At 71.6% G+C, this 53,813-nt stretch carries 36 protein-coding genes and 2 pseudogenes; 13 read left to right on the top strand and 25 right to left on the bottom strand.

Annotation, left to right across the window (positions count from 1 at the left end; translation table 11 throughout):
* Positions 1-87: 87 nt before the first annotated feature.
* The 4 genes from J7E89_RS15320 to J7E89_RS15305 all read right to left on the bottom strand — a co-directional run bounded on the left by J7E89_RS15320 (position 88) and on the right by J7E89_RS15305 (position 7,742).
* The gene (locus J7E89_RS15320) at positions 88-1,059 is read right to left on the bottom strand and encodes an ABC transporter ATP-binding protein (protein ID WP_214973828.1); all 972 of its coding nucleotides are present in this window, start codon (positions 1,057-1,059) and stop codon (positions 88-90) included.
* Entirely contained in the window at positions 1,056-3,833 is a 2,778-nt protein-coding gene (locus J7E89_RS15315; protein ID WP_214973827.1) for an ABC transporter permease, read from the bottom strand. The genes J7E89_RS15320 and J7E89_RS15315 overlap by 4 nt, the downstream gene beginning before the upstream one ends.
* A 2-nt stretch (positions 3,834-3,835) precedes the next feature.
* Positions 3,836-7,174 carry an FtsX-like permease family protein gene (locus J7E89_RS15310; RefSeq protein WP_214973826.1) on the bottom strand — a complete coding sequence of 1,113 codons (3,339 nt, stop codon included), beginning with the start codon at positions 7,172-7,174 and terminating at the stop codon, positions 3,836-3,838.
* Positions 7,175-7,337: 163 nt separating this feature from the next.
* Positions 7,338-7,742 (bottom strand): globin, encoded by a 405-nt coding sequence (locus J7E89_RS15305; RefSeq protein ID WP_214973824.1) that lies wholly within the window; start codon positions 7,740-7,742, stop codon positions 7,338-7,340.
* A 121-nt stretch (positions 7,743-7,863) separates the two neighbouring features.
* Between J7E89_RS15305 and J7E89_RS15300 the strand changes: the two genes are divergently transcribed.
* Positions 7,864-8,841: a methyltransferase domain-containing protein gene (locus tag J7E89_RS15300; RefSeq protein ID WP_214973822.1), complete on the top strand. Its 978-nt coding sequence runs from the start codon at positions 7,864-7,866 to the stop codon at positions 8,839-8,841.
* Between the two features lie 163 nt (positions 8,842-9,004).
* Here the strand turns inward: J7E89_RS15300 and J7E89_RS15295 are convergent, their stop codons facing one another.
* From J7E89_RS15295 to J7E89_RS15230, 14 genes are all read right to left on the bottom strand, one after another.
* Complete coding sequence (locus J7E89_RS15295) at positions 9,005-10,213, bottom strand: FHA domain-containing protein (protein WP_214973820.1); 1,209 nt, start codon at positions 10,211-10,213, stop codon at positions 9,005-9,007.
* A 66-nt stretch (positions 10,214-10,279) separates the two neighbouring features.
* Positions 10,280-11,629: a VWA domain-containing protein gene (locus J7E89_RS15290; protein WP_214973818.1), complete on the bottom strand. Its 1,350-nt coding sequence runs from the start codon at positions 11,627-11,629 to the stop codon at positions 10,280-10,282.
* A gap of 119 nt (positions 11,630-11,748) precedes the next feature.
* The gene (locus J7E89_RS15285) at positions 11,749-13,095 is read right to left on the bottom strand and encodes a PP2C family serine/threonine-protein phosphatase (RefSeq protein WP_214973816.1); all 1,347 of its coding nucleotides are present in this window, start codon (positions 13,093-13,095) and stop codon (positions 11,749-11,751) included.
* Between the two features lie 3 nt (positions 13,096-13,098).
* Positions 13,099-16,218, bottom strand: a complete 3,120-nt coding sequence (locus J7E89_RS15280; protein WP_214973814.1) for a serine/threonine-protein kinase — start codon at positions 16,216-16,218, stop codon at positions 13,099-13,101.
* Complete coding sequence (locus tag J7E89_RS15275; RefSeq protein WP_214973837.1) at positions 16,215-17,498, bottom strand: hypothetical protein; 1,284 nt, start codon at positions 17,496-17,498, stop codon at positions 16,215-16,217. The genes J7E89_RS15280 and J7E89_RS15275 overlap by 4 nt, the downstream gene beginning before the upstream one ends.
* A gap of 103 nt (positions 17,499-17,601) precedes the next feature.
* On the bottom strand, positions 17,602-18,639 hold the full coding sequence (locus J7E89_RS15270) for a glutamate ABC transporter substrate-binding protein (RefSeq protein WP_214973812.1): 1,038 nt from the start codon (positions 18,637-18,639) through the stop codon (positions 17,602-17,604).
* A 7-nt stretch (positions 18,640-18,646) separates the two neighbouring features.
* Positions 18,647-19,996 carry a hypothetical protein gene (locus J7E89_RS15265; protein ID WP_374196823.1) on the bottom strand — a complete coding sequence of 450 codons (1,350 nt, stop codon included), beginning with the start codon at positions 19,994-19,996 and terminating at the stop codon, positions 18,647-18,649.
* A gap of 345 nt (positions 19,997-20,341) precedes the next feature.
* Positions 20,342-21,310: a BadF/BadG/BcrA/BcrD ATPase family protein gene (locus tag J7E89_RS15260; protein ID WP_214973810.1), complete on the bottom strand. Its 969-nt coding sequence runs from the start codon at positions 21,308-21,310 to the stop codon at positions 20,342-20,344.
* A complete protein-coding gene (locus J7E89_RS15255) occupies positions 21,301-22,566 on the bottom strand; it encodes a 6-phospho-beta-glucosidase (protein ID WP_214973808.1) in 1,266 nt (421 codons plus the stop codon). Before J7E89_RS15255 ends, J7E89_RS15260 begins: the two co-directional genes overlap by 10 nt.
* A 14-nt stretch (positions 22,567-22,580) precedes the next feature.
* The gene (locus J7E89_RS15250) at positions 22,581-23,447 is read right to left on the bottom strand and encodes a carbohydrate ABC transporter permease (RefSeq protein ID WP_251060579.1); all 867 of its coding nucleotides are present in this window, start codon (positions 23,445-23,447) and stop codon (positions 22,581-22,583) included.
* A 5-nt stretch (positions 23,448-23,452) separates the two neighbouring features.
* On the bottom strand, positions 23,453-24,421 hold the full coding sequence (locus J7E89_RS15245; protein ID WP_214973804.1) for a carbohydrate ABC transporter permease: 969 nt from the start codon (positions 24,419-24,421) through the stop codon (positions 23,453-23,455).
* Between the two features lie 7 nt (positions 24,422-24,428).
* Complete coding sequence (locus J7E89_RS15240; protein ID WP_214973803.1) at positions 24,429-25,763, bottom strand: ABC transporter substrate-binding protein; 1,335 nt, start codon at positions 25,761-25,763, stop codon at positions 24,429-24,431.
* Positions 25,764-25,838: 75 nt separating this feature from the next.
* Complete coding sequence (locus J7E89_RS15235) at positions 25,839-27,059, bottom strand: ROK family transcriptional regulator (RefSeq protein ID WP_214973802.1); 1,221 nt, start codon at positions 27,057-27,059, stop codon at positions 25,839-25,841.
* A gap of 191 nt (positions 27,060-27,250) precedes the next feature.
* Positions 27,251-28,330 (bottom strand): mechanosensitive ion channel family protein, encoded by a 1,080-nt coding sequence (locus J7E89_RS15230; RefSeq protein ID WP_214973801.1) that lies wholly within the window; start codon positions 28,328-28,330, stop codon positions 27,251-27,253.
* A 242-nt stretch (positions 28,331-28,572) separates the two neighbouring features.
* On the opposite strand from J7E89_RS15230, the gene J7E89_RS15225 reads away from it, so the two are divergent.
* Positions 28,573-29,109: an HNH endonuclease gene (locus J7E89_RS15225; RefSeq protein WP_214973800.1), complete on the top strand. Its 537-nt coding sequence runs from the start codon at positions 28,573-28,575 to the stop codon at positions 29,107-29,109.
* A gap of 99 nt (positions 29,110-29,208) precedes the next feature.
* Here the strand turns inward: J7E89_RS15225 and J7E89_RS15220 are convergent, their stop codons facing one another.
* On the bottom strand, positions 29,209-32,199 hold the full coding sequence (locus tag J7E89_RS15220; protein ID WP_214973799.1) for a beta-N-acetylglucosaminidase domain-containing protein: 2,991 nt from the start codon (positions 32,197-32,199) through the stop codon (positions 29,209-29,211).
* A 278-nt stretch (positions 32,200-32,477) separates the two neighbouring features.
* Between J7E89_RS15220 and J7E89_RS15215 the strand changes: the two genes are divergently transcribed.
* From J7E89_RS15215 to J7E89_RS15205, 3 genes are read left to right on the top strand one after another with little or no spacing between them, the layout of a single operon-like run.
* Positions 32,478-32,672: a hypothetical protein gene (locus tag J7E89_RS15215; protein WP_374196824.1), complete on the top strand. Its 195-nt coding sequence runs from the start codon at positions 32,478-32,480 to the stop codon at positions 32,670-32,672.
* A complete protein-coding gene (gene malQ, locus J7E89_RS15210; RefSeq protein ID WP_214973795.1) occupies positions 32,673-34,871 on the top strand; it encodes a 4-alpha-glucanotransferase in 2,199 nt (732 codons plus the stop codon).
* A 20-nt stretch (positions 34,872-34,891) separates the two neighbouring features.
* Positions 34,892-35,125 carry a hypothetical protein gene (locus J7E89_RS15205; RefSeq protein WP_214973793.1) on the top strand — a complete coding sequence of 78 codons (234 nt, stop codon included), beginning with the start codon at positions 34,892-34,894 and terminating at the stop codon, positions 35,123-35,125.
* A 126-nt stretch (positions 35,126-35,251) separates the two neighbouring features.
* On the opposite strand, the pseudogene J7E89_RS15200 reads toward J7E89_RS15205, so the two are convergent.
* Positions 35,252-35,563, bottom strand: a pseudogene (locus J7E89_RS15200) (MarR family winged helix-turn-helix transcriptional regulator); the annotation flags it as partial.
* Between J7E89_RS15200 and J7E89_RS15195 the strand changes: the two are divergent.
* The 4 genes and pseudogenes from J7E89_RS15195 to alc all read left to right on the top strand — a co-directional run.
* Positions 35,558-36,352 (top strand): annotated as a pseudogene (locus J7E89_RS15195) (EamA family transporter); the annotation flags it as partial. The pseudogenes J7E89_RS15200 and J7E89_RS15195 overlap by 6 nt on opposite strands.
* A gap of 80 nt (positions 36,353-36,432) precedes the next feature.
* Positions 36,433-37,344: a DMT family transporter gene (locus J7E89_RS15190; protein ID WP_251060582.1), complete on the top strand. Its 912-nt coding sequence runs from the start codon at positions 36,433-36,435 to the stop codon at positions 37,342-37,344.
* Positions 37,345-37,485: 141 nt separating this feature from the next.
* Positions 37,486-38,394, top strand: a complete 909-nt coding sequence (locus J7E89_RS15185; RefSeq protein ID WP_214973792.1) for a LysR family transcriptional regulator — start codon at positions 37,486-37,488, stop codon at positions 38,392-38,394.
* Positions 38,395-38,751: 357 nt separating this feature from the next.
* Positions 38,752-39,897: an allantoicase gene (gene alc, locus J7E89_RS15180; protein WP_214973790.1), complete on the top strand. Its 1,146-nt coding sequence runs from the start codon at positions 38,752-38,754 to the stop codon at positions 39,895-39,897.
* Between the two features lie 437 nt (positions 39,898-40,334).
* On the opposite strand, the gene pepN is transcribed toward alc, so the two are convergent.
* A complete protein-coding gene (pepN, locus tag J7E89_RS15175; protein ID WP_214973788.1) occupies positions 40,335-42,923 on the bottom strand; it encodes an aminopeptidase N in 2,589 nt (862 codons plus the stop codon).
* Positions 42,924-43,073: 150 nt separating this feature from the next.
* On the opposite strand from pepN, the gene J7E89_RS15170 reads away from it, so the two are divergent.
* Positions 43,074-43,592: a DUF1203 domain-containing protein gene (locus J7E89_RS15170; protein WP_214973786.1), complete on the top strand. Its 519-nt coding sequence runs from the start codon at positions 43,074-43,076 to the stop codon at positions 43,590-43,592.
* Between the two features lie 40 nt (positions 43,593-43,632).
* Here J7E89_RS15170 and J7E89_RS15165 read toward each other — a convergent pair whose 3' ends face one another.
* The gene (locus J7E89_RS15165; protein ID WP_214973784.1) at positions 43,633-44,883 is read right to left on the bottom strand and encodes an RNA-guided endonuclease TnpB family protein; all 1,251 of its coding nucleotides are present in this window, start codon (positions 44,881-44,883) and stop codon (positions 43,633-43,635) included.
* Between the two features lie 264 nt (positions 44,884-45,147).
* On the opposite strand from J7E89_RS15165, the gene J7E89_RS15160 reads away from it, so the two are divergent.
* Positions 45,148-45,810, top strand: a complete 663-nt coding sequence (locus J7E89_RS15160) for an MFS transporter (RefSeq protein ID WP_214973782.1) — start codon at positions 45,148-45,150, stop codon at positions 45,808-45,810.
* Here J7E89_RS15160 and J7E89_RS15155 read toward each other — a convergent pair.
* The 3 genes from J7E89_RS15155 to J7E89_RS15145 all read right to left on the bottom strand — a co-directional run bounded on the left by J7E89_RS15155 (position 45,800) and on the right by J7E89_RS15145 (position 52,607).
* Positions 45,800-46,828 (bottom strand): aspartate-semialdehyde dehydrogenase, encoded by a 1,029-nt coding sequence (locus J7E89_RS15155; RefSeq protein ID WP_214973779.1) that lies wholly within the window; start codon positions 46,826-46,828, stop codon positions 45,800-45,802. The two genes, J7E89_RS15160 and J7E89_RS15155, sit on opposite strands and share 11 nt — an antisense overlap.
* Positions 46,829-46,971: 143 nt before the next feature.
* Positions 46,972-49,173, bottom strand: a complete 2,202-nt coding sequence (locus tag J7E89_RS15150) for a TerD family protein (protein WP_214973777.1) — start codon at positions 49,171-49,173, stop codon at positions 46,972-46,974.
* A gap of 143 nt (positions 49,174-49,316) precedes the next feature.
* A complete protein-coding gene (locus J7E89_RS15145) occupies positions 49,317-52,607 on the bottom strand; it encodes a S8 family serine peptidase (protein ID WP_214973775.1) in 3,291 nt (1,096 codons plus the stop codon).
* Positions 52,608-52,810: 203 nt separating this feature from the next.
* Between J7E89_RS15145 and J7E89_RS15140 the strand changes: the two genes are divergently transcribed.
* The gene (locus tag J7E89_RS15140) at positions 52,811-53,269 is read left to right on the top strand and encodes an NUDIX hydrolase (protein WP_214973773.1); all 459 of its coding nucleotides are present in this window, start codon (positions 52,811-52,813) and stop codon (positions 53,267-53,269) included.
* 382 nt (positions 53,270-53,651) lie between these two features.
* A partial coding sequence (locus J7E89_RS15135) for a twin-arginine translocation signal domain-containing protein (RefSeq protein WP_214973829.1) occupies positions 53,652-53,813 on the top strand: 162 nt, incomplete at its 3' end.

Below are 53,813 nucleotides of genomic sequence, written 5' to 3'. Positions count from 1 at the left end.
ATCTTCAGCGGCCTTCTAGACCGGGATCGACCGCCCGGGGTTGACCGGAATGGCCCCCCGCGGCTAATCGGCATCGTCCTCCCGGGGTTAATCCCTCTCGCTGTCGGGCCAGATTCCTATGTGGTCCTGTTCCAGTTCCAGCATGACCCGGTGTTCCATGCCCAGCGTCCGGGTGTACTCCGCCGGGAGTTGCAGGCGGCCCGCTCTGTCCAGGGTCGCGTATTCCCTTGCCACCACCGACTCCTGGCCCGTCGTCGCGTCGACCTGCGTACGGCGCAGTACTTCCGACGACGTGCGGCCGTCGCGGATGGCCACCGTGCGGCGTACCTCGCTCGCCACCTGCTGGTCGTGGGTGACGATCACGATCGTCGTGCCGAGCTCCTCGTTCGCCGTACGGAACGCCTCGAAGATCTGCTCCGCCGTCGAAGAGTCCAGTTCGCCGGTCGGTTCGTCCGCCAGGAGTACCGAGGGGCTGTTGGCCAGCGCCACCGCGATCGCCGTTCGCTGCTGCTCGCCGCCGGACATCTGGTGTGGGCGGCGGTCGCGGCAGTGGGCGACCTCCAGCATCGTGAGGAGCGCGTCGGCGCGTGCGGTGCGGTCGCGGGTCCGGTTGCGGCCGCGCAGTTGCATGGGCAGGGTTACGTTCTGAGCTGCCGTCAGGTACGGGAGAAGGTTGCGTGCCGTCTGCTGCCAGACGAAGCCCACCACGTCCCGCCGGTACCGCAGCCGTTCCTTCGCCCCCATCGCCAGCAGGTCGCAGCCCGCCACCTTCGCCGCGCCCGCCGTCGGCTCGTCCAGGCCCGCCAGGATGTTCATCAGGGTTGATTTGCCGCTCCCCGATGCTCCGACCAGGGCCATCAACTCGCCCTCCTCGACCAGGAGGTCGAGGCCCTGGAGGGCCTGGACCTCCACCCCGTCCGTCGTGAAAATCCGCACCAGGCGGTCGCAGGAAATCAGCGCGTCGTGGCCGTACGCCGGGCGGGTGCGGTGGGTTGTCGCGCGTTGTTCGAGCTCGGCGAGGGAGGCTGCGGGAGAGGTGGGGGAGGTTTCTGTCGTCATGTGGCGTCTCCTGCCCTGAGTTCCGTTGTCGTCCTGAGGCGCGTCGTCCACCATGCCTGCACCGTCGCCACCGCCGCCGCGATCGCCACCACCGCGCAGGCCGGCAGGAGCAACGACCATGGGTCCGTGCGTAGTCGTACGGGCCCCAGCGCGTCCAGCGGCTGCGGCGCCGCCATCGCCAGCTCCGCCAGGTCCAGGCCGGGGCCCAGCAGCCGGATCGCCGCCCAGCCCACCAGCGCCCCGCCGAACGCCGCGAGCAGCGCCTGCGGGAGGGATTCGACGACGAGCAGGCGCCGGCCCTGAGCGCGGGTGAGGCCCATGGTGCGCAGCCGGGCGAGGAGCGCCCTGCGTTCGGGGACGGTCTGTAGCAGGGAGAGGAGTACGGCCAGTACGGCGTACCCGGCGCCCGCCGCCACGGCCGCCGTGCAGACGCGCCCGGCGCCCGCCTGGAGCGGTGAGTCGGCCAGCGCGGCGCGCTCCTCGGAGCGGAACTTGACGTCGATGTCCTTGCCCGACTCCCTTACCGCCGCCGACACCGCCGCCGTGTTCATGCCGTCTCCCGTGACCAGAAGAGTGTTCGGCGACGGGGGACGGTCCAGTTCGGCGGCGTTGACCAGCAGGAAGCCTTCGTCCGGCAGGGCGGGCGTGGTGGGGCGTTGCGCTGAGACGCGGACGTCGAAGTCGCCTGCCAGGGACGAGAATCGCGTCGTACCCGCGCCGAGCCGCCTGGCCACGGACGGGGACGCGATCGCCCGGACAGGGCCGGCGGACGCGGAGGAGCCGCCCGGCCTCTTCAGGATCTCGGGCGGGAAAGCGCCCAGGCCCGTGCGGCGGGCCAGCCGGGCGTACGACTCCGGTTCCACGGCCACCAGGGTCACCGAGCCTTGGCCGTCGCGCAGGTCCAGGTCGTGGTCGATGAGCACGGGCGTCACCTCACGCACCCCAGCTACCTCGCGCACCGCACCCGTCAGGGACGGCGGCAGGGCCTTCAGCCCCGAGATCCGCGCGTCCGCGCCGACCGCCAGCGTCGACGCCCGCTCCCGCGCGTCCGCGATCCCGGCGAGCACGGAGCCGCCGAAAGCCGCTGTGGTCAGCGCGGTCAGCAGGGCGAGCAGCGGCAGCGCGGCGGTGGCGGGGGAGCGGCCCGCGCGGGCCAGGGCGAGGAAGCCGATCGCGCCGCGCCGCCGGGCCATGGGCCGGGCCGCGAGCCGCAGGGGCAGCGGGTAGAGGCGTACGAGCACGAGTGCCGCGATGACGCCGACCAGCACCGGCGCGGCGCTGATCAGTTGGTCGACCTGGCCCGAACCCGCGCCCCGGCGGCACAGCGCGGCGACCGCCCCGGCGGCGAGGACGAGCAGGGTGAGCTCGGCGACCGTACGCCGCCTGGACGGCCTCGCGTGGACCAGGTCGTCGCGCCCGCCGTGCACCCGCAGCCGACGGTGGACGTACACGGCGCGCAGCGGCAGCGCACAGCACGCGATCAGGGCGACGGCCCCAGAGGCCAGCGCTGCGGCAAGCGCGCGGCCTTCCGGCAGGAGCAGCGCGGCCAGCGCCCAGCCGCCCGCGCCGGCGGGCACGGCCAGTACGGCGGTCTCGGCGAGCAGCCGCCCGCCGATGCCCCGCACCGAGCCGCCGCGTGAGCGCAGCAGCGCGAGCTCGGCGCTGCGGCGCGCGGCGGCCAGGCCACCGGCCATCAGCAGCACCACGGCGGCGACGGTGCCTACACCGAACGCACCGACCGCGACAACGGGGTCGATCGCGCCGAGGGAGCCGGAGAAGGAGGCCAGGACGTCGTCGAGCCGGGAGTCGACGGACACGTCGGGCACGGCCTCGGCGCGCATCCGGGCCAGGTCTGGTCCGTGTTCCAGGGAAGCGATACGGGTTCTGAGCCCCGGCAGTCCGGCGGCCGTCAACCCGTCGGCCCGGGGTGCGAAGCGCCAGTACAGCTCCGGGCTGGGGTCGACGCCGAAGATCACGGGGGCGGCGTCCGGAGCCAGCAGCAGCGCCGCCACCCAGTACCGCTTCGCCTCCCCTCCACCGGGCTCGAACTGCAGGCCGGGGGTGCGCAGCAGCGGTTCGAACGACCAGTAGCTCAGCTCGGGCAGGCGCGGCTCGACGATCCCGGTGACGGTCACCGCCAGGGCGCCGCGCCGCAGGGGCGAGCCGACATGGACGGTCGAACCCACTTTGAGCCTCAGCGACTTGGCGGTAGCGGCGGTGACCGCCGCCTCCACTGCGCGCGTCCGTCCAGTGACCGTGCCGGCCTCGGCGCGCGGCAGCCGGCCCTCCCGCAGCCGGGAGTGCTCGGGCAGCCCGGACTGGCTGCTCAGCGAGAACTTCGGCGGCAGGCCGTCCGGGCGGGGCAGCCACGGATCGTCCGCGATGAACGGCTCGATGGTGCGCACGCCGTACGCCGACTGCGCGGCATCGGCCGCCAGCCCGTCCGGCAGCAGCCCCCTCGCCTTCCCGTACTGCTCGGCCATCAGCGCGGGCCGCGCGGACTCGTGGCGCCGCGACGGATCGATCTCGGGGTCGGACAGGTCGGTGGTCAGCTCGACGACGCTCTGATGGGCCGACGCCGTGCTGACCGCGTGGCGCAGGCCCCGGTCCTCGTACGTGTCGACCGCACGCGGAAACGCCGCCGCGAGGGCGGAGGTGAGCAGCACAAGCAGCACGAGCGCGACCGCCGGGCCCGGCGCGGAGCGCAGCCGGGTACGAACCCAGGGAGCAACGGCCTTTTGCCCCTTCTTGCGCACGTCGCCCGTATCACCCATGTTCAGTTGCCTCCTTGGGTGCGCAGCGCGGTCGCCGGATCACCGCGCCGCAGCGCGAGCGCCGCTACGATCAGCAGAGGTACGGCGGCCACACCGGCCAGCAGCGCCGCCACCGGCCCGGCGGGCAGCTCCACCAGGACGTGCGGTACGGGCTGGGTGGCCTGCCCGGTGAGCACGATGAGCGGGACAACGGCCCGGGTCAGCACGGTGCCCAGGGCCAGCCCGACGAGCATGGCCAGCCCGATCAGCAGACCCTGTTCGGCGGCGTGCAGGCGGGCGAGCCGGCGCCGGGGTGCGCCGAGGGCGCGCAGGATGGCGAACTCGGCGGAACGTTCCCGCAGCGAGCCCGCCACGCTCACCGAGAACCCGACGGCGGCCAGCGCCGCCGCGACGACGGCCGCCGCGAGCAGCGCCGCCTGCGGCCCCGCGCCCAGCGGATCGTCGTGCAGCTCCCGGGCGATCTCCTCGCGCACCTGGATCTGCGCCGGGTCGAGATCTCGCCGCTCGCGCAGCGCGGAGGCCACGTCGGCGGACTTGCCGGGATCGGTGAACAGCCACCATTCGGTGGGCGGGAGCGAGGCGTTGGGCCGCGCGGCGAGGACCCGGTTGACGGCGCGCAGGTCCAGGAGGACCGCGCCGCCCTCGGTCTTGGGGTCCTTGGCCTGCGCGAGGGTACGGGTGCTCGGCCCCGTGGTCGGCAGTTCCCGTACCACTGCGGCGATCTTCACCTTCAGGGACTCGCCCGCCAGCGGGACGTCCAGGACCGAGCCGAGCTCGGCGCCGCTGGAGTCCAGGAAGCGGTCGGTCACGACGGCCGCGGGCAGCGACGGCTTCCGTGTTGAGGTGGTGATCCGGATGTTGATGGCCTGGGGAGCGGCGTACTCGCCCCCGAAATCCACCGGCCTGCCCGTGTTGTACGTGAGGTCCAGGGGCTCGGCGGCGGAGGAGCGCAGCCGCCCCACGCTCGGCATGACGTCGATCACGGCGCCGTCCGTCGAACCGATGGCCGCCTTGGCGCGCCACTTCAGGCCCTTGGGCAGCGGGACCTCGCGGGAGGCGCCGTCCGCGCCGACGGACCGTACAGCGGCGATCGTCAGCCGCTCGCGTGCGTCCTCGACGTGGAGGAGCTGGCGGTCGATGTTGATCGCGGTGAGGGCGAGGGGACCGGCCGGCTTGCCCTCGGGGGCGCCGGCGGCCCGGGCGATGTCCAGCGTGTAGGTGTGCGGACGGCCGCCGGGCCGCAACTGCCCCAACGACAGCTGGTACGGCACGCCGTAGCGGTCCTCCAGCGTGAGCGTCACGGCAGGAGCCAGGTCGTCGCCGGCCTTCAGGCTCGTCGAGCGGAAGGTTACGTCGAGGGCGAGCCGCGCGGTGTCCTTGGGCATTAGCACGCCGCCGCGAGACGCCGCAGGCTTCAGCGTGCCGATCACGCGGTCCGGGTCCTCACCGTCGGCCAGATCGTCGCGCAGCCGCAGGCCTTCGCCCGCGCGTGCGGTGTCCAGGGCGAGAACGGTCGCGGAGCGTCCGTCGGACAGTTCCAGGTTGGTACCGGCGGCGGGCGCCGCCGAGCGTACGCCCGGCATGCCGTCGTACACCCCGCCCTGTCCCAACTGCGGCGTGCTGCTGCCCAGTACGCGGACCGGCGCACCCGATCTGAAGTCCGCCTGGTCGTCCTGCGAACGGTCCCAGGTGGCGCCCTGCCCGATCGCCGGCATGCCCATCGCCACGGCCAGTACGAGCAGCAGCACCGGGCCCGCGCCGCGCATAGGACGGCGGCTGAGCTGCCAGCCCGCCAGCGCCGCGGGCAGCCCTCTGCCCCGGGAGGCGCGGCGCTCGGCGAGGCGGGCGATGGGCGGCAGCAGCCGCAGGGTGAGCAGCGTGCCGGCCAGCAGCGCCAGCGCGGGGGCCGCGACCAGCAGCGGATCGATGCCCAGCCTGCCCTCGCGGTCGCCGCTGATCGCACCGCTGCCCGAGCTCTGCCGGTCAAGCTGCCAGTACGCGACACCGGCGATCACCAGGAGACCGATGTCCGCGCCGGCCCGCAGCGGACCGGGCAGCGCACGCACACGGCCGCCGCCCTCCCCGCCCCCGCCCAGCGCCGGAGCCACCACGGCCGCCGCGCAGCCGACCGCCACCACGGCGCCGACCAGCCAGATCTGCCCGGTCTGGGCGGTGTCGAGGCGCAACCCGATCCGGGACAGCGAGCCCTGGCCCGCGATCAGCCGGGTCAGTGGCCCGGCGAGCAGCGGCGCGCACAGGCCGGCGGGCGCGGCGAGCAGGACGGCCTCGACGGCGGCGAGGACAATGATGCGCTGCCGGGAGCCGCCACGGGCCCGCAACAGCGCGGTCTCGCCCGCGCGTTCGGAGCTGAGCAGGCGGGCGACCAGGAGGAGCGCGTAACCGGCCAGCAGCACCAACTGGAGCGAGACGATCAGCAGCGTCGACCGCGAGACCAGGAGCGAGCGCTCCGACTGGTCCAGCACGTCGGGCAGCGAGGTGCGGACGCTGACCTTCCCCTTGAGCGGCTGCCGCGCGTCGAGGTGCGCCAGGCTGCTCTTCGCGGCTTCGCGCAGCGGTCCGATCCGGTCGGTGGTGACCGCACGGAAGTCGGCGGTCGCCAGCCAGCTGACGTGGCCGACGCTGACGCGGCCCGAGCTCATGAGCGCGGGGTCGGCGAGCAGCGGACCGTACGTCGTGAAGGCGACCTTGCTGACGCCGCGGCCGCCCTGCTCGTCCAGCTGCCAGTAGGGGTCCGCCGGGTCGGCGGGGCGGTAGAGGCCGGTGACGCGGATCTTGAGCGAGGGGCCGCCGAGCCGGTCGGTGAGCGAGAACACCTTCCCGCCGGGCTTCACCTTGAGCTCCCCGGCGACGGCTTCGGGCAGCGCCACACCGTAAACCCCGCCTGCGCCCTTGCCGGGCCAGGTGCCCGCCGTCAGCCGTACCCGCGAGCGGTCCAGCGAGGCGAGATGGGTGAGATCGGGGCTGTCCTCGGTGGCCCTGGACGACCGCAGGCCCGACGGCAGGGCGTACGGTCCGGACCGGCCGAGCCTGCGCAGCCCCACCGGCAGCCCGTCGAACGCCTCGCGCGCCCCGGCCAGCGCCGCGTCGTCCGCCGCCTTCCGCCGACTGTCGCCGGCGTCGGTCAGGGCCTCGCCCTTGATCAGCAGCGCCGCCGATGCGGCGTTCCTGGTGCGCAGGGAGTGGCGGAGGCCGGCGTCCCCGATAGAGGAGGAGAAGGCGGCGAGGGTGGCGAGTACGGCCGTGCTGAGGAGGACGGAGAGCAGCGCGGCGGCAAGCAGCAGCCGATGCGCGCGTACGCGCAGAAATATGAACCCCGCCACCCGTTCCCCCGAAACCACCGCGCTGTGGTGCTACGCACCCCATTGGCCTGTGGGGATGCTGTCAGAGTCGACAGGCGGACGAAACCGCTTTCACACGGGCCTTGACGCGATCGTGACCGGATTCCGGGCGCCGGTCACCGCAATGTGCCGCGTCAGCGGCAGATCAGCCGTCGGTGTTCAGCATCGACGCGGCGGCGTACGTCAGGTAGTTCCACAGCTGCTGCTCGTGCTCCTCGGAGAGCCCGAGCTCGTCGACGGCAACGCGCATGTGCTTCAGCCAGGCGTCGTGCGCGGCCTTGTCGACCGTGAACGGCGCGTGCCGCATCCGCAGGCGCGGGTGGCCGCGGTTGTCGCTGTACGTGCGGGGGCCGCCCCAGTACTGCATCAGGAAGAGGGCAAGCCGCTCCTCGGCGGGGCCCAGATCCTCCTCCGGGTACATGGGCTTGAGCAGCGGATCCTCCGCGACTCCCTGGTAGAAGCGGTGGACCAGGCGCCGAAAGGTCTCCTCGCCGCCGACCTGCTCGTAGAAGGTCTGCTCCTGAAGCGTGCCGCGCGGAATCTCATTCACGCGTCCATCGTCTCAGACGCGGCGGCGGAGGACCTTGGGCCTAGGACCACCCCCGATCCACGGCCACGGCTACGGCTCCCGGGTACTCGCCTCGCGGGCGGCGTCGCGCGACAGTGGGCGTATGGGCGCACACCAAGTTGACATGTACGCAGAGGCCCGCGCGGCACTGGTACGGGAGATGGCGGCGGCCGGGGCCCTCGACGACCCCGCCTGGCGCGCGGCCTTCACCGAGGTCCCGCGGCACCTCTTCGTGCCGTACTACTTCGTCGGTGGCCCGGCGGGCTACCAGCGGCTGTGGGGCGAGGACCCCGATCCGGCGCGGCGGCAGCGCTGGCTGGAGGGTGTCTACTCGGACACGCCCCTGGCCACCCGCATACGCGGTGGCGAGCTGGTCTCCTCCAGCAGCCAGCCGTCGCTGATGGCCGGGATGCTGGAGGAGCTGGACGTACGGGACGGGAACGCCGTGCTGGAGATCGGCGCGGGGACCGGCTACAACGCGGCGCTGCTCTCGCATCGGCTCGGCGACGATCTGGTGACGACGGTCGACCTCGATCCGGAGATCACCGAGTCGGCTCGCAAGCATCTGGAGGCGGCCGGCTACCACCCGGCTGTGGTCACGGGCGACGGGGCGCGCGGCTGTCCGGCGCGGGCTCCCTTCGACCGGATCATCGCGACGTGCGCGGTGCCGTCCGTACCGCGCGCCTGGCTCGCCCAGTGCCGGCCGGGGGCGCGGATTCTGGCGCCGCTGGCGACGGGGCTGATCGCGCTGGACGTACGGGACGCGTCGCACGCGGAGGGGCACTTCCTGCACACCCCGGCGTACTTCGTCCCGCTGCGCGGGACAACGGCGGAGGCCGCGCCCAGGCAGCTGGGCGGGTTGCCGCGGCGGGCGCTGGAGAACGACCTGTTCCGGTTCATGCTCAGCCTGACCGCGGGCAGCCTGGATCCGCACGAGGCGCTCACGCTGTGGCACCGGGAGAAGCGGCCGTCGCGGGAACGGTTCGGGGTCACGGTCACGGAGGAGGGGGAGTGGGCTTGGCTGGATGATCCGCGGGGGCCGTATGCGTGGCCGCTGCTGGGTGGGGCGGCGGGGGCGTAGGCGGGCCGCTGCGCGGGGCTTTCCCCGACCCGCCCCTTCCCGCTGTGACACTTTGCGGCTCTGCCGCGTGGGGGGCTCCGCCCCGGACCCCGCTCCTCAAACGCCGGAGGGGCTGACGTTGCCCAGGAAGGGCAACGTCAGCCTCGTCCGGATAACCAGATCTTTAACCCCGGCGGACCGTGATCGTCGTCCACGCGCCCACGTGGACGCGGTCGCCGTCCTGGAGCGGGATCGGGACGTAGGGCTGGATCGGGTCCTCGGCGCCGTTGACCGTGGTGCCGTTGGTCGAGTTCTGGTCGACCACGGCCCAGGAGCCGTCCGGCTGCTGCACCAGGACCGCGTGCTGGTGCGATACGCCCGGATCCTCCGGCGGTACGGACAGGTCGATGTCGGGGGCCTCACCCGTGCTGTGGCGGCGGCGGCCGATGGTGATCTGGTTGCCGGTGAGCGGGCGCTGCTGCTCGGGCGAGTACGCGGGCAGGTTGAGGCCCGCGGCGTCGGGACCGCTGCGCTGCATCATCGCCATGAAGTACTCACGGTCGGGACCCACGGTCGCGGTCCAGCCGGCCGCCGGAGCGGGCGCCTGGTACTGCTGCTGGGGCGGCGACTGTTGTTGTTGTTGCTGCTGCTGTTGCTGCTGGGACGGCGGGGGCAGCATCCAGTCGTCGTCGCCGTTGCTGTCCCGCTGCGGGGGCGCCGGCGGCTGCTGGTGCTGCGGCGGTGCGGGCGGTGCCTGCTGCTGGAAGGACGGAGGCGGCGGACCCGGCTGCGGCTGCTGCTGGAACGGCGGCTGCTGCTGGAAGACGTGCGGCGGGGCCTGCACGCCCGACTGCTCGGGCGCCAGCGGCTCGGCCGGCCGGTTCATCTGCGACGGCCGCGAGCTCTGGTACTCGTACGGGTCACGGGCATGCGGAGGCTGAGAGGGCTGCTGCGCCTGCGGGGGCGGCGGCGGACCCGGACGCTGCGCCTGGAAGCCGGGCGGCAGGTTGAGACCGGGACCGGGACCGGAGTTCTGCGGGGCGACCGGCGTGTAAGACGTCGCCGTGTTCGTCAGGTAGTTCCAGCGGCACTCCTCGCAGAACGGGGCCATGGCCTCGCGCGGGGTGCGGCACTGCGGGCAGATTTCCGCCTGGGCGGTGGCGTCCGGCCCGGGCGGCGGGAAGCCGTAACCGGAGGGGGCGCCTCCAGGCCCAGGCCCAGGCCCAGGCCCAGGCCCAGGCCCAGGCCCAGGGCCGGGGCCCTGCGGGTAGCCGTAACCGGGAGCGGGTGGCGGCGGCGGGGGAGGCGGCGGCACGGCGCCGGCCATGCGATGGCCGCAGACCTCGCACCAGTCGTCGGAACCCGACTGGTGTCCGTTCGGGCAGGTCGGCATGTCGGCGCTTCCCCCTCTCTCGTTCGGCCCGAAGGCCCTAAATCGGTACTTCTCGCAGCTTTTTGGTTACTTCTTGACGCGAACTGTCTTGGTCGAGCGCGTTTCGAGGGTCATCTCGTCCGCCTCTGCGACCTTCGCCTTGAGTCGCACAGTACCCGTCGTCGCGTCGACGACGTCCACCACCTTCGAAAGCAGTTTCGCGGTGTCCGCGTTCCCGGAAGCGGCTGCCAGCTGCACCGCACGGCCCAGCTTCGCCGTCGCTCCATCGAAATCACCCGACTTGCGCGCATCAAGCCCTTGTTGGATGACTTGTGCCAGTTCTGCCTGGCCCGTGTAGTGCGCCACCTGCGGGTTGATGGAGGTGGACGCGACCATGTCGTCCGTCCACACCGCCCGTACGAGCCCCTGGGAGAGCGTTTGCGGCGTACCACCGCCCGACGGGTCGGGGAGGACGAGGGAGACGCGGGCCGCCAGCATCTCCTGGCCGATGCCGACCTCCGGCACCCTCACGCACACGTGGTAGTCGCGGGACTCGTCGCCCCAGGAGCCCGTCGGGTAGTCCCCGGCGCGCGGGCCCACCTCGGTGCGCCGCCCGGTCAGGTCCTCGACCGCCGGCGCCACCTGCTTGACGAACCTGATCTCCACCCCGACGGGCGTCCACAGCCGCAGCGCCACGTCCGCGACCTCCTTGCCCATCGCGCTCTCCATCATCTGCGTGAAGTCCGCGGAAAGGCCGCTGGGGTCGGCGACGATGTCGGCCGTGCCGAGCAGCGCCGAGGCGATGCCGGTGACCTCCTTGACCTCCCAGTCCGTACCGACGCCACGCGCGTCACAGGTGAAGCGGCCCGCGCAGGCTTCGAGCGCGGCCTGCAGGTCCTTCGGAGTCTCGTGCTCGTTACGTCCGTCGGTCAGCAAAATGCCGTGCCGGATGGGTACTTCGGCCTGGCCGAGCAGGCGGTCCGCCAGGCGCAGCCACGTGCCGATGGCCGTGCCGCCGCCCGCGCTCAGCCTGTACAGGGCCTCCTTGGCCTGCGCCCTGGTCACCTCGTTCGCAGTCGCGAGGCGCCCGTTGCCCGGGTAGACCTCCTTGGCGACGTGCGTACCGCTGACCACGGCGAAGGCGACGCCGTCGCGCAGGGTGTCGACGGCGGCCGCCGTGGCCTCGCGCGCGTTGCGCATCTTCGTCGGCGGGTACTCCATCGAGCCGGAGCAATCCACCATGATCACGACGGCGGCGCTCGGCACGCCTTGCCCCTGCCGCTGCCCCGCCGGTATGTACGCGGCGCCGCTCGTGCCGCCCCCGGTCGATGTCACGGTGACGATCGCGTTGACCTCGCGGCCGCCCTCCGGCAGGTACTCGTTCTGGTACACGTCGACGGAGAACTGCGGCACATGCGACTTGGAGAAATTGGCCATGGTCAATCGGCTCCTCGGGACGGACGGACGGTCTCGCCTCGACTCCACCGCACAGGACAGGTGGTGAAGGCGGTGAGAGAGTGGCGTGTGCGGTCGGGGATACAGGGGATGCAGGGGCCTTACGCCGTGCCGTAGGCCGATCCTGCCCCTTGCTCCGGCATGGCGAACGGCAGCACGGCCACTGTTACGTTGTCGTGGCCCCCGCCGTCGAGCGCGTGCCCCACCAACACCTGGGCGCAGTGCAGCGGCCGTACGGCGGCATCGGCCGGTGCGGCCTGCGCCATCTCCTGCGCCGCCTCCGCGTAGTTCCACAGGCCGTCGGTGCACACGACCACCACGCCCGGCCGGTCCGGCTTGAAGGAAGCGGTGTGCGGCTCCAGTTCGTACGCGTCGGCGCCGAGCCAGCCCGTGATGGCGTGGGCGCGCTCGTCGGCGTACGCCTCCGCCTCGTTCATCAGACCCGCGGCCACCATCTGGGCTGCCCACGAGTCGTCCTCGGTGAGGCGGGCGGGGGGCGCGGTGCGGTCGTCGGGCACCCAGTAGACGCGGCTGTCGCCGACCCAGCCGACGACGAGCAGGCCGCTGGCGACGATCGCGCCGACCAGGGTGCAGGCGGGCGCGTTGGTGTGGTGGTTCGGGTCGTGCTCCACGGCGTGACCGGTGTCCGTCGCAAGGGAGTTGACCGACTCGGCCGCCGCTACGATCGCCTCGTGCATCGCCTGCTGCGGGTGCGTGCCGCGCGGCAGGGACTCCAGGAGAGCCTCGTTGGCGGCGATCGCGGCGGCTGCCGACGCCTCGTCGGGGCGGGTCGCCGACGACACGCCGTCGCAGACGATCGCGACGACGGCGGGCGAACCGTCGGGCAGGGCCGCCGACGAGACCGCGAACGAGTCCTCGTTGCGGTGATGGCGCAGCCCGCGGTCGCTGACGGCGGCGACCGCGTCCAGCTCCTGCTCCATGTGGTCGCGCTCGCGGGGCTGGGCGTGGCCGCAGTTCTCGCAGTAGCCGTCGTCGTCGATCCGGCCGGTACGGCACGCGACGCACACCTTGGCGAGCGTGCCGGACGGGGGTGTCGGCCCGGGCGCGACGGAGCGGGGGTCGACGGGCTGCGGATCAACGGGCTGCGGCTCTGGCAGCGGCTGCGGCTGCGCGGGTACGGCGGCTACCGGCGCTGCCAGCGCGAAGTCGCCGGTCTCCGACGCCGCCGGGGGCGGATTGTCGTACCGTACGGCCGCCGACGGCACGTCCGTGCCGGGCTCCGTCGCGCCTGCGCCCCCGCACGCGCCCCCGCCCGCGGCTGCGGCGCTCGGCGCGACCGTGATGGCCACCGTGGGGTGGTCCCCCGGCGGCTGCGACAGGGCCGACAGGTCGTACCCGCACGCCCCGCAGAACAAGTCGCCCGGCTCCAGCGGCTCTTCACAGCCGGGACAGGTCGGCTCAGCAGGCAGCTGGCGCATCTGCGACATCTTTCACACCCAGGTCCGGGGGCGGAAACGGTTGGCCCGTTCCACCAGGTCGATCCTCTCCTCGCCGCGCTGGGCGAGCCGGGCAAGTACCCGGTACGAGCGTTCCAGACCGAAGCGCAGGCCGCGCTCGTCCAGTTCGCTGCCGAGCAGCGCGGTCTGCGCGGGGCGAGCCCCGTGCCCACCGGAGAGTACCCAGTCCAGGGCCGTGCCCAGCACCTCGGTGGACAGCTGCTCCCGGCGTACGGCGTCGAGTCCGAAGTCCCGCAGCGCTTCCACCTGGGCGGCGGCCGCTGTCAGATCGTCGACGAGCGTCCCGTCCTGCGGGGCGCGCCGGCGAAGGCGCGCGCGCACGGCGGCGACCCGGGCCGCCGTGTAGTGGATCGACACCTCGGGCACGGACTCCAGCGTCTGTACGGCGCCGGGCCGGTCGCCGGCGGCGAGCTGGACCCTCGCCAGCCCGAAGGCGGCACTCACGTAACTCGGGTCGGTCACCCAGACGAGGCGGTAGTACTCGGCGGCGTTGTCGAGCTGCCCGAGGACTTCGGCGCACACGGCCAGGGCGAGCTTGGGCGCGGCCTCGCCGGGGAACGCGTCGTACACCGCGTCGAAGGACAGCGCGGCGTTCTCGTTGTCCCCCGAGACGAGGGAGGCGATGCCCCGGTACCAGACGACTCGCCAGTCGTCGGGGTGCTGGAGCTCCAGGGCGTACAACGCCTCGGCGGCGGTGGCGTATTCGTCCATCTCCAGCCGGGCGCGCAGCTCGCGCAGCCGGCGCTCGACGGAGTCGCCCGGCGCGGACTGGAGCGCGGCGATGAGTTCCGCGGGCGCGGAAGCCATCAGGCCGGCGAGGAACCCGGCGTTGGGGTCGTTCGGGTCGACGCGCGGCACGGGCAGCGCGAGCGCGGTGGCCCCCGCCTCCAGGGGCGCGAGGTACGGAGACAGCGCCGGTACGCCGCCGGGCCCGACCCCGGGAGCGGCCCCCGGCGGCGCGATGCCCCCGGGCACGGAGACGGGCGCGGGAACGCCGGCCTGGGTGGCGGCGTAGGGGGCTCCGGCCTGGACGCTACCGGCCTGGGCGGCGGGCGCCGGGAGGCTGCCGGGCTGTGCGCCGGGGGCCGCGTAGGTTCCGGGCTGCGCGCCGGGCCCGGTGTAACCACCGGGCTGCGCACCGGCTTCGCCGACGTGGGTGCTGGGCCCGTGGTCACTGCCGGGCGCTCCGGCGGTCGCGTACGTCCCGGGCTGTGGGCCCGGGGCGGCGTAACCCGTCGGCTGAGCGCCCGGGCCTTGCGGTGCGGCGGGCGGTGGAACCGGTGCCGGGTAGCCGCCGCTGCCGGCAGCGCCGGAGGAAGCGCTGCGGTGGGTCGCTCCGTAACCTCCGGCTCCGCCGGGACCCGTGGCGCCCGGCGCGCTGACGAGGGGTGCCGCCACGGTGCCGGGGAGCGGCCCGCCCCCGGCGCCCTGCGCCGGTACGGCGGCCGCGCCCGCGTATCCGCCGGGACCCGGAGCCCCGCCACCCGCGCCAGGACCGATGCCCTGCGCCGGAATGGCACCCGAACCCGAACCCGAACCCGCACCGCCGCCCAAGGCCGCCCTCGCTGCCGCGCGTCGCGCCCTTCGCCCCGTCGGCACGGCCCGGCCGCCCAGCTGCGAGACATCACCCGTCAGCTCCGCGAACAACTGCGTGTCCGGCACCCGCAGTTCCGGCCCGAACAGCGTCGAAAGTGCCGGGCGCGGGCGGCCCGTCTGGAGGGCCACGACCTCCCGCAGCACGCCCGTCAGCTGCTCCGCCATCTCCGCCGCCGACGCGAATCGCCGCGCCGGGTCGGGGTCGGTCGCCCGTACCAGCAGCCGGTAGAAGGACTCGTACCGCCGGAACACCTCGATGTTGCCGGGGTCCGGCAGGCTGTCCACGAAGATGTTCGTGTAGCCCTGGAAGTCGAAGGTCAGCACAGCCAGCGTGCGCGCCACCGTATAGAGGTCGGAGGCGACGGACGGGCCGACCTCCGCGACCTCCGGTGCCTGGTACCCCACCGTGCCGTAGATCGCGCTCTCGTCGTCGTCCATCCTGCGGACCGCGCCCATGTCGATGAGCTTGAGCTGGTCCTGCTGCTGGATCGCGTTGTCGACCTTGAAGTCGCAGTAGAGCAAATTCCGGCTGTGCAAGTGCCCCAGCGCCTCCAGCGCCTCGATGCCGTATGCACAGGCCTGCTCGACCGGCAGCGGATCCCGCCGCCCCGCCGCGCCGCGCCGCTCGTTCGCGATCTCCTTGAGCGACTTGCCGCCGACGTACTCCATGACGATGTAGCCGTCCATGGAGCCGGTGCGCTGGTCGAGGTGCTCGACGAAGTTGTAGATGCGGACGATGTTGGAGTGCTCGATCTCGGCGAGGAAGCGCCGCTCAGAGATCGCCGCCGCCATCGCGTCCTGATCGCCCGTGTCCAGTAGGCCCTTGAGTACGACCCACCGGTCCGACACCGCGCGGTCGACGGCCAGATAGACCCAGCCGAGGCCGCCGTGCGCCAGGCAGCCCATGACCTCGTACTGGCCGTGCACGATGTCCCCGGCGCCCAGCTTCGGCACGAAGGAGTACGGGTGCCCGCACTTCGTGCAGAAGCCTTCCGTACGCCCGGCCCTGTCCCCGCGCGAACGCCCCACCGGCGCCCCGCAGTCGGAGCGCGAGCAGAACCTCTTGCGCTCCGGGACCTCCGGGTTCTTCATCACGGCGGACTGCGGATCGGGGCGCGGCACGTCCGGTATGGAGACCAGCCCCGCGCCCAGCCGGTTGCGCCCGGACGAGCCCGACGACGCGCCGGAACTGCGGACCGACACCGACCGCCCGGACGTGGCCGTGCCGGACAGGGAGCGCGAGAGGCGCCCGGAGACCGAACGGCGCGAGGTCGAGGACCGCGACGAACGCGAGGAAGAGCGCGACGAGGCCCGCGCGCTGCCACTGCGCCCGGACGTACTGCTGCTGCGGCCGCCCGCCGCCATCCCGGTCGGCGGCGACGACAGCATGCCCGTCGGCGACACGACCGGCGCGAGCCCGCAGGTGTCGCAGTAGAACTCGCCGCCGCCCATGTCCTCGTACGATCCCTCGCACCCGGGGCGCTGACACTGGCTCATGACGTGCTCCCCGTCCGGTCGCTGGGCTCGTTGCGTCGCGGCACCAGGACTTCCGCCGCCGCCTGCTGGTACCGCAGTACCGCCTGCTCGGCGACCCGCAGGTCGCACGGCGCGCTCCACAGCATGCGGCGGGCCGCGTCGTACCGCTCGATCAGCAGCGGGTCCTCCGCCATGCCGTGCCGGGCGACCTTCGCCCGGTACGCGTCGAGCCGGCCGCGCAGCTCGGCCCGGACCGCCAGTGGCGCGGTGACCGCGGTCAACGACTCCCGCGCACGCATCAGCTCGTCCTCGGCCTCGCGCTCCAGGGACTCAAGCAGCGGCGACAGCCGGTGCCACTGGGCGTGCCTGCGGTATTCGGCCGCCAGCACCAGCTGCTCCTGGAGCGCGGTCGGCGGCCCGCCGACCGCCGGCACCTCGGACGCGGCGATCTTCGCCAGCACCTCGCCGCGCGCCGACCTTGCCTCGGTCAGTGTGCGGTCCGCGCGCGAGAGCGTGTCGCGCAGCCGGACCAGCCGCTGCTCGGCGTCCTGTCGTACGGTGAGCACCGCGTCGATCTCGCGCCTGACGTCCTCCAGCGCGCGGGCCGCCCGGTCGTAGCGCTCGGTGTCGGGGCGGCCGCCGCCCGGCGCCGAACTGCCCAGCCCGGGGCGCCAGAAGGCGAGCGGGTCGGTCACGACCTGGGTGCGCAGCGCCGTCAGCTCGCGAGTGATCGACTCCAGGTCGTCACCCGACGGATGCTCACCGGGCCGTACGCCGACGGAGTGCGCCAGCGAACGCGTGCGCTGGAGCTCGGCCGCCAGGAGGTCGATACGCGCGGGGAGCGCGGACCACACCGCGTCAGCGGTGACGACCATGTCGAGCGACTGCGCGTACAGATCGTTCATCCGGGACACCAGCTCCGCCAGGGTCAGCCGCTCTGAGAGCTTGGCGGGCCCCGTGATCGACGGAGCGGTGGGGACGGACGCGCCGCCCGCCACGGTCACGCTCGCGCCGCGCAGGATGTCGGTCAGCTCGGACAGGTCCTGGCGATTGGGGAAGCGCCGCCGCGACCGCAGCTCACGGGCGGCGCGCAAGGTGGCGGTGTACGTGTCGAAGTACGACCACAGCAGGGTGATGGCCGGCTCGGTCGCGGTCCAGCGGTCCAGCGTGGTGCCCGTCAGCTCGGCGCCTTCGAGCAGCCTGCGGCCGGCGTGGTCCTGCAACGCGAGGAGCGAGCTCTCGATCGCCTCGTACTCCGCGCCGAGCCGCGCCAGCGCGCGGTCCACCTCGTCCCGGTCCATCACCGGCCCGGTGGCACCCGCCGCCACGCTCATCGATCACCTCTCCGCTCTTCCGCTTCCCCGATGTACTGCCCCGTGTCGTTCTGCCCAGGATTCAACCGGCTCAATTGTCCCGGTACTTCGGCTCCGGCGGCTTCTTGATGCCTGGCAGGTCGTCCTTCAGCCACTTGGCGTACGCCGTCATCCACGGGCCGGTCTCGCCGCCCTCGCGGTAGTCGTCGAGGACCTGGTTCAGCCGGCGTACCAAGTCGTCGCTGCCGAGCTTCGCCGCGACGCCGTAGTACTCCTGAGTGAACGGTTCGCCCTTGAGCTCGACCGCCGGATCCTGCGCCGCCTGGCCGGCCGCCAGGGCGTTGTCAGTCACCACGGCGTCGACCTCGCCGAGCTGGAGCCGGACCAGGCAGTCCAGCTGGTTGGACACGGTGAGACCTTCGAACTTCGCGCCGAACGACTTCGCGGCCAGCGCGTCGTACGCCGTCGAGCCCTTCGCCGTACAGACCTTCTTGCCGGCGAGCGAGGAGTCGTAGCCCTTGACCGTCGATTTCTTCGGGGCGAGCACCTGCTGCCCTGCCTGGAAGTAGGCGGTCGAGAACGCGACGTCCTTGATCCGGTTGCAGTTGACCGTCATCGTCCTGACGACGACGTCGACCCTGTCCTCCTGGAGGGCGAGGATGCGCTGATTGGTGGGTATCGCGCGGTAGATGACCTTGTCGGGGTCGCCGAGGATGTCCGCCGCTATGGCACGCACCAGGTCGATGTCGAAGCCTTCGAGGTCACCGGTGGCCGGATTGCGGTAGCCCCAGCGGAAGCTGTTCTGGTCGACGCCGGCGATCAGCTTGCCGCGCGCCTTGATCTTCTCGATCGCGGGGCCGTCCGCATTCGAGGGCCGCAGGCTGCGCTCCGGCTCCTCGCAGATGTCCGCCCGTGCGGGGACCGCCCGCGCCACCCGCTGCCCCACCGCGTCCGAGCCCTGCCCGTCCCCGGCGCCGTGGGAGAGCGGCAGCAGCGTCGCCGCGGCCGTCAGCGCGCAGGCCGCGGCCATGCCGGCCACTCCGCCCCAGCCGCGCAGCCTGCTGCCGGTACCGCCCACGGCCCTGACCCTGCTGCCGCTCCTGGTCACCGCGCCTCCTCCCACCCGCATCACCTGTTCACCTGTACTCCGAAAGCCTGCGCCCGATGCCGAGCACGGCGCCCGCCGCGCCCAGCACCGCCAGGACCGCGGCGCCGAGCGGCAGGCCGGTGAGCGCGCCCCGGCTGCCCTCGGCTGCCCGGGTGAACTCCGCCTGCTCGTGGGCGAGCGCCTTCTCCAGCGCCGCGTCGACCCCGTTGAAGCACTCGCCGGTGGAGCCCTTGGCTCCGATGACCTTCGCCAGGGCGCCTTCGTAGTCGCCGCCGTCGTCGGTGGCGCGCGCGGTGGTGTGCCGCTTGCGCCACTCGGCGGCCTTGGTGGTCGCGTCCGTCACGGGCGCGCTGCCCCGCAGATCGTCGGCGAGCTTGCTCGCGTCCGCGAGGCGCTGCACGAGGACCTTCATGCCGTCGGCGTACTGCGACTCGTACAGGTCGCGCTTGCCGTCCTCGGCCAGTACGGCGCCGCGCGCGACGAGAGTGAGGTTTTCGTTGGCGCGGGCGTTGAGCGAGTTGATGCGCGCGTCGTTGAGGACTTCGAGCGACTTCTGGCCGTTCGTCATGGCGTCCTTGAGGTCGGCCCGCGCCACGGCGTGCCCTACGCCCAGCCACAGCAGGACGACGGCGGAAGCGACGCTCGCGGCCAGCAGACCGTGGTTCAACACCCGGTTCGTACGCAGGTAATTGCGCCGCTGGGCCCAGGCGAGGCCGCCCAGCGCGAGGACTCCGAGCCCCAGCCCGATGAACGGCCACACCCGGGCGTCGTCGTAGTCGTCCCCGAGTCTGCTGGTCTCCGCCTTGTACAGCCGCTCGGCGGCGGGGAGCAGCTTGGTGGTCATGCGCTCGTTCGCGTACCGCAGGTAGGCGCCGCCGAGGGGGAGACCGAGGCGGTTATTGGCGCGGGCGCGCTCTATCAGACCGGTGTACTGGGGGAGTTGGGTGTTGAGTACGGCGATCTCGCGTCCGGAGGCGCTGGTGCTTTCCGTGTTGGCGGCGGCCTTCACGAGCAGGGCGGATGCGGTGGCGATGTCGTCCTCGTACCGCTCGCGCACGTCCTGCGGTTCCTGTGCCCCCGCCAGGAATCCGTTGGCGGCGGCGGAGTCGGCGTCGGCGAGGGAACGGTAGATGCTCGCGGCGTCGGCACTCAGTGGCTGGCTGCGGGTGACCACGGCGTCGGCGGCGGCCGCGCGGTCGGAGATCTCCCAGGCGGTCGCCGCTCCGAAGGCGACGACGAGTGCGGCCACGAGGGCGCCGATGATGCGGAGCCGGCCGGGTTCGGTCGTGGCGCCGGCGCGCAGCCGGTCCACGCCTTCCGACCACGCGGTGGTCCGCGCGGGCGGTTGCGCTTCGCGCACGTTCGGCGGGTGTGCCACTTGACCTCCCCCTCGGTCCCGGCAAGCAGTATGGCCGCAGGGGCCGGTATCCACACCACGATTGACTCGATCTTGTGCCGATCAAGGCGCTTTGTGCGTTCTGATCCCCCTCCTGTATACGCAGGGGGGACGTGTTCGGTTCCCAGCCCGAGTCCCTGCGGGGCTGTTCCCCTACCCGCGCTCCTCAATCGCCGGAGGGGCTCCATAGGAGCCCGTCCGGCGATTGAGGACACGCCCGCAGGGCGTCTGCGCTGTCTGGGGTCTGGGGGCTTGCCCCCAGCTTCGGGAAGGGGCGGGTCGGGGAAAGCGCCGCAGGCTCCGGAACCCGCACCCGCACCCGCCCCCTCACGCGTAGTGCGCGCGCAACCGTTCACGCGCCGCAGGCCCCGCCCCGGTACGGTCAAGGCCCAGCAGCGCCGCCCCCAGCACCGGCGGTGCCGTCACCACGCGCAGTACCGCCTTCGGGGCCCGGTCCGACATCAGCGCCGCGATGCGGTCGTCCAGCTCCGGATGGCGAGCCGCCAGGACACTGCCGCCCAGCATCACAGGGGCCTCCCCGGCGAGCAGATCCAGCCGGCCGAGCGCCACCGTCGACATCGCGACCACCTCCTCCGCCTGGCGGTACACGATCGACCGGGCGACCCGGTCCCCCTCCGCGCTCACAGCGAAGAGCACGGGGGCCAGTTCATGCCGCCGCCCCGGCGCGATCCGCCCCAGATGCAGCGCCTCGATCAGCGCGTACATCGACGGCAGCCCGAAGTGCGCCGGCAAGGCGTGCGCCAGCTCCGTGCGCTCCCCCCGGCCGTCCTCCGCCCGCGCCGCGAACCAGATCGCCTCGTCCGCGAGACCTCCGCCGCCGCCCCAGTCGCCGGAGAGCCGGCCGATCGCGGGAAAGCGGGCCGTGCGCCCGTCCGGGAGCATGCCGACGCAGTTGATGCCCGCGCCGCAGACCACCGCGACGCCGCGCGGCTCGTCGACACCCGCCCGCAGGATCGCGAAGGTGTCGTTGCGGACCTCCGTCGTACGCCCCCACCCGCGCGCGTGGACGGCCGCCGCCAACTCCTCCTCCTCGACCGGGAGATCGGCGTTGGCGAGGCAGGCGGAGACGTGTTCGGCCTCCTCCACCCCCGCCTCCTCCAGAGCCCGCCCGACCGTCTCCGCCAGCGCGTCGACCGCCGCCCCGACCCCGACCACCGGCGGCTGGAAGCCACCGCCCCGGGTCGCGGACAGGACCGACCCGTCCGGCCCGACCACCGCCACATCCGTCTTGCTGTTGCCTGCGTCGATGGCGACAACCGCCGCGCTCACGCCCACGCCAGGTGCTCCCGGTTGTGTGCGATCAGCCGGTCGGTGAGCCCGTCGGCGTACTCGAACTGGCCGATCAGGGGGTGTGCGAGCAGCGCCTTGAAGACGCGGTCGCGTCCGCCGCGCAGCGCGGCCTCCAGTGCGAGGTCCTCGTACGCCGTCACATTCGCGATGAGCCCCGCGTACAGCGGGTCGAGCTCGGGCACGGCCAGCGGTGTGGCGCCCGTCCGGTCGACCCGCGCCTGGACCTCGATGACAGCGTCGTCCGCCAGAAACGGCAGCGTGCCGTTGTTGTACGTGTTGACGACCTGCACGGGACTGCCGCCGTTGCCCAGCAGTGACGCCGCCAGATCCACCGCCGCTTCCGAATAGAATGCGCCGCCGCGCTTCGCCAGCAGCGGGGGCTTCTCGTCCAGGGCCGGATCGCCGTACATGGCCAGGAGTTCCGCTTCCATCGCGGCCACCTCCGCCGCCCGCGACGGCTTCGTCCCGAGCTCCCGCACCACCTCGTCATGCGCGTAGAAATAGCGCAGGTAGTAGGACGGGACGACACCCAGCCGGTCCAGCACCGCGCGCGGCAGGTGCAGGTCGTCGGCGATCGCGTCCCCGTGCTCGGCGAGCAGCTTCGGCAGCACGTCCTCACCCTCGGGACCGCCGAGGCGTACCCCCAGCTCCCAGCTGAGGTGGTTGAGACCCACGTGGTTCAGGTGTACGTCGGCCGGCGCCACCTCCAGCAGCTTCGCGAACTTCCGCTGGAAGCCGATCGCCACGTTGCACAGCCCGACCGCCTTGTGCCCGGCCTGGAGCAGCGCCCGCGTGATGATGCCGACGGGGTTGGTGAAGTCGATGATCCAGGCGTCCGGGTTCGCGCGGCGTACCCGCTCGGCGATGTCCAGGACGACCGGGACCGTACGCAGCGCCTTCGCGAGACCGCCGGCGCCCGTCGTCTCCTGCCCGACGCACCCGCATTCCAGCGGCCACGTCTCGTCCTTGTTGCGGGCGGCCTGCCCGCCCACCCGGAGCTGCAGCAGCACCGCGTCGGCGCCCGCTACGCCCGCGTCAAGGTCGGAGGTGGTCGTGATGCGGCCGGGGTGGCCCTGCTTGGCGAAAATGCGGCGGGCGAGGCCGCCCACCAGGTCCAGGCGGTCGGCGGCCGGGTCGACGAGGGTGAGCTCCTCGATCGGCAGGGTGTCCCGCAGGCGAGCGAAACCGTCGATCAATTCGGGGGTGTAGGTGGAGCCGCCCCCCACTACTGCGAGCTTCATGCCAGCCATCGTCCTCAGCCCTTTACTCCGGTCAGTGTGACGCCTTCGACGAATGCCTTCTGGGCGAAGAAGAAGACGACGATCACAGGGGCCATGACCAGCACGGTCGCGGCCATGGTCAGATTCCAGTCGGTGTGGTGCGCGCCCTTGAACGATTCGAGTCCGTACGACAGCGTCCAGGCGGCCGGGTTCTCGGAGGCGTAGATCTGCGGTCCGAAGTAGTCGTTCCAGGCGTAGAAGAACTGGAACAGGGCTACGGCCGCGATGCCCGGCTTGGCCATCGGGATGACGACCCGGATCAGCGTGCGGAGTTCGCCGCAGCCGTCGACCTTCGCCGCATCCAGGTATTCGTTCGGAATGGTCAGCAGGAACTGCCGCAGCAGGAAGATCGAGAACGCGTCACCGAACGCCATCGGGATGATCAGCGGCCACAGCGTGCCGGACAGGTCGAGCTGCTTCGCCCAGAACAGGTACATCGGAATGATGATGACCTGCGGCGGCAGCATCATCATGGAGATGACGAGCATCAGCGACAGGTTTCGGCCCCGGAAGCGGAACTTGGCGAGCGCGTACGCCACCGGGACGGACGAGGCGACCGTCAGTACGGTGCCGAGTCCGGCGTACAGCAGCGTGTTCCTCCACCAGGTCACGAAGCCCGGCGTCTCGAACACCTTGGCGTAGTTGCCCCACTCCCAGGTGTTGGGCGTGAGGTCGCGGGTCAGCGCCTGCTGGTCGTTCATCAGTGACGTCAGTACGACGAAGACGAACGGCAGCACGAAGAAGAGCGCGGCCGCGATCCCCAGCGAATGGACGGCGACCCAGTGCAGAAGCGCTTTGCGGCGTGCGGTGCGCTCGGCGGGTGTGGCGAGAGTGTGCGTCATGACTGTCATTCACCTGCCTGGAGGATGCCGCCGCGCCGCCGCATCAAAAGCGCGGTGAAGGCCATGGCCAGGGCGAACAGAACGAGCGCGACCACGCACGCGGCCCCGTAGTCGAAGCGCTGGAAGCCGAGGTTATAGACGAGCTGGGGGAGTGTCAGCGTCGACTTGTCGGGGTAGCCCGGCTCGAACTGCTGGCCCGAGCCGCCGATGATGCCGGAGGCGACCTTCCCCGCGACCAGCGGCTGTGTGTAGTACTGCATGGTCTGGATCACGCCGGTGACGACGGAGAACATCACGATCGGCGAGATGTTGGGAAGGGTCACGAAGCGGAAGCGCTGAATCCCGGACGCGCCGTCCAGCTCCGCCGCCTCGTACTGCTCCTTCGGTACGTCGAGCAGCGCGGCCATGAAGATGACCATGAGGTCGCCGATCCCCCACACCGCGAGCATGGTGAGCGCCGGCTTCGACCAGGACGGGTCGTTGAACCAGCCGGGGGTCGGCAGCCCGAGGTCGCCGAGGACCGAATTGACGGGTCCCGTGCCGGGGTTGAGGAGAAAGACGAAGGCGAGCGTCGCGGCGACCGGCGGGGCCAGGAACGGCAGGTAGAAGAGGGTGCGGAAGATCCCCGTACCCGTCTTGATCTTGGTGATCAGCAGGCCGGTGCCCAGGCCGAAGACGACCCGGCAGGTGACCATGATCAGGACCAGCCACAGGGTGTTGCGCAGCGACGGCCAGAACATCGGGTAGTCGCGGAAGACGTACGTCCAGTTGTCGAGCCCGTTGAAGGTGGGGACACCGAAACCGTCGTACTGCATGAAGGAGAAATAGACGGTCGACAGCAGCGGGTACGCGAAGAAGACGCTGAAGCCGATCAGCCAAGGCGACATGAAAGCCGCCGTCCGCAGTGCCGTTTTCCGGCGCTTCGCGACCAGGGCCGACCGCCGGCGCTTCGAAAGAAGCGTGTGCGTGCTCATCGCAGGACTACTTCGCCTTCGCGATGTCGGTGTCGATCTGTGCGGCGGTCTTCTCCAGGCCGGCCTTCAGGTCCTTCACCGCGCCCTTCTCGTACTGGTAGCCGAACTCCTCGATCGTCTGGAGGTACGTCGCACCGTTCACCGCGCCCGCCGGGGTGCTGGACTTCGGGTGCTGCGCGATGTCCAGGAACGTCTTGAAGCGCGGGTCGAGCTTGAGGTCCGGCGACTTCAGCGCGTCGAAAGTCGACGGCACATTGCGGATCGCGTTGGCGAACTCCACGACGGCCTTCGTGTCCGTGGTCATGAACTTGACCAGCTCCCAGGCCGCGTTCTGCTTCTTGCTGGCCGGGGCGATGCCCATGACAGTGCCGGACAGGAAGCCCTTGCCGTAGCTGTCGGCCTCGTCGTCGGCGACGGGCATCGGCGCGACACCGACCTCGAACGGCACCTTGGCGTCCTCGGCCATGCCCAGCCGCCACTCACCGTCCATCTGCATCGCGACCTGGCCGGTGTGGAACGGGTGCTTGGCGCCCCACTCGTCACCGAAGGTGCCGCGGTACTTCTCCAGCTTCTCGAAGCCGCCGAGCTCGTCCACCAGCTTCTTCTGCTGAGTGAACATGGCGGCGAAGGCCGGGTCCTTGGCGATGTTCGACTTGCCGTCCGCGTCGAAGTACGTCTGGTCCCAGCTGCCCATGTAGTGCTCGGTGGTCGTCTCGTAGCCGTGGAAGTTCGGCATGAAGCCGAGCTGCTCGTAGCTGTCGCCTTTGGCCTTGGTCAGCTTCTTCGCGGTCGCGGTCAGCTCGGACATGGTCTTCGGCGGAGAGGCGATGCCGGCCTTCTTGAAGGCGTCCTTGTTGTAGTAGAGGCCGTACGCGTCGGCGAGCAGCGGCATCGCGCACCGCTTGCCCTCGAACTGCGTGTACTCCAGCGTCACCTTCGGGAAGGTCTTCTCCAGATCGAGCTTCGACTTCTCGATGAAGGGCTTGAGGTCGGCGAAGGCACCCGACGAGCAGAACTTCCCGACGTTGGACGTCGTGAACGAGGACACGACGTCCGGGCCCTTCGAACCGCCCGCGCGCAGCGCCTGGTTGAGCTTGTCGTCGTTGATGTTGCCGACGACGTCGACCTTGATGTTCTTGTGCTGCGCCTCGAAGCGGTCGACGTTCGCCTGGATCGCCTTCACCTCGCTCGGGGCGCTCCAGCCGTGCCAGAAGGTGATCGTGGTCTTCGCGTTCGGGTCGTCGGTCGCGCCGGACTCCGACTGGCCCGTACACGCGGAGGCGAGCACGGATATCGCGGCGACGGCGACGGCTGAGCTGATGAGACGGCTGTTTTCGCGCATGACAAAGCTCCCAGGGGCCGGACGGGGTGAGGGGACGGGAAGGGGGACGGAGGGGGCGGCAGGAAGTGGGAAGGGCTAGCGGGAGGAGGTGTCGAAGACTTCGTCGCGCGTGGTGGCGAGGGCACTCTCCACCGCCCCGCGCAGTACGGGCTCTTCCTGTACGGAACCGATGACGAGCCGGGGCCGGGGGGCCGCAAGCTCGGCCAGCTCCGACTGGACCAGGGCGCGCAGCAGTTCGCCGCCGGCGACGAGAACTCCGCCGGACAGCACGATCAGCTCGGGGTCCAGGAGGGCCACCATGGAGGCGAGGCCGGTCGCGAGCCCCGTCGCGAAGGCCTGGAGGAGCTCCTGGTACGGCCCTTCGGTGGCTCCCGAAGCCTCGCTGAGCAGCGCGATGGCCTCGTCGATGTACGTCTCCCCGGGCGGCACCGCGATGCCGAGCTCCCGGGCCAGGCGGGGCACGGCCTGGCCGCCCGCCAGCTCCTGGAAGCCGCCGGAGTTGGCCTTCGTAACCCGGCGTACGAGCGGAGTGCCCGGCACCGGCATGAACCCGACCTCGCCGGCGCCACCGGTCCAGCCCCGGTGCAGCTGCCCGCCGATCACCAGCGCGGCACCGAGGCCACCGTGGTTCCACAGCAGGACGAAGTCCTGATGCCCCCGGGCGGCGCCCAGCCGCTGCTCGGCGACGGCGGCGAGGTTCACGTCGTTCTCGTACTCGACGGGCATGGGCAGCGCGGCCACCAGGTCGTCGAGCAGGGTGGGGGAGTGCCAGCCGGGGAGGTGGGAGGCGTAGCGGAGGCGTCCGGTGCCGGGGTCAAAGGCGCCGGGTGTGCCGATGACGACGCGGTGTACGTCGGCCCGTACGAGCCCGGCCGCCTTCACCGCGCCGTCGAGTGCGTCGGCCACCTGGCGTACGGCAGACTCGGCGCGCCGGCCGGGGGTCCGGATTTCGTATGCGCCGACGGTCTCGCCCGTGATGTCGGCCACGGCGGCGCGGATGCGCTGCGGCGTCACGTCGAGGCCGGCGACGTGCGCGGCGCGCGCGTTGACGGCGTAGAGCTGCGCGTTCGGTCCGGGGCGCCCCTCGGTCGTACCGGTGGCGACGACGAGGCCGGCGGTCTCCAGGCGGACGAGCAGCTGGGAGGCGGTGGGCTTGGACAGCCCGGTGAGCTTGCCGATCCTGGTACGGGAGAGCGGGCCGTGCTCCAGGAGCAGGTCGAGGGCGGCGCGGTCGTTCATCGCCCGCAGAACGCGCGGCGTGCCCGGTGTTCCCGGCGTTCCCGGTGGTCCGGCCATGGCAATGCACCCACCCTTCGGCTCCCAGTCACCCAGTCTCCCCAACATCACTGTTAGGAAAGTTTCCTATTGGGTGGGATGAAGGTAGGTCGCACGCAAGCCGGACGTCAAGAGCCGCCAACGCACGGCGCCCCCGCGGCAACCAAAGTGTTACCTGCGGGGGCGCTGAACGAACGTACGAACTGCTTCTGTCACTTCGCGAGGTTGGTGGGGGCCTGCTGAATCGGAGACGCCGCGAGGGACTGCGGGGACGTCGGGCTGGCGAGTGCGGACGGCGCCGACATGCCCGCCGTCGGGTCGGCCGGCGTACCGTCCTCGCCGAGCAGCGCCTGGCCGCCGACGATCCGGATGCCCGCACGGTCGAACGCCTGCTTGATGCGCCAGCGCAGCTCCCGCTCGACTCCGAGCGCCTTGCCCGGCATGGTCTTCGCGGAAACCCGCACCACCATCGAGTCGAGCAGCACCGAGTCCAGGCCCAGCACCTCGACGGGGCCCCACAGCAGCTCGTTCCACGGGTCTGCCTTGGCGAGCTCGTCGGCGGTGTCGACGATGACCTTGCGCACGCGGTCCAGGTCCTCCGACGGGCGCACCTGCACGTCGACCCCGGCCGTGGCCCAGCCCTGGCTGAGGTTGCCGATGCGCTTGATCTCGCCGTTGCGGACGTACCAGATCTCGCCGTTGTCGCCGCGCAGCTTCGTCACGCGCAGGCCGACCTCGATGACCTCGCCGGACGCGACGCCCGCGTCGATGTTGTCCCCGACGCCGTACTGGTCCTCAAGGATCATGAAAACGCCGGAGAGGAAGTCGGTGACCAGGTTGCGCGCACCGAAACCGAGCGCCACGCCGGCGACACCCGCCGAGGCCAGGAGGGGCGCCAGATTGATGTTGAGTGCGCCGAGCACCATCAGGGCGGCCGTACCCAGGATCAGGAACGACGCGACCGACCGGAGCACGGATCCGATCGCCTCCGAGCGCTGACGGCGGCGCTCGGCGTTCACCAGGAGGCCGCCGAGCGCGGTGCCCTCCACCGCCTGGGCGCTGCGGTTCATGCGGGCTATCAGCTTGGTGAGGGAGCGGCGGATGACCGTACGCAGAACGGCGGCGATCACGACGATCAGCAGAATGCGCAGGCCGACGCTCAGCCAGGTGGACCAGTTCTGCTCGACCCAGCTCGCGGCGTTGTTCGCCTTCTGCGCGGCCTCGTCGAAGGTGACGGGCTCGGGTGACGTCGACGACGTCGGGTCGGCGGCCGACAGGACGGACCAGAGCACGACGGGTACCTCCAGGCGGGATGGGACGACAGCAGACCAACCACACTAACGGGGCATCCTGCTCAGTACGGCGCTGTGGTTCGAGGGAGAGACAAGGCTCACCAGGGCATGAAGGTGGTGTGGTCGAAAACACTCCCAGCCCGTTACCCGGACGTGGTGGCGTTTCGACCAGGGGTGAGGGGAGACTGAGAGCAGATCGTCCCGGCGCGAGCCACGCGCCGCCGGCGTAATAGGAGGCATCCGTGCCGCATGTCCTGGTCCTCAATGCGTCGTACGAGCCGCTCGGCGTCGTACCGCTCCGCCGCGCGCTCGTCCTCGTACTGGAGAACAAGGCTCTCTGCCTCGAGGAATCCGGCGCCTTCATGCACAGCGCGACCCGCGCTGTCCCCGCACCCAGCGTCGTGCGGCTGAAACGGTTCGTACGGGTCCCCTACCGGGGGCCCGTTCCACTCACCCGCCGTGCGCTCTTCGCCAGGGACGGCGGGCGCTGCATGTACTGCGGTGGTGTCGCAACCAGCGTCGACCACGTCGTTCCGCGCAGTCGTGGCGGTCAGCACGCCTGGGAGAACGTGGTGGCGGCGTGTCGCCGCTGCAATCACGTCAAGGCCGACCGGCACCTGATGGAGCTCGGCTGGCGGCTGCGCCATCAGCCCGCTCCGCCGTCCGGTCTGGCCTGGCGGATCATCGGGACCGGGCATCGGGATCCGCGCTGGCTGCCGTACCTGCAGCCGTTCGGCGCGGATGATGCGCTCGCTCGGATCGACGGCGTTTCGGCCTGAGGATCCGGGCCGCCCCTTACCGAAGCCGGGGCTTGCCCCGGTTCGGGAAGGGGCGGGTCGGGGAAAGCCCCGCGCAGCGGCCCCCGCGCCCGCCGGGGGCTACTCCGCGTCGGCCACCGCGTACGCCTCGACCCCGAACAGCGAGTAGCCGAACGGCAGCGCCCGCTCATCGCACTGCACCCGCACGAACCGCACGCCCTCCGCGTCCATCCGCACCGCCTCGCGCCCACCCTGCCCGTCCCGGACCGTCGCCGCCGTGCGCCACGTGCGGCCGTCCTGCGACACCTGGATGCGGTACTTCTTCGCGTAAGCCTCCTGCCAGTGCAGCACGACCTGCCCGAGCCGCACCGGCTCCGCCAGCTCCGTCTGCCACCACGCGGAGGGGCCGATCGGCGAGGTCCACCGGGTCGCCGGGTCGCCGTCGGCGGCGTTCGGCGCCGGGAAGTCGGCGGTCTCGTCGCCGGACGACGACACCCTCACGCCCTCGCCCCGTACGAGATCGGGCCCGCCCGTACGTGGGAACGCCCGCACCGTCAGGACACTGTCCTGCCCGTCGAAGGACACCGGCACCTTGTACTCGCCGGCCCGCACCGCCTTGTCGACCCGGACATCGAGCGGCACGGCGGTGGACGCCCCGCGCGGCACCGTCGTCGCCCGAGGGGCCCGCACCTCGATGCCCTTCGGCGCCTCGGCCGTCAGCCGCCCCCGCACCTCCCCGGGGCGCTGCCCGGTCAGCCGTACCGTGACGCGCTCCGGCCTGTCCCCGCCGATCTCCGCGTCCGTCTCGCTGCGCTCCAGCCGCAGCCCGGCCCGCGGCTCGTCCGCGAACCAGGGCACCACGCGGTGCACCACAGGAGCTCCGCCGTCACCCGCCGCGTCCCACCTCAGGCGCACGGCGTCCACCCGCGCCCCCTCGGCGTCCGTCTGCGTCCAGCCGCTGCCGGAGAGCGTGCCGACACGCCGCCAGCCCTGGCCCTGGACAAGCGCCTCGACGGCCGCGCCCTCGCCCGTACCCGGCTCGGTCATGGCGGTCAGCGCCTCGACGGGACGCGCCCGGTCGAGCCGTACGGTGTACGAACCGGCGCCCTCGGCGACGCTGCCGGCCCTGCGGTCCGCGCCGGTCCAGGCGTCCGCCGCCTTGACGGCCTTCGCCAGGAACGGGTCGAGCACACCCTTGCCGACGGTGACCCGGCTCGCCTTCAGGGAGCCGCGCAGCGCCTCCAGGTCGAGCGAGGCGCGCCACGCGGCCGGCCCGTCGCCGCGCGCCTGCGCCTGGAGCAGGTCGACGGACAGCTCGCCCGCCCTGCCGTACCGCGCCAGCTGCTCGGTCCACGGGCGAACTTCGTCGTCGAAAGCGCCGCCCGCCGAGTCCTGGAGCCGCAGCGGCGCCTCGCGCATCACCGTGAAGGCGTCGCGCAGCTTCTTCGCCGCCGCGTCCCGGACGCGCTGGTCGGGAGAGGTACGCGCGCGCCAGAAGCCGTCGATGAGCGGCCGCAGATACGCCGATTCCTCGCCGCCCAGCACGGACGACGCGTCATTGCCCGCCAGTGCCCGCATCGCCTCGCGGGCCGTCGCGTCGCCGCCCGCCAGGTCGTCCATCGCGGCCTGCCACGACTCCTGCGGCTGGTAACCGCGCGGGTTCCACGCGTAGTCGGCGGCCGTGAAGAGCGGGATGCGGGAGGCGGACGCCTGCTCCATGGCGTTGGCGAGGAGGGCGACGGAGCCGGTCGCGACGGCGGGCTCCCGGCCCGTGTAGGGGCCGAGGAAGATACGGTCCTGCGCGTAATCGTTGACCGGATAGTTGTCCATCGTCACCAGCGGATGCCGGAACGCCTCACGCGCACCGGCGAGTTCACGGCCGGTGATCGTCTTGGGCACGACCCCGACACCCGTCCACGCGACGTGCACCCCGCCGTCCAGCTCGGCGGCGAGCGCCTGCCGGTAGTCGGTGTCGCCCTCCTGGTAGAACTCCGTCGGCATCACGGACAGCGCCTCGGACCCCGGGTGCCGCTCCGCCAGGTGCCTCGCCACCGCGTTGGTCACCCGCGCATGCGCCTTCGCCGCCGCATGTGGCCCCGACCCGAAGGTGTCCGCGTCCGCGTCGCAGTGCCACTCGCTGTAGCTGACGTCCTGGAACTGGAGCTGGAAGGAGCGCACACCGAGCGCCCACATCGCGTCGAACTTGCGGTTCAGCGCCCTGATGTCGTCGTCGGAGGACATGCACAAGCCCTGCCCGGGTGCCACGGCCCAGCCGAGCGTCACATGGCTGCTGCGGGCCCGCTCGGCGAGCGCCCGGAAGTCGGCGCGCTGGTCGGCCGGGTACGGGTCGCGCCAGCGGGCGGCCTGGCGGTAGGGGTCGTCGCCCGGCGCGTAGAGGTACCGGTTCTGCTTGGTACGGGCCATGAAGTCGACCTGGGCGAGGCGCTGTTCGCGCGTCCACGGCTGTCCGTAGAAGCCCTCGGTCATGCCGCGTACGGCCGTCCCCGGCCAGTCGCGGACCATGACTCCCGCGATCTGCTTCCCCTGGTCCCCGGAGGCCGCGCGCGTAACCAGCTGGCGCAGGGTCTGCGCGGCGTGGAAGAGGCCGTCGTCGCCGACGCCGTCGAGCGCGACCGTGTCCCGTCCGCCGACGCTGCCGACGGCTATCCGGTAGCCCCCGGAGGGCAGATCGGCGTTTTCGGGTGCGCGCAGGGCGCGCAGCGCGTCGTTCGCGCCGGTGCCTCCTGCCCGTACGACCAAGCCACGCTCGGGCAGCGGCTCATCGGGCCGCACGGTGTACAGAGTCTTCACGCCCGCGTCGCGCAGTACCCCTTGGAGGGCCTTCACGGCGTACTGATCGGTGCCCGCCTCCGCGACGAGCACCGCTTCCTCGCTCACCCGCACCGGCTGCCCGGCCGCCCGTATGGACTGCGGGCGTGGCCACACGGCAGGCAGGGCGGCGTCGCTCTCGCGGTCAGGCTGCGCGGCGGTGGGGGTGTCCGGGTCGGAGGGGGCGGCGAACGCCCCGTGCGCACCACCGAGCAGCCCACCGATCACGGCCACCGCGACGGCGGTCGCACCTCTCGCGCCTCTCCTGCGCCCGAACTGCACGGCCGTCTCCTCAGTCGCGTCAGTCTCTGCTGTGGGCCCCGAGCCCACCACCCGCCCGCCCGGGTGTCAATTTCCATACGGGTTTCATGGGGGGAACCTGGTGTGACGCGGGACACGTTGATGGAACGAATGCGTCTGCGGCCGTGTCCATTGGGTAGGGCTGCTGTGTCCATGTAGCCCACCGTAGGGAGGCCCCTGTGGCCGCTGCACAGCTTCTCCTCTCCGCCCTGTCCAAACCGGTGCCCGCTCCCCGCGCCGATCTCGCCCCCGTGTTCCCCCTGGATCCGGCGTTCCCCCTCGACGCCGGATTCGCCGAGCCGCTGCTCACCACCGAGCCGCCCCTGACCAGCGAACCCCCGATGGCCGACGCCGCGCCGCTCACCAGCGAGCCCCCGATGGCCGATGCCGCCCCCCTGACCAGCGAACCGACCGCCCACGGCACGGCATCGGGCGTGGAGCCCACGGGGGTATAGATGGGCCTTGCCCGGCTCGCGGCCCTGCACGGCGTCGCCACGTCGTACCAGCCATCGGCGCACCGCACGCTCCAGGTCCCCGACGACACGGTGGTGGCCGTGCTGGCGGCCCTGGGCGTCGACGCGCGTACGCCCGAGGCGGTGCGTACGGCCCTCGAAGCCCACGAGGCCGCCGCCGCCCGCCGTCTGCTGCCCGCCACGGTGGTGTCCTGGACCGGCCCGGACGGACCCCGGCCGCCGCCTGCCCTCGCCGGCCTGCCCGCGGGGACGCGGCTGCGGGTGGAGACGGAGCAGGGGCCGGCGGTGGAGTGGGAGACCCTGTCGCCTGGCGTGTCGTCCCCCGTCTCAGCGCCCGACGACGCGCCCCGAGAGGAGGCGCCCGGACCGCAGACTGAGGACGGGGTGGCTTCGCCGCCCGCCGTGAGCGAGGGCTGGGGGCAGCTGCCGCTCGGGGTGCACCGGCTGGGAGTACGTACGCCGGAAGGGGCAGCGGACGCCGCCACGCTCGTCGTCGCGCCCGCCCGCGTCCCGCAGCCCCCCGGCCGCACGTACGGGTTCATGGTCCAGCTCTACTCCCTCCTCTCCCGGCGTTCCTGGGGCATGGGCGACCTCGGTGACCTCGCCGAGCTCGCCGCCTGGTCCGGGCGCTCGCTGGGCGTCGGCTTCGTGCAGATCAACCCGCTGCACGCGGCTGTCCCCGGTACGCCCACCGACCCGTCGCCGTACCGCCCGTCCTCGCGCCGCTTCCCCGACCCCGTACACCTGAGGGTCGAGGACGTTCCGGAGTACGCCCATGTCCCGGCGGCGGACCGCGCGCGCATCGACGAGCTGCTGGAGCGGGCCGCGACCCTGCGCGACGGCGTACTCAACAAGGGCGAGCTGATCGACCGCGACGCGGTGTGGCAGCTGAAGAAGGAAGCCCTGGAGCTTGTACGGCCGATCCCGCTCGGCCCCGGCCGCCGCGCCGCCTACTGCGACTTCCTGGCTGAGCAGGGCACGGCCCTGGAGGACCACGCCACCTGGTGCGCGCTCGCCGAGGTGTATGGGCCCGACTGGCACGCCTGGCCGGCCGAGCTGCGCGACGACCCGCACTCCGCCGCCGTCGAGCGAGCCCGTAACGACCTCTGCGACCGCGTCGACCTGCACTGCTGGCTGGCCTGGCTCACCGACTCCCAGCTGGCCGCCGCCCAGCACACCGCGCGCGAAGCGGGCATGCCCGTCGGCATCGTCCACGACCTCGCCGTCGGCGTGCACCCCGGCGGCGCCGACGCCTGGGCGCAGCAGTCGGCGTACGCGCGCGGTATGTCGGTCGGCGCCCCGCCGGACGCCTTCAACTCGCTCGGCCAGGACTGGGGCCTGCCCCCGTGGCGTCCGGATGTTCTGGCTGCCGCTGCGTACGCTCCCTTCCGCGGCCTGCTGCGCGGGCTGCTGCGCAACGCGGGCGCGCTTCGGATCGACCACGTGATGGGGCTGTTCCGGCTGTGGTGGGTTCCGGAGGGCCGTGAGCCGACGCAGGGGACGTATGTCCGCTACGACGCGGAGGCGATGCTCGCCGTACTCGCTCTGGAGGCACACCTGGCGGGCGCGAGCGTCATAGGGGAGGACCTGGGGACGGTCGAGCCGGGTGTGCGGGATGTGCTTGCCGAGCGCGGTGTGTCGGGTACATCGGTGATGTGGTTCGAGCGCGACTGGACCGGTACGGGCGAGCCGCTGCCACCGGAGGGTTGGCGCGAGCACTGCCTCGCCACGGCTACTACGCATGACCTGCCGTCCACTGCCGCCCGGCTGACGGGCGAGGATGTGGCGCTGCGCCACCGGCTCGGGCTGCTCACGCGCCCGCTGGAGGAGGAGCGGGCCGAGGCGGCCGTGGAGGTGGCGGCCTGGCTGTCGTACCTGGCCAGGCTGGGTCTGCTGCCGGAGGGCGCGGGCGACGAGGAGGGCGAGATCCGTGCAGTGTACCGCTTCCTGCTGCGCACCCCGGCCCGCATGATCGGCATCTGGCTGCCGGACGCGGTGGGCGACCGGCGGCCGCAGAATCTGCCGGGCACCTGGGACCAGTACCCCAACTGGCGCCTCCCGGTGGCCGACGCCGAGGGGCGGCCCGTAACCCTGGAGGAACTGGCCGCGTCGCCGCGCCTGCACGACCTGATCGCCGCCTTCCGGACGCGTACGGCACCCCCGGGCGCGCGGTCCTGTTAGGCGTTCGCTACGTTTGCACCGTGGACAAGAAGAACGCCCTGCGCGCCGGCGCCGTCGCGGCCGGTACGACGCTGATGATGCTGCTCATGTCGTCCCCCGCCCTCGCGCTCACGCCCGACGACGGCGACGACCCGGGTCCCGGCCTGAGTGTGGCCGAGACGCTCGGCCTGTATGTCGTGGCTCCGATCGCGCTGTTCGCGGTGATCGCGGGTCTCGTGATGGTGCTGGACAAGTCCAAGAAGCAGACCCGCTGACAACACCGTTCTGAGCGACCTCTCTGAACGTTTCTGAGGGCGCCTCCGTCCGTACGCGCGTGATCGCTCGTGTACGGACGGAGGCGCCCTCACGTTTTTTTATACGGCTACGGGCGGTCGCGGTCCCTACGGCCGGGTCGAACCGGCCAGGAGCTGCCGCAGCAGCTCCTGGAGCTGCTCGACCTGCTCCTCGCCGAGCCCTTCGAGCGCCTCGTGCTGAAGCTCGAGGCCGGCCACCACGGCCTCGTCGACGATGGCGAGGCCGCGCTCTGAGAGTGTCACCCGCAGTCCGCGCCGGTCGTGCGGATCGGGGCTCCGGCTCAGCAGCCCGGCCCGCTCCAGCTTGTCGAGCCGGCCTGTCATCCCGCCGGTTGTGAGCATCAGCGTCGCGGAGAGCTGGCGCGGCGAGAGCGTGTACGGCTCACCGGAGCGGCGCAGCGGCTGCCGCGCGGCGTCTGGTGGGGCAGGGCGGCCGTGCTCGGGGCGCTGAACATCGGGGCGTTCTTCCCGCTGCTCTTCCTCTCCGCGTACCGGCTGCCGGGCGGCATGGCGGCGGTTTTCGGCTCGCTCGGGCCGCTGTGGGTGGCCGGGCTGGCGGCCTTGCTGCTGAGCGAGAAGCCCACCGTACGCACCCTGCTGACCGGGATCGCGGCGGCGCTGGGCGTGAGCCTGGTGGTGCTGCGCGCCACCGCCGCGCTGGACACGATCGGCGTGCTGGCGGCGCTCGCCTCCTCCGCCTCGATGGCGGCGGGCACCGTACTGACCAAGCGCTGGGGGCGGCCCGAGGGTGTGGGCCCGCTGGTGATGACCGGCTGGCAGCTGACCGCGGGCGGGCTGCTGATCGCGCCCGTCGCGTTCCTGGGGGAGGGTGCGCCGCCGGCGCTGGACGGGCGGGCTGTGGCCGGATACCTCTACCTGGCGCTGGTCAACACGGCGGTCGCGTACTGGCTGTGGTTCCGCGGCATCGGTCGGCTCACCGCGACCTCGGTGACCTTCCTCGGCCCCCTGTCGCCGCTGACCGCGGCGGTCATCGGCTGGGCGGCGCTGGGGGAGGCGCTGTCGCCGGTGCAGTTGGTGGGGATGGCGATCGCGTTCGGGGCGACGCTGCTGGGTCAGATGAAGGTTTCGCGGCCGCGAGCTTTGCGATCCTCGCGATCTTTTAGTTCTCCTGAACGGAATGCTCGGAAACATTCGATGGACCTGACGGATGGTGCGGTGCGACGGTAGAACCCGAAACCACGACCACGAACCAAGATCGAGGGGGATCAGTGGCAGTCCTGGACCGCGTCCGTATCAGCAGCGAGCCGTTGGCGGGGGAGAGGGGGCGGCCGGGGCGAACGGAGAAGGCGGCAGCCGTCGGTCTCGTCCTTGCGGCCGTCGCGACGTTCGTGTGGTCCGGCAGCTTCGTCGCCTCCCGCGCCCTTCACGACTCCGTCCCGCCCGTGCAGGCCGCGTTCTGGCGCTGGGTTGTGGCGATCGTCGCCGTGGCCCCCTTCGCGGCCCGCGAGGCCTGGCGCCAACGTGCGCTGCTGCGACGCCACTTGGGGTTCGTGACCCTGGCCGCCCTCCTCGGCGTAACCGTCTACAACACCCTCGTCAACCAGGCCGGGCTTTCCACCTCCGCAGGCAACATGGGCATGATCATGGCCGCCTCGCCAGTCCTGATGGCCCTCTACGAACGCCTGGGCGGCGCCCGCCTCGGTGCCCGCCGCACCGTCGGCATGCTGGTGGCCTGTGCCGGGGTGCTGCTGCTCGTCAGCAAGGGGTCGACGGCCATGAACTTCGCCGCCGGCGACCTGTGGATGCTGGCGGCGGCGGTCTGCTTCGGTTCGTACAGCGCGCTCCTGCGCCGCAAGCCGATCGAGATCGGCGGACTGGCTTTTCTCTTCAGTACGTTCGTGCTCGGCGCGCTGATGCTGTTGCCGGCGTACGTCGTGAGCCTGACCCTCCAGGGCGGCTTCGAGCCGACGGCGGGAACCGTCGGCCCTCTTGTCTACGTGGGCGTCTTCTCCTCGGCGGTGGCCTTCTTCGCCTGGAACAAGGCGATCGCGCTGATCGGCGCGGCGAGGGCGGGCGTCATCTACTACCTCCAGCCGGTGTGCGTGGCCCTGCTCTCCTTCGCCCTGCTGGGCGAGGCGACGGGCCCGATGCAGATCGTGTGCATGGCGCTGATCCTGGGCGGAGTGATGCTGGGTGCGGGCCGTGGCGGGACGCGGTGAGCGGCGGGGCGGTGCCCGGCGGCGGGGCAGGGTGAGCGGCGGGACGGGGTGGCCGGCCGGGTGATGGGTGGGGTAACGGACCGGGTGAAGCGTGGGGTGACGGGCCGGGTGGCGGCCACGGACCGGGATAGATTCCGTCCCATGATCGAGTGGGACATCAAGAAGCTGCGGATCCTGCGGACCTTGCGGGACCGGGGGACAGTGACCGCGACGGCCGAGGCGTTGCTGATGACGCCGTCGGCCGTTTCGCAGCAACTGTCGAACCTCGGCAAGCAGCTCGGCGTACCCCTGCTGGAGGCGCACGGGCGGCGGGTACGTCTCACGGATGCGGCCCACTTGGTGCTGCGGCACGCGGAAGCGGTCTTCGCGCAACTGGAGCAGGCGGACGCGGAGTTGACCGGCTACGTGCGCGGGGAGGCGGGGGAGGTGAGGGTCGGGGCGTTCTCAACCGCTGTGCCGGCGCTGGTGGTGCCGGCGGTGCAGCGGCTGCGTACGACACATCCCGCGCTGGAGGTACGAGTACGGGAGGCGGAGGCGGCGGAGGCGTACGAACTGCTGGCGAGCGGGGCGGTGGACCTGGCGCTGTCGCTGGCGGCGCACGCGCCGACTGCCCGAGACCCCAAGCTGGCCCGCGTACCGCTGCTGGCGGACCCGCTGGACGTGGCGCTCCCGGCGGGGCATCCACTGGCGGCGGCGCCGGGGCTGAGGCTGGCGGACCTCTCGGGCGAGCCGTGGATCTTCGGCGGGAGCGGGCCGTGGTCGGAGATCACGCGCCACGCGTGCGAGGCGGCGGGCTTCGTACCGGAGCAGGCGCACAGCGCCGCCGGCTGGACGGCGATCCTGGCCATGGTCGAGGCAGGGATGGGCGTGGCGCTGGTCCCGCGGATGGCGGCGGCGGAGCGGCGTACGGGGGTGGTGATGCGGGTCCTGAGCGCGGACCAGCCCCAGCGCCACGTGGTGGCGGCGGTACGCCGAGGCGCGGAAGCGGGCCCGGCGGTGGCCCGCGTGCTGTCGGCCCTGCGCGAGGTGGCAGCGGCACGGCTGCCGTAACGGGGGTTGGTAACCAAGGCTTGCTTCTGGGGGTTTCGGGTCGTTCCCGAGGCTCCAGGGTCGGTGGGCCGGACCGGCGCGTCAAGGGCGCTCCCTTCGGTCGCGTCGCTGCGCGAGATCCCTTCGGGCTCCCCTTGACCCGCCGCCCCGGCCCACCGCTATCGCTTGTACGGGGACGGCTCTATCGCAGATGCGAGCAACGCCCCGGGCCCCTCAACGCTCCCTCCGCCCAGGCCCCCGGCGGGCCATCACTCCCGGCCCTCACCACCACCCGCCCCCGACAATTCGGCTTTGCTTCAAAGCTTGTTGAGAAACTTTCGATAGACCTGACTGGTGCCTCGATGTGAGAGTCGATGCATGACGACGACCGCGGTGACCGACGCTCCCCTCCAAGACCCGCACGCCAACGACGCCGCCCCGTATGGGGGAGGCGACCCGTACGCCGACTACCGGGGTGGGGACTTTCCCTTCACCGAGCTGGTCGATCTGGCCGACCGGCGTCTCGGGGCCGGGGTCATCGCCGCCAACGACGAGTTCTTTGCCGAGCGCGAGAACCTCCTCGTCCGAGAGCGCGCCGTCTTCGACCCGGAGCACTTCGGGCACAAGGGCAAGATCATGGACGGCTGGGAGACCCGCCGCCGACGCGGCGTCGACGGGGCGCACCCCTTCCCGGCGCCCGACGACCACGACTGGGCCATCGTCCGCCTCGGCGCCCCCGGCGTCATCCGCGGCATCATCGTCGACACCGCCCACTTCCGCGGCAACTACCCGCAGCGCGTGAGCATCCAGGCCGCCGCGGTGGAGGGATCGCCGAGCCCCGAACAGCTGCTCGCCGCCGATGTGAAGTGGGAGGAGATCGTTCCGGTGACGCCCGTGCGCGGCCACGCCGCCAACGGGTTCGAGATCACCAGCGAGCGCCGCTACACGCACATCCGGCTCTGCCAGCACCCCGACGGCGGCGTCGCCCGCCTTCGCGTGCACGGCGAAGTCGTGCCCGACCCCGAGTGGCTGGACCTTCTCGGGACTGTCGACCTCGTCTCCGTACTCAACGGGGGTGTGTACGAAGACGCGTCCGACAAGTTCTACTCCTCGCCTACGCAGATCATCCTGCCGGGGACTTCGCGCAAGATGGACGACGGGTGGGAGAACCGGCGCCGCCGTGTTCGGGACACCAACGACTGGGTGCGGTTCCGCCTCGTCGCGCAGGGCGCCATCCGCGCCGTCGAGATCGACACGGCGTACCTCAAGGGCAACTCGGCCGGCTGGATCGCGCTCAGCGGGCGCAACGGCGAGACCGGTGAGTGGTTCGAGATCATTCCACGGACCAAGCTTCAGCCGGACACGCTGCACCGGTTCAAGCTTCCCGCGCAGGCTGTCGCCACTCACGTACGCCTCGACGCCTTTCCTGACGGCGGCGTCGCCCGGATGCGGCTGCATGGGGCGCTCACTGAGCAGGGGGCGGCCGAACTCCGGGCGCGGTACGAGGCCGCGGCCGGCCAGTAGTCACGGCCGGTCCGGTTGTCCCACCCGGTCCAGTTGTCCCGGCCGGTAGGACCCGGCCAGCAGACCCCCGCCCGGCGGACGGCAGCGACACAGCGCCCGGCCGTCGGGCGGTTTCAACCGGTGGATGAGAGGGCGCCCCTGCGCGTATGCAGGGGCGCCCTCTCGTGCGCGTCGGCGCGGGGCGCCTGCGGCGGGCTTTCTCCTACCCGCCCCTTCCCGAAACCGGCAGGCCCCGGACCCCGGACGCCCTCCGGGCGTGTCCTCAAACGCCGGACGGGCTGGAGTTCGCCGGGGGAGGGACGAGCGAGGTGCGGACGAGCGATGGCAGCTCGTCCGGATTCCGGGCGAGGTTCGAGGCCCGGCCCGGTGGCTCGCCCGGCGCCCGGACCGGTGGCCGCCCCCGACGCCGAGACCGGACCAGGGCCCCCGCCGCGCCCCTACCCCGCCGCCGCGTCCGCCGCCTGGGCCCTCAGCGCGCGCTCGATGCCCGCCCGCGACTCCAGCACCAAGCGGCGCAGCGCCGCCGTCGGGTCTGCCGTTGCCAGCCACTCGTCCGTCGCGTCCAGCGTCGCCTGTGACACCTGGACCGCCGGGTACAGGCCGACCGCGATCTGCTGCGCCATCTCGTGGCTGCGCGACTCCCAGATCGACTTGACCGCCGCGAAGTACTTCTCCGAGTACGGCGCCAGCAGCTCACGCTGGGCGGCGTCCGTCTGGACGAAGCCGCTGATCACCGCCTCCTGCGTGGAGTTCGGGAGCGTGTCGGACTCGATCACCGACGCCCACGCCTCCGCCTTCGCCTCGTCCGTCGGCCGCGCCGCCCGCGCCGACGCCGCGTGCAGCTCGCCCGCCGACGTCTTGTCGCGCTCCAGCTCCGCCGCGATCGTCTTCTCGTCCGCGCGGCCGGTCGCCGCGAGCCGTCCGACGAACGCCCAGCGCATCTCGGTGTCCACGGCCAGCCCGTCCACCGTCTCCGTGCCGTCCAGCAGGCCCTGGAGCAGGTCCAGTTGGTCCGCCGTACGGGCGGTCGCCGCGAACGCGCGCGCCCACGCCACCTGGTGGTCGCTGCCCGGCTCGGCGGCGCGCAGGTGTTCCAGCGTCGCCTCCGTCCAGCGCGCCAGGCCCGTCTCGCGCCAGTCCGGCGCCGCGTACAGGTCCAGCGCGAGCTTCGCCTGGCGGTGGAGGGACTGGACTACGCCGATGTCCGACTCCTTGCCGATGCCCGACAGGACCAGCGCGAGGTAGTCGCGGGTGGCAAGTTCGCCGTCGCGCGTCATGTCCCACGCGGCCGACCAGCACAGCGCGCGCGGCAGCGACTCGGTGAAGTCACCGATGTGCGCCGTGACGGTGGCCAGCGACTCCGCGTCGAGGCGCACCTTCGCGTACGACAGGTCGTCGTCGTTGAGCAGGATCACCGCAGGGCGGGGGGTGTTCGCGGGGAAGGGGACTTCCGTGAGCTCGGCCGCGTCGATGTCCAGCTCGATCCGGCTCGTACGGACCAGCTTGCCGGCGTCGCCGTCCAGGTCGTAGCAGCCGACCGCGATCCGGTGCGGGCGAAGTGTGGAGTTCCCCTTCGCGCCGGCGGGGAGTGCGGGCGCCTCCTGCCGTACCGCGAACGACGTGACGTTGCCGGCCGCGTCCGTCTCGATCTCCGGGCGCAGGATGTTGATACCGGCCGTCTCCAGCCACGCCTTCGACCAGGTCTTGAGGTCGCGGCCGGACGTCTTCTCCAGTGCCCCGAGCAGGTCGGGCAGGCGCGTGTTGCCGAAGGCGTGCGCCTTGAAGTACGCCTGTACGCCCCGGAAGAACTCGTCCTGGCCGACGTACGCGACGAGCTGCTTCAGCACGGAAGCGCCCTTGGCGTACGTAATGCCGTCGAAGTTGACCAGCACGTCGTCCAGGTCGCGGATCTCGGCCATGATCGGGTGTGTGGAGGGCAGCTGGTCCTGGCGGTACGCCCAGGTCTTCTCGGCGTTCGCGAACGTCGTCCACGAGTGCGGCCACTTCGAGCCCGGCGCGTACGCCTGGCAGGCGACCGACGTGTACGTGGCGAACGACTCGTTCAGCCACAGGTCGTTCCACCACTCCATGGTGACCAGGTCGCCGAACCACATGTGCGCCAGCTCGTGCAGGATGGTCTCGGCGCGCCGCTCGTACGCCGCGTCCGTCGTCCGTGAGCGGAAGATGTACTGGTCGCGGATGGTCACCGCGCCCGCGTTCTCCATCGCGCCCGCGTTGAACTCCGGCACGAAGAGCTGGTCGTACTTCGCGAAGGGGTACGCGTAGTCGAACTTCTCCTGGAACCAGTCGAAGCCCTGCCGCGTAACGTCGAAGATCGCGTCCGCGTCCAGGAACTCGGCGAGCGACGGGCGGCAGTAGATGCCCAGCGGCACGCTCTGGCCGTTCTCGTTCTCGTACGAGCTGTGGACGGCGTGGTACGGGCCGACGATCAGTGCGGTGATGTACGTCGAGATGCGCGGCGTCGGCTCGAAGACCCAGATGTCGTCCTTCGGCGCCTCGGGCGTCGGGGAGTTCGAAATCACCGTCCAGCCGGACGGGGCCTTCACCGTGAACTGGAACGTCGCCTTCAGGTCCGGCTGCTCGAACGAGGCGAAGACGCGGCGGGCGTCCGGGACCTCGAACTGCGTGTAGAGGTACGCCTGCTGGTCGACCGGGTCCACGAAGCGGTGCAGGCCCTCGCCCGTGTTCGTGTACGCGCAGTCGGCGACGACCTTCAGTTCGTTCGCGCCGGCCTGGAGGTGCTTGAGGGTGATGCGTGAGTCCCGGAAGACGGCGGCGACGTCGAGCGGCTTCCCGTTCAGCACGACCTTGTGCACGGCGGGCGCCACCAGGTCGATGAAGGTCTGCGCGTCGGCCTCGGCGGACTCGAAACGCACGGTGGTCGCGGACCGGAAGGTGCCGCCCTCCTGCGCGCCGCTCAGGTCGAGCTCGATCTCGTACGCGTCAACGGTGAGCAGGCTCGCCCGCTGCTGGGCCTCTTCGCGGGTCAGGTTCGTGCCAGGCACCCGGTCATCTCCTCGGTATGTGTCGTTTTCCGCCATCCTTCCACGCCAGTCCTGTAATGGCTGCTGAGTATGCTCGCAGCTGACTCGGCCCAGCAGCGCGTTGTCCGGAATCCGCCAGTGCGGCGCACTCGCCGCACCGATTCTGGTCGTATGACGACCACGACGTACACCGCACGCCCCATCGAGCCCTCCGCGCTCAAGCAGCTCCGCGACATCGACGATTCGGGTCGCGGCTGCGTTCCGTACGCCGACGACGAGGGCGGCGCGCCGCTGCGCTGCTGCCTGCGGCTCAGCGAGCGCGGCGAGCGCATCGCGCTCGTGTCCTATGCGCCGCTGCGCCGGTGGGCGGCCGAGACGTGGGCCCGGCCCGGGGCGTACGACGAACAGGGGCCCGTCTTCATCCACGCCGAGGAGTGCGAGGGACCGGACCCGGCGGCTGACGGCTACCCCTTCGCCCGGGCCGGCGCCCTGCGCACCGTGCGCCGCTACAGCGCCGACGGGCGGATCGTCGGCGGCCGGTTGATGGAGATCCCGGCCGACACGACGGCCGGCTTCGACGCCGCGTTCGGCGAGGCCTTCGCCGACCCCGGGGTGGCGCTCGTGCACGTCAGGGCCGTCGAGTACGGCTGCTTCCACTTCGAGGTACGCAGGCCCGGGCCCAGGCCCTGACCCACGTCCGGCCGCTGAGGAACGGCATGCACAGGACTAGTCAACTACCCGGGGCTAGAGTCCCGGGCTTGCACAACGCAGCATCACTGGCGGTGATGCTGCGTTTGCGGTCAGCCGTACTCCGTGGTCGGGGTACGGCAGGGGCCGTTGACGGGGCCCCGCGTCGCCACAACGTCCGTGCGCGGGCGTGGATGTTGCGGGAGCCGTTGCGGTCTGCGTGATCAACGAATCCGCAGGACCGGCATACGAACCGTGCTTGTGAGACGCGGTTCGCCTTGTCGATGTGCCCGCATTCGGCGCAGGTGCGGGAGGTGTACGCCGGATCGACGTGCACAACCGGTACTCCGGCGCGGTGGGCTTTGTACGCGATGAACTCTGCGAGCTGGGCAAACGCCCAGGAGTGGAAGGTGGCCCGTTGGGGCTTGCGAAGCCGTACCCGCTCGCGGATGCCCGTCAGATCCTCCAGGGCGATTCCGCGACCGGTGCGTTCTGCCTCGGCCACCACATGCTTCGCGATCTTGTGGTTGATGTCCTTCGCCCGCCGTGCCTCTTTGCGGCGCCGTTTCTTCAGGCGTCGCCCGGCGGACGGTGTGTTCTTCTTCTGCAGCTTCTGCCGCAGGCCGCGTTCACGGACCCGTACCCGGTTGAGTGCGCGTCCGGCCATGATCTGGCCGTCGGAGGTGGTGGCGATGTTCACGATCCCCAGGTCGATTCCCAGGAAGTCCACCGGATCTGCGTTCGGCTCGGCCTCGGGGACCTCGCAGGTGGCCATGAGGAACCACATGCCGTCCCGGTACAGCAGATCCGACTCGCCCCGCCGATACAGGGCCAGGGCGGCCAGCTGCTCGGGTGAGGCGGTGAAGGCGACCTGCTTCGTCCTGCCGGACGTGGTCCAGATCGACACCGTGCGCTCGGCGATCTGCCAGGACAGCATCCTGTCGTCGTACGGCTGCCCGCCCCAGGGCCGGAAAGCGAGCGGCTTGTCGACCGCTCGGCGGTAGCGCTTCGAGCCTGGCCTGCCGTAGTTTCCGGCCCTCAGATTCGCCGTCAGCGTTGCGTAGGCGTCGCAGGTCTTCTTGATGGCATGCTGGGCGGCCTGCGCGCCCAGTCCCCAACGCGCCTTGACCTGCTCGTAGGTGTGCTTGCGCAGGGCATAGTTCTTGAACTCGCCTCGCTCGAAAGCGACCTCGCTCACCCACGTGGCGGCCTCGTTGTAAGCGCGCAGGGTCGTTTCAAGTGCCGTCGCCTGCATGGGCGTCGGCAGCAGCTTGACCTGCACCACCAGCTTCACGATCACCGAACGTACACACCCGTACGACCACCCACCACACGTTCCCCACGGTTCACCCCATCGAGTGAACCCGTCCAACTTCGTCCGCACTTGGCGGGGTGTGGGCCGTCGCGGCGGGGCTCGCCGTGCGGCTGGTGCGCGAGGAGGGCGTGGGCCGGGCCACCGCCATGATCCTCAGCGACATCGCGGTGGCGTCCGTCGCCGGGGTGCCGACCGGGACGCTGATGGGGGGAGCTGGCCGGGTAGCGCTGGGCCTTCGTCGCCATGGGCGTCTTCTCGCTCGCGGTGGCCGCACTGCTGGCGGTGCTGGTACCGGTGACCGGGCATTTCGCGGCGTACACCTATGTGCGCCCGGCCCTGGAGCGCGTACCGGACATCGGCGCGGGCCTGATCAGCGGGTTGCTGCTGGTGTACGGGACCGCCGGGATCGCCGGAAACTTCCTCGGCGGCGCGGCCGCCGCCCGCGACCCCCGGCGGACGCTGCTGGTGATCTCGGCGGTGCTCGGCGTGACGGTCCTGCTGGCGGCAGGGGTGGGCGGCGGCTCGGCCGTGGCCGCGGCGGCGCTGCTCGTGGTGTGGGGGCTGGCGTACGGCGGAGTGTCGGTCAGCGCCCAGAACTGGCTGATGGCGGCCGCACCCACGCGGCGCGAGGCGGCGTCGGCGCTCTTCGCCGGGGTGTTCAACGCCGCGATCGCCCTCGGCGCGCTGCTCGGCGGCCGGGCCGCGGACCGCTACGGCGTGCCCGGCCCGCTGTGGCTCGGGGGCGCGCTGGCGCTGGTCGGGATGGTGGCGGTCGTGGCGGCCGGGCGTACGCGTACGACAGTGGGGCGGGACTCCGCAGAGTCCCGCCCCACCACCCGCGACGACGTAGAGGACCTGGACGACCTGGACGACCTGGACGACGTAACGGAAAGGGTCAGGCCTTGAGCTCGGCCGCGACCAGCTCCGCGATCTGCACGGCGTTGAGCGCCGCGCCCTTGCGGAGGTTGTCGCCGGAGAGGAACAGCGCCAGGCCGTTCTCGGCGGTCTCGTCGCTACGGATACGGCCGACGTACGACACGTCCTTGCCGGCGGCCTGGAGCGGCGTCGGGATCTCGGACAGGGCGACGCCCGGGGCCCCGGCGAGCAGCTCGGTCGCGCGCTCCACGCTCAGCGGACGCTCGAAACGGACGTTGACCTGGAGCGAGTGGCCGGAGAACACCGGGACGCGCACGCAGGTGCCGGAGACCTTGAGCTCGGGGATCTCCAGGATCTTGCGGGACTCGTTGCGGAGCTTCTGCTCCTCGTCGGTCTCGAAGGAACCGTCGTCGACGATCGAGCCGGCCAGCGGCAGCACGTTGAAGGCGATGGGGCGCTTGTAGACGCCGGGCTCCGGGAAGTCCACGGCGTCGCCGCTGTGGGTGAGCTCGGCGGCGTGGTCGACAACCTTCTTGACCTGGCCGTCGAGCTCGGCGACACCGGCCAGACCCGAGCCGGACACGGCCTGGTAGGTGGTGGCGATGAGAGCGGTCAGGCCCGCCTCGGCGTGCAGCGGCTTGAGAACCGGCATCGCGGCCATCGTGGTGCAGTTCGGGTTGGCGATGATGCCCTTGGGGCGGGTCGCCACCGCGTGCGGGTTGACCTCGGAGACGACCAGCGGCACCTCGGGGTCGCGGCGCCAGGCGGAGGAGTTGTCGATCACGACCGCGCCCTGCGAGGCGACCTTCTCGGCCAGCGCCTTGGAAGTCGCGCCACCGGCCGAGAAGAGGACGATGTCCAGGCCGGTGTAGTCGGCCGTCGACGCGTCCTCGACCGTGATGTCCTTGCCCTGCCACTCGATCGTGGAGCCCGCGGAACGGGCGGAGGCGAAGAGGCGAAGCTCGTCGGCCGGGAACTTCCGCTCGGCCAGAATGGTGCGCATGACTGTGCCGACCTGACCGGTGGCTCCGACGATTCCGACCCTCACGAGGACTCCTTCGTACGTACGAGCGTGCTGCTGGGGGCTTGACCTGGTGCTGTCCATAATGCGTATGTCCCGGGTCGCCTTGTCCAATCCATTGTCCGGCCTCTGGACCGGGTGACGGCCGTCACTGCGCTCTCACCGCGCCCTCACCGCACCTCCAGGCTCCATGGACCGCTGGTCCTGATCTGCAGGAAGCCGGAGGGGAACGTGTGCAGCCCGGGGGAGGTGGTGATCCGCCGTACCGGCTCCAGGCGCTCGTCGAGAGCCCACACGGCGGGCAGGTCCAGGAGGCCCCGGGGTTCGTGCGTGAGCATCATCTCGGCTTCGGGACCGGTATTGCGTACGACGGTGTAGCCCTTCCCCGAGACCTTCGTCGGGACCTTCCCCGAGCCGGTCATGCCGAAGGCCCCGAAAACCGGGGCGCTCGCGGCGGCCATCGGCTCGATCTTCCAGCCGGTGGCCCCGGCAGCGGTGACCACGACATAGCAGTGGCCCGCCTCCGTCACCCAGATCGGACCGACGACCGGGCGGCGCCTGCCGTAGGTTTCGGCGGACATCCCCTTCCTGCCGTGGGCCTGGACGGTACCGGTGCGCAGCCGGTCGGAGTCGGACGTCGTACGGCGCAGGCCGAGCAGCGCCGGCGGCCCGTCGTAGCGGAAAACCGTGCTGCCGATGCCCTGCGCCGGGCCGGTGAGCGCCGGAGCCTGGTCCATGGGGAGCAGGCGCAGTGACCAGTCGACGGCGTAGTCGAACCGCAGCCGCATCTCGGGCTCCCCCTTGCGGAAGAGGAGGGTGCGGCCCTGCGCGCCGTTCTCGTCGCCGGACAGGAAGGGCTCCTCGTCGTCGTACTCGTCGACGATCTTGACCTGGTAGCCGGAGATCGTGCCCTCGCTCGCGATCGCGTACTCGAGAACGGCGGGACGGCCCGGGTTCGGGTTGGTGAGGGTGACCGTGCTCGCGCCGCGGCCCTGGTGGACTCCCGTGGCCCGGGCGACGGCCGGGTCGACGATGGGGAGGGCGCGGGGGGTGAGCGACCAGGGGCCGTCCGCCTCAACGGTGATCACCAGGGGGCCGGTCGTGAGGGGAACGGTCTGCCGCAGCCGGCCGGTCTCGTTGACGAGGAGATCGCTGCGGTCGTTGAACTTGGCGGCGGTCGCGCAGCTGCTTACGCCGAAGTAGCCGTCTCCGTCCTCGTCGCCCGCGAATTCGACGTCGAGGTCGGCCACCGGGCCGGTGTAGACGAGGACTTCCGGTCCGAAGCCGCTGATTCCCCCGGTCATGTCGCGTGCGACGGAGAGCGGCTGGACCATCAGCGTCCAGTCGTTGTCCGCCCCGATCTTCAGCCGCAGCGGGCGGTCGGGGCGGTTCTGGATGAGCGCCCGGCCGCGGAAGGTGGTGATGGTGGTGTTGAACACCAGCTCGTCGTCCTTGTTGCGGCGGTCGAGCGTCTCGACGCAGAAGTAGCCGTCCTCCTCGTGCCAGGCCTCGATGATCACCGGGCCGGGGGGAATGGGCGCGTCGACGGTGACGACGTCGTTGCCGTGGCCGCGGCGCACGAAGGAGGGGAACTGGGGGCCGAAGGTGTGGGGCACGCGGTCCTGGACGGGTACGGCGTTCTGGACGGGCGTGGGCACGGCGTATTGGGCGGGCGTGGGCACGGCGTCCTGGACGACGGGTGCGCGTGCGTACACGGGTGCTTGCGCGGCAGCCGGTGCCGGTGCGGGTGGGGGTGCGAATGCGGGCATGGGCGCCGGCACCGCGTCAGCCGGGGCCTGGACCTGGACCTGGACCTGGGCCTGGGCCTGGGCCTGGGCAGCCTCACCCCCGTCGACCGCGATGCCGAAGTCGGTCGCGAGCCCGGCCAGCCCGGACGCGTAACCCTGCCCGACCGCGCGGAACTTCCAGCCGCTGTCGCGCCGGTACAACTCGCCGATGACGAAGGCGGTCTCGGTCGTCGCGTCGTCCACCGCGTAGAGGGTGACCGGCACTCCGGCGCCGGTGAGGACCTGGACGTACAGCCCGGGTACGGAGCCGAAGACCCCGCCGTCGCAGGAACCGGCTATCAGCACCCGCTGCACCTCGGGTTCGACGCGCGGCAGATCGATCTCCAGCCACTCGGCGAGCTGGCCGTTGGCCTCGTTCGTGCCCAAGTGCCGTGCCGTGCCCGACGGGTGATGCGGCTGGTTGTAGAAGACCAGGTCCGCGTCGCCGCGTACCTTGCCGTTCGCGTCCAGCAGGAGGGCCGATGCGTCCACGACCGGGGCCCCGGCGACGTTCTGGCGGCAGACTGCCACGCGGAGAAGTTCGCTGGGCACAGGGGTGTTGGCCCCCTTGGTGATGTGCGTCATGGGGACCATGGTGACAGTGAAGATGATGTGAAGTCGATGTGCAGTTCGAATTATTGCGGGGCGGATTCCGACGGAATGCGGAGGGGCGGGCGCCTGTGCGGGCGCCCGCCCCTCCTCCATAACTCACATTACTGTGAACGGTGTTACGGCGTGACCTTCTCGATCTGCGCGCTGCCAAAGCCCGCGACCGTGCCACGTGCGTTCACCAGCTGCACCTCGCCGAAGAAGCGCCGGCCCTCGGGGGCCGCTGCGGCCACCAGGACCTCGGCCTTGACCTGCGCCGAAGCGCCGTTGGCCAGCTTCACGACCTGCGCGTCGTCGACCTTGACCTGGCCGAGCGACGGCGCGAAGTACACATCGCGGTAGTTGTACTCGGTGCCGGCGGCGCCGACCGCGTAACCGTCCACCTCGATGGTGTACGTACCGGCTGCGGGCTTGATGAGGCTCACCGCCTCCTCCGAGTCGCCGTCCGCGGCCTGACCGACCACCGCGGTGCCCTTCTTGACCGTCAGGTCGAGGTCGGCGGTGGCGTCGGAGACTCCGCCGATGGCGACGTCGAAGCGCTCGACGCCCTCACCGATGGTGACCGTGGTGGTCTGCGTCTCGCCCTGCTTGATGCTCGGGCGCGCGTCCTTCGAGGAGCCGAGCGAGCCGCCCTTCAGCTTGCCGTCCATCGCGGCGAAGGCGTTGGTGACCTTCCACTCGACCGGGGCCGGTGTACCGGTCTTGGCCTCGGGGATGGTCTGCACGGCCGGGTCGAAGGCGGCGCCGAGCACCGACACGTCCAGCTTGTACGGGTTGTCGAGCAGCGGCGACGTGCGGCGCGACTCGATCTCGACCTCCCAGACACCGGCCTGCGGGTTCGCGTACGAACGCAGGTCCGGGCGGCAGGTGTTGGCCGGGTTCGTGTAGTTCGGGTAGCAGACGATCGACGACGTGGAGTCGACCGGGACGCCGTACGGGTGGATCGCGATGAACCGGGTCTGGCTGTCCTTCGCGAGACCGCCGAGCGCGACCTCGAGGGACTTCGCGCCCTCGGGGACGTTGATGAAGTACGACTTGCTGCTGTTGCGCTGCACGGAAGCGGAGTCCGAGAACGTGTACGAGGGCTTCACCAGGTCCTTGGACACGACCACGGTCGCGAGGATCTGCTTGTCGATGCCCTCGGTGTCCTCGTCGTCCACTTCGAGCGTGGCGCTGTGCACACCGGCGGAGCCGGGCTTGGCCTGCACCTTGACGGTGACCGGCTTGTTGAGCGGCAGGTCGACGTCGCCGTCACCGAGGAGACGGAACGTGCCGTCGTTGTACTTCCAGTCCAGCTCGTGCTCGATCGCGCGGTCCGGGCCGCTCGTACGCGTAATGGTCACGTCGTACGTCTTCTTCTGCCCGGCCTTCAGGCCGCCCTCACGGTCGTAGACACCGGTGCCGAAGCCCGGCGTCTTGAGGTTCTGGTCGAGCGCGGTGTCGACCGGTGCCTTCACGGCGTAGTCGTGGGCGGTCGCGCCGTCCTCGATCGCGTCCCAGGCGTCCACGATGTTGATCAGGCCGGAGCCCTGCTCGTGCGCCTGCGTGCCGCTGATCTTGTCGGCGGTGCTGGTCAGCGCGGTGCGCAGCTCGACCGGCGTCAGGCTGATCTTCTCCTGCTTGGCGGCCGAGAGCAGCAGCGCGCTCGCACCCGCGGCCTGCGGCGAGGCCATCGACGTACCCTGCAGCATCGAGTAGCCGGCCGGGAGCTTGTAGCCGGCCTCGGCGACCGGGCCGCCGGGCGACCAGGTCTGGGTGGTGTTGATCGACGATCCGGGCGCGGAGATGGTCGGCGTGAAGCCGCCGTCCTCGCGCGGGCCGCGGGAGGAGAACGGCATCATGGCGTACCGCTTCTCCACGACCGAGCCGTAGTTGGCGGCCCAGGTCTCCTTGGATATGGACGCGCCGACCGAGACGACCTTGTCGGCGAGGGACGGGTCACCGATGGTGTTGGTGCCGGGGCCGCTGTTGCCGGCCGAGACGACCAGCTGCACGCCGTACGTGTCGATGAGACGCGTGTAGAGCTGGGCGCGCGCGTTGTTGCCGTCGTTCAGGGTCGGCAGGCCGCCGATCGACATGTTGACGATGTCGACACCGCGCTTGGTGACGAGGTCGATCATGCCTTCGGTGAGCGCGATGTTGGTGCAGCCGCCGCTCCAGGTGCAGGCGCGCGAGGAGACCAGCTTGGCGCCGGGGGCGGCGCCGTTCATGCGGCCGCCGAAGAGGCTGTTGGCGGCGGTGATGCCGGCGACGTGCGTGCCGTGCGAGCCCTCGATGACGCCGATGTTGACGAAGTCCGACTTGGCGCCGGCCGCGTTGTAGACGACGTCCTTGCGGACCTCGGCGACGAACGGGATCTGCTCGATGACCTCGGTCGCCGGGTCGTCCTTGCCGAAGTACCGGACCTGGTGCCCGTCCTTGTACGGCTTCATCGCCTCTTCGCCACCGAAGTCGGCGTCGTTGTCGAGGTCGACGCGGATCGTGCCGGAGGCGGCGTCGTACAGCACGCCCCACACGTCGGTGGTGTCACCGTCGCGGTTCAGGTCGCCGTTCATGTCGCCACCCTTGGTGGCGGCTTCGGCGAAGTTCCGGAACATGTACGAGCCGGCGGGAGCCGAGTAGGTACGGCTGCCGACGGTGAACGTCGGGCCGGTCACGGCGTCTTTCATCTGCAGCCAGGTGCCGTCACCGTCGGCGACCGGGTCGGTGGCTGTCACCCAGTCGACGATCTTGCGCTCGCCGGTGGTGGTCTTCTGGAGCGCCGGGTGCCCGACGTCGACACCCGAGTCGAGTATGCCGATGGTGACCCCGCGGCCGTCGGCCTTGGGGTTGTCCTTCACGAACTCGACGGCGCCCGTCTCGAAGGACGGGTTGTACGGGTTATTCGCGGGCGTCTGCTTCCCGGGGCCGGCGTAGGTGCCGGTGGCGGCGGTTTCCGCACTCTTGCTCCGATCGCCCGCCGGCGTCGGGTCGTCCAGCAGGATCTCCTGCTTGAGGTCGATGCCGTGGACGGAGGAGAGCTTCGTGGCGGCCTTGATGGCCGCGTCCGCCTTGTCGGTGGGCAGGGTGGCCCGTACGTATCCGAGCTTGTCGTCCGTGCGGCCGACCAGGCCGCCCTGTACGGAGTCGAGCTGCTGCGCGACCTGCTCGGTGGCGCCGGGCGCGGTGGCGACCATCAGCGTGACGCTCTTCGCGCCGTCGGCCTCGGCCTCCGCGAGGAGCTGCGCGTCGGCGGAACCAAGCTTCGCGGCGGCGGACTTGGCGGGCGTCGTCACCCACGGGTCGTCGGCGCCGGCTGCCGAGGCGGGCAGCGGTGCGGCCGCACACAGCGCGGCGACCAGACCGGCGGCGAGCGCTATGCGGGCCGCGGGTCTGGCCCTGGATATGGAGCCGGATGATTCGAGGGTCATGGGCTTCCCTGTATGTGAAAGAAGGAGTCCGGAATACGGTGCCGGATGACCGCTCAGCCTTGCCTAAGTGATGGTTGTTTGGGGAGAGTTGTCGGGAACGGAATACGGTCGTGGCACACATCCGCCACCGCGCGGTATGCGCCACTGGGATCAAATCCCTAGATACCGGACGGCTTGTCGGTGTCACCCCGTAACCTCAGCCAATGAACCGAGAGCTGAGGGTGGCGGCCTACGTCGTGTGCGTGCGGGAGGGGCGGGTGCTCCTGGCCCGCTGGGTTGCGCCCGACGGCGCGAAGCGGTGGACGCTGCCGGGTGGGGGCATGGACCACGGCGAGGATCCGTACGACACGGTGATCCGCGAGGTGGAGGAGGAGACGGGCTACGCCGTCGAACCGGTCCGGCTGCTCGGCGTGGACTCCGTCACCCGCCGCTACCCACGCAGGCTCGGCACGTTCGCCGACTTCCAGGGCCTGCGCGTGGTGTACGAGGGCCACATCACCGGTGGCGAACTCCGCCACGAGACCACCGGATCGACGGACTTGGCAGCCTGGCACCCCCTGGAGACCGTGCCCCGCCTCGACCACGTCGAGCTGGTCGATACGGGAATGGAACTGTGGCGGACGAGGCCCGCGGTGGGGAGGGTGGCGTTGCCGGGGCGGTGAACGGGGGTGCGGGCCGGGTTGCCTGCGGCGGGCTGGATGCGCTGCCGCACCGCTTCAGCCCCTCCGGCGTTTGAGGAGCGGGGTCTGGGGCAGCGCCCCTCACGCGGCGGAGCCGCAAAGTGTCACAGCGGGAAGGGGCGGTAGGGGAACAGCGCCGCAGGCAACCCGCACCGCCCCGCACCCACAGCGCCCCGCGCACCGCACCCCACGCACGCCCCCGCGGTGATCCCTGTTCGGTGATCGGTGTTGCGCGTTGCGGAGCCGTTAACGCGCAGGCCATCCCCGGTGTCAACGATCCAGTGGGGCAAGGGGTTCCACTGGTTCCCACCAGTGGTCCACCCCCTGCCCGGCCGATGCGATCGCACCCCGGGGAGACCGCGCCATGTCACGCCTACGCTCCGCAGCCGAAGCCGCCCTCGACCGCCGTTCGTTCCTCGCCGCGACCGGAGCAGTCGGCATTTCCGCCGGCATCGGGCTCGCGCTCCGCCCGGAGCACGCCGCCCAGGCCGCACCACCCTCCGTCGCCCCGGCGGCCCCGGCGGCC

The sequence above is a fragment of the Streptomyces sp. ISL-100 genome, from assembly GCF_018614615.1.
Classification (GTDB): Bacteria; Actinomycetota; Actinomycetes; order Streptomycetales; family Streptomycetaceae; genus Streptomyces.
This window is presented reverse-complemented; position numbering and strand designations above follow the sequence as displayed.

Coding starts and splice junctions, on each gene's coding strand:
- J7E89_RS15160 (WP_214973782.1), top strand. CDS start 45,148: ATGGGCGTCTTCTCGCTCGCGGTGGCCGCACTGCTGGCGGTGCTGGTA.
- J7E89_RS15320 (WP_214973828.1), bottom strand. CDS start 1,059: ATGACGACAGAAACCTCCCCCACCTCTCCCGCAGCCTCCCTCGCCGAG.
- J7E89_RS15235 (WP_214973802.1), bottom strand. CDS start 27,059: ATGGCCGGACCACCGGGAACGCCGGGAACACCGGGCACGCCGCGCGTT.
- J7E89_RS15285 (WP_214973816.1), bottom strand. CDS start 13,095: ATGTCGCAGATGCGCCAGCTGCCTGCTGAGCCGACCTGTCCCGGCTGT.
- J7E89_RS15315 (WP_214973827.1), bottom strand. CDS start 3,833: ATGGGTGATACGGGCGACGTGCGCAAGAAGGGGCAAAAGGCCGTTGCT.
- J7E89_RS15185 (WP_214973792.1), top strand. CDS start 37,486: ATGATCGAGTGGGACATCAAGAAGCTGCGGATCCTGCGGACCTTGCGG.
- J7E89_RS15280 (WP_214973814.1), bottom strand. CDS start 16,218: ATGAGCCAGTGTCAGCGCCCCGGGTGCGAGGGATCGTACGAGGACATG.
- J7E89_RS15275 (WP_214973837.1), bottom strand. CDS start 17,498: ATGGACCGGGACGAGGTGGACCGCGCGCTGGCGCGGCTCGGCGCGGAG.
- J7E89_RS15240 (WP_214973803.1), bottom strand. CDS start 25,763: ATGCGCGAAAACAGCCGTCTCATCAGCTCAGCCGTCGCCGTCGCCGCG.
- J7E89_RS15250 (WP_251060579.1), bottom strand. CDS start 23,447: ATGACGCACACTCTCGCCACACCCGCCGAGCGCACCGCACGCCGCAAA.
- J7E89_RS15150 (WP_214973777.1), bottom strand. CDS start 49,173: ATGACGCACATCACCAAGGGGGCCAACACCCCTGTGCCCAGCGAACTT.
- J7E89_RS15290 (WP_214973818.1), bottom strand. CDS start 11,629: ATGGCCAATTTCTCCAAGTCGCATGTGCCGCAGTTCTCCGTCGACGTG.
- J7E89_RS15270 (WP_214973812.1), bottom strand. CDS start 18,639: ATGCGGGTGGGAGGAGGCGCGGTGACCAGGAGCGGCAGCAGGGTCAGG.
- malQ (WP_214973795.1), top strand. CDS start 32,673: ATGGGCCTTGCCCGGCTCGCGGCCCTGCACGGCGTCGCCACGTCGTAC.
- J7E89_RS15170 (WP_214973786.1), top strand. CDS start 43,074: ATGACGACCACGACGTACACCGCACGCCCCATCGAGCCCTCCGCGCTC.
- J7E89_RS15255 (WP_214973808.1), bottom strand. CDS start 22,566: ATGAAGCTCGCAGTAGTGGGGGGCGGCTCCACCTACACCCCCGAATTG.
- J7E89_RS15145 (WP_214973775.1), bottom strand. CDS start 52,607: ATGACCCTCGAATCATCCGGCTCCATATCCAGGGCCAGACCCGCGGCC.
- J7E89_RS15295 (WP_214973820.1), bottom strand. CDS start 10,213: ATGCCGACCTGCCCGAACGGACACCAGTCGGGTTCCGACGACTGGTGC.
- alc (WP_214973790.1), top strand. CDS start 38,752: ATGACGACGACCGCGGTGACCGACGCTCCCCTCCAAGACCCGCACGCC.
- J7E89_RS15245 (WP_214973804.1), bottom strand. CDS start 24,421: ATGAGCACGCACACGCTTCTTTCGAAGCGCCGGCGGTCGGCCCTGGTC.
- J7E89_RS15300 (WP_214973822.1), top strand. CDS start 7,864: ATGGGCGCACACCAAGTTGACATGTACGCAGAGGCCCGCGCGGCACTG.
- J7E89_RS15140 (WP_214973773.1), top strand. CDS start 52,811: ATGAACCGAGAGCTGAGGGTGGCGGCCTACGTCGTGTGCGTGCGGGAG.